Here is a 55,988-nt window from a genome sequence, read left to right as displayed (position 1 = left end):
TCCAGGAGATCGAGGAGGCCTTCACCCGCAAGGCCGTCCAGGTGGTGCTCTCCGACCACCACTACTGGGGCGGGCTGCGCAACACCCAGCAACTCGCCGCGATCTGCCGGACGTTCGGCGTCGGCCTGTCCATGCACTCCAACACCCACCTGGGCATCAGCCTGGCCGCCATGACCCATGTCGCGGCCACCGTGCCCAACCTCGACTACGCCTGCGACACCCACTACCCCTGGCAGACCGAGGACGTCATCACCGAGCGGCATGTCTTCACCGACGGCCGGCTCACCGTCTCCGACCGGCCGGGCCTCGGCGTCGAACTCGACCGTGACGCACTCGCCGCGCTGCACCGGCGCTGGCTGGACGACGACGGGTCGATGCGTGACCGCGACGACGCGGCGGCGATGCGCAGGGCCGACCCGCGGTGGCGGACGCCGACCGTACCCCGCTGGTAGGACCCGTTTCCCCCGCCTAGGGTGTGTTTTAGAAGTCCCTCCCCCAGCTACCGCTGGGAGGTGCCCCCAGTCTCACGGCGCCTGGCACGCACGCTCGCTGCGTTGTCGGGCTCGTCCGAGTAGGCCCACTACGAGGACGACCTCCCCCAGCTACCGCTGGGGGTGCCCCCACCGCCCTTGCGATCTGGGGGTACCCCCGGACGAAGTCTGGGGGAGCACCAGACGCCGTGAGCCCCGCCCTGCGGGCGGACGACGCTACTTCTAAAACACGCCCCAGTCGCCCGGAGGAGGACGGCGGTTCTCGCGGTCCGGCCTCAGCGCGGGTCGTCGGGCCGCCGCTCGCCGGGGAGCGCGTCCAGGATCCGCTGGACGATGTCCGCCGCGCCGCCCTCGACGGACACCACCACACCCGCCTCGCCGGGTCGCAGCGGCTCCAGGGCCTCGAACTGGGACCTGAGCAGCTCCGGCGGCATGAAATGCCCGGTCCTGGCGGCCAGCCGGGCGGCGATGAGCCGCGGTGAGCCGTCCAGATGGACGAAGAAGAGCCCGGGTGCCGGCAGGTCCAGCCGCAGCCGGTCCCGGTAGCGGTGGCGCAGCGCCGAGCAGCTCACCACACCGCCCCGGTCGCCGCGCCCGGCGATCCACTCGGCGATGGCGTCGAGCCAGGGCGCGCGGTCGGCGTCGTCGAGCGGCCGGCCCGCGGCCATCTTGGCGATGTTGGCCGGCGGGTGGAAGTCGTCGGCCTCCGCGTAGGGGACGCCGAGCCGCTCCGCGAGCAGCCCGCCCACCGTGGACTTGCCCGAGCCGGAGACCCCCATGACGACGATCACGGGAAGCGTCACGGGTGCGGCGGTCATCTCGCTCGTATCTCCTTCTGCGGGTCTGCGGGTCAGTCGGTGCGCGGGTTGGCGGGTGCTCGGGTCTGCGGGTGGCCGGGTCTGCGGGTCCGCGGTGGACAAGTAGCCAAGATAACGAGAGCCGGTCCGGCCGTTCCGTCCGCCCCGGCCGCGGACCCGAGCGGGCCACGACGCGCCGCCACGACTCGCCACCACGGCAGAGGGCCTCGTGACCACCCGTGGGCGGTCACGAGGCCCTCTGCCATACGGCCGGGCTACCGGGCTAGCGGGAGTTCAGCACCCCGCGGTCAGTGGTGGCCGCCGAGGTGACGACGGCCGTACGACTCGGTGTCCACCAGGTGCCCGCGGTTGTCGCGGAGCGTGGCCGTGTCCGACGAGCTGTCCCACACGTGGTTGCGGCGGTTCTGGTACACGTCGCGCGTGGTGTCCCAGCCGGTCCCGCTGTGCACCCGCACCGACTGGTGGCCGGCCAGCCGCAGGTGGAAGGAGTAGCGGTTGCCGTCGGAGTCGCTCAAGGTCCAGCCGTTCAGGTCGGCCGTACGACGGCTCTCGTTGGTGACGGTCACCCACTCGTCGTTCAGTGACCGGTTGCCGCGGGCGCCGAACCTGCTCTCCTGGTGGATCTGCCCCAGCACCACCGAGGCGCGGGTGGGCAGTTGACGCGATGGCAGCTCACGGGAGTGCTGGTGCGCGGAACGCTCGTGGTCGCGGTGGTGGTCGGCGGCGGCCGCGGGCAGGGCCGCGGCGGCCAGGAGGGCGACGGAAGCCAGAGCGGTGGAGGTCAGACGGGCGGTGATACGGGACACGAGAGTCTCCCTTTTTCGAGTGCGGGCTCCCGGCGGTGTGCCGAGGAGCACTACTCCACTCACTCTCGGGGCCCGTGGCGAAGAGACCCGGCCTACGTTACGAAATCAGGACATATCAGGAACAGTTGATTGCATGGATCACGGAACGCCCGCCCGGGCGCGTCGCCCCCCTGCGCCTCCGGTGGCCGCCACCCCGTCCACCGCAGGCTTCCCGCGGCGACGCAAGGGGGCCGGCCGCCGCCCCGATCGGTTCCGTCGCGCCGCGCGCCACCCCGAACGCCACGCCGACGCCCATCCCTTCGTCGAAACCGGTACGTAACAGCCGATAATGACGCGAAGACGTGAACCGGCGCCGGCGTTCTCGCCCACCCCGCCCACCTAGCTCGCTCTGCTCGCCTTGACCAGGTCCCCGGGCGGGACCTCGCTCAGCCCTCGCTGTGGACCAGCAGGACCGACACCGGGGAGTTCTTCGCGACACCGCGGCTCACGCTCGTGTGCAGCAGGGCGGCGATACCGCTGTAGTGACCGGGGCCGACGGCGATCAGGTCGCTGCCGAGCGCCTCCGCGCGCTCCACGAGAATCGCGGCCAGGTCCTCCCGCAGACCCTCGTCCACCTCACCGTCGGCGGTGATGCCGTCCGCCCGCAGCCGGGCGACGGCCGCGTCCACGACCTGCCGGCCCTCGGCACTCTCCTCCACCGGTACGACGCTGCCGCCGGTGAGGCCGCCGGAGATGATCTGCGAGGGGAGGACGTGGATGACATGGACCTCCGCGCCGGTCAGCTTGGCGAGGGAGGTCACCGCGTCCAGCACGGCCGTGCCGTGGGATGAGTTGTCGACGGCGGTGAGGATCTTCTTGTACATGGGATCAACTTCCTTGTCCGAAGGGCGTCTCACGACAGGCAGCGCTGCCGTTCGCACCCCGGCGGCCCCGCCGTTGGAATCAGCCCCCGGGACCGGGAATCGATTCCCCGATCCGCTGTGAAGGAGGCCACTTCGAAGGGTGCCCCGAAAGGCCCGCTCTCAGAAGATCAGCACCGCGCCGAACACCGCGAGCGCCATCGTGCAGCCCACGACCGACAAGGCCGCCCGCGCGGACAGGCCGGCCGGCCGCGCCGCCCCCAGCCGCAGCATCCGCCGCTGGGTGAGCCACAGAAAGGCGACGAAGGCGAAGGCCGCGAGACCGACCACCGTCGCCCGCAGCACCCCGCCGTCGCTCCGCAGCCCCTGACGGACGACGAGCAGCTCGACGACCGCCCAGGAGAGGGTCGTACGCCGCCAGGCCAGCCGGGTCCGCTCCGGCTGCAACCCGCGATCGCGCCGCGTCTCGACCGGCTCGGGCGCCGGCCCGCCCGTCGCCGCCGGCCTCCGCGAGGGTCCCGGGGCCGCGGCCGGATCCTGTCCCGCGCCGCTCATCCCGCCCAGCCGACCGCGACGACCACCACCATGACGACGGCTAGGATGACGATCAGCAGCGCGAGCGCGGTGGGGAAGCGGGAGACGGGCAGGTCGGCGCCCCGGCGGATCGCCCGCTCGCTGCGGATCCAGTGGTTGACGGCCCGCAGGGTGCAGGCGACGCCGCCGAGCAGCAGCACGAGCGCCAGCAGCGCCCGGACCCAGTGGGTGAGGTGGTCGGTGAGGAACTGGTCGACCGCGAAGCCGCCGCCGATCAGCGACAGGGCGGTGCGGATCCAGGCGAGGAAGGTGCGCTCGTTGGCCAGCGAGAAGCGGTAGTCGGGGGTCGCCCCCTCCTCGTGCACGGCGGCCGGCGTGAACCACAGCCGTACCGACTCCCGGACCCCGCGCAGCCCGCCCGCATCGCTCACCCGCCCACCCTAACCAGGCTCGTCCTTCCCCACCCGGCGGCCCGCCCGTCCTCCCTACCCGGCGGCCCGCCCGGCGCGCCACTCCAGCAGCCTGCGGTACGCCGCCAGGCCGTCGGGGACGAACTCCCATTCCCCGAGCCGCGCGGTCAGCTCGTCGTCGGTGAGGAACGTGTGCCACGCCACCTCCTCCGGCTGCGGCGACACCGGCAGAGTGCAGCGCACCTGGTAGACGGCCGACCACCACGCGTACGGACCGTCCTCGTAGAGGAAGCGGAAGAGCGGCTCGGGGCGGGGCAGCCCGGTGACCCCCAACTCCTCCTCGGCCTCCCGCAGAGCCGCCTCGTCGTAGCTCTCCCCGGCGCCGACCACACCACCGACGAACATGTCGTAGTACGAGGGAAAGACCAGCTTCCGGGCGGTTCTGCGATGCACGAAGATCCGGTCCTCGGCGTCGCGGGCCAGGATGAACGCGCAGCGGTGGCGCAGCCCCCTGGCGTACGCCTCGCCGCGCGCCGACTGCCCGATGACGTTGTCGTGCTCGTCGACGATGTCGATGATCTCGCCGCTGGACAGCGGCTCCCCGGTGTCCCCGGCCGCCGGACGCTCGCTGCCAGGGCCCGCGTCGCTGCCCGCGCTCGCGTCGTCGCTCGTACCCGCGTCGCCGCTCGTACCGCTCCTCTGTCCGCCGCTCATACGCCGATTCAACCACCGGACCGCTGCCGTGCACCCGCCGTGCCGCGTGCTGGGCTTGCGCGGCGCGGGCACCGGCAAGATGATCGTGCGGTCGGTAGCCCGGGGGAGAAGTGACGGGAGCGCACGGTGATCGCTACGACGGGTGGGCGCCGCGAGCCGCTGCGGATCGCCAACTGCTCCGGCTACTACGGCGACCGGCTCGCGGCCGCCCGGGAGATGGTCGAGGGCGGCCCCATCGACGTCCTCACCGGTGACTACCTGGCCGAACTGACCATGCTGCTGCTGTGGAAGGCCAGGCAGCGCGACCCCGACGGCGGCTACGCGGTCTCCTTTCTCGCCCAGCTGCGGGACGTGCTCGGCACCTGTCTCGACCGGGGTATCAAGATCGTGGTCAACGCGGGCGGCCTCAACCCCGCCGGGCTCGCCCGCAAGGTGCGCGAACTCGCCGCGCTCGGCGGCCTGCACCCCTCCGTCGCACATGTCGAGGGCGACGACCTGCTGGACCGGCTGCCCGAACTCCAGGCCTCGGGGCACGACTTCGCGCATCTGGCGACCGGTCTGCCGCTGGCCGGCTCCGGCGTGCGGCCGGTCACCGCCCATGCCTATCTGGGCGGTTGGGGGATCACCGAGGCGCTCCGGGCCGGCGCCGACGTGGTGATCTGCGGCCGTGTCACCGACGCGTCGCTGGTCGTCGGACCGGCCGCCTGGGCCTTCGACTGGGCGCCCGACGACTGGAACCGGCTGGCCGGCGCGGTCACCGCGGGCCACATCATCGAGTGCGGCACCCAGGCGACCGGCGGCAACTACTCCTTCTTCACCGAGATCCCCGACCCGGTGCACCCCGGCTTCCCGATCGCCGAGCTGCACGCCGACGGCTCCAGCGTCATCACCAAGCACCCCGGCACCGGCGGCGCGGTCACCGTCGGCACCGTGACCGCCCAACTCCTCTACGAGATCGCCGAGCCCGCCTACCTCAACGCGGACGTGGTGGCCCGCTTCGACACCGTGACGCTCACCCAGCAGGGCCCCGACCGGGTGGCCGTCTCGCCGGTCGGCGGCGAACCCGCGCCCACCACCCTCAAGGTGTGCCTCAACCACCTGGGCGGCTACCGCAACTCCGCCACCTTCGTGCTGACCGGCCTCGACCTCGACGCCAAGGCCGACTTCGCCGAGGCGACGCTGCTCGACGCCACCGGCGGCCCTTCTCGTTTCGCGGGCTACGAGCTGCGCCGCGAGCACGGCGGCGAGAGCGACCGGCTCACCGTGACCGTCAAGGATCCCGACCAGGAGAGGGTGGGCCGGGGCTTCTTCGCCGCCGTGGCCGGCACCGCGCTGGCCGGCTACCCCGGCCTCTATCTGGAGCACACCGCGCCGAAAGCAACCGAGTACGGCGTCTACTGGCCGGCGCTGATCGCCGCGGACCAGGTGACCGCCGCCACGGTTCTCGACGACGGCACCCGGCTGCCGATACCCCGCCCGCCCACCGGGTCCCGGGCCGAGCCCGCCCCGGTTCCCGGCACCCGCCCGGCGGCCGTACCGCCGGTGCCGGTCCCGCCGCCGACCGCCGAGCCGGAGAGCGCCGGCCGCCCCGAGCGCCCCGAGGCGCCGGAGAGCCGAACCGTCCGGCTGCCGCTCGGCACCCTCGTCGGCGCCCGCTCCGGCGACAAGGGCGGCGACGCCAACGTGGGACTGTGGGCCGCCGACGACGACACCTACGCCTGGCTGCGCGCCTACCTCGATGTGACCCGGCTCCGCGACCTCCTGCCGGAGACCGCGAAACTGCCGGTGAGCCGCTATGAACTGCCCAATCTGCGGGCGCTGAACTTCGTGGTGCACGGCCTGCTCGGCGCCGGCGTAGCCGCCTCGACCAGCGCGGACCCGCAGGCCAAGGCGCTGGGCGAGCGACTGCGGGGGCGACAGGTCGACATTCCGGAGAGCTTGCTCGGCTGATCCGCTGATGTGCTGGTCCCCCGATCCCCGGCGCCTTGCCCGGCCGCACCTCAGGGCGGTCGGGCCGCGGTTTCCCGGCGCGGTCGCTTGACTCGGCGGGACACCCTGGGAGGATCCATGTCCGCACCCGGAGAGATCTCGACCGCGGTCGCGGGCGCCGGATCTGCCGTTCGGCGAGGTGCGAGAGGGGTCGCAGACGATGTCCGAGCCAGCCGCCACGTCCGAGACGGCCGCCCCGCCGCCCGACGCATCCGTGATCATCGGCGGCACGCCGGGTACGTTCGCCCGCGGTGTGCTGACCGAGCGCCATCCGGCCCTGATCCGGCAGGTCCGTGACGCTTTCCCGTATCCGCCGGAGCGGCTGCACGCCTTGGACGCCCTGCTCGCCGAGATCGCGGGCGGATCGATCGCGCCGCTCCCCGCCGGTGCCCACGACGCCGAGCAGTGGGCGCGGTGGGGGAGGGCGTACGTCGGGCGGTCGTGGTTCGAGGTGCCGTTCCTGTGGGCGGAGAGCTACTTCTACCGGCGTCTGCTGGACGCCGTCGGCTACTTCGCGCCAGGCCCCTGGCAGGGCATCGACCCGTTCGGCCCCTTCAAGCGGGCCGAGTTGGCCGGTGACGCCGTGGCCGGCGAGCTGGCCGCGCTGGACGAGCTGACCCAACTGCCCGCTGAGGAAGGAGACATGGCGGTGCTGCACGGCGCGTTGTGGGGGAACCGGGCTGACTTGGGCTTCCGTATCTCCTCGGGCGAGGTCGCGGACGGCACCGGCCGGCTCCTGGTGGACGACGGCGCCCGGCTGTGGCGGCACCTGGACGCCGATCCTGACGGCACGGTCCACATCCTCGCGGACAACGCCGGCCGCGAGCTGGTCGCCGACCTGATCCTGATCGACCACCTCCTGCACACCCACCGGGCCGGGCGCGTACTGCTGCACCTCAAGCCGTATCCGTACTTCGTCTCCGACGCGACCACGGCCGACGTGGTGGACTGCGTGCGCCGGATCGCGCGGGCACCGGGGCGGGCCGGCCGGATCGGCGCCCGGCTGTGGCAGGCGATGAACCAGGACCGGCTGTCGCTGCGGTCGCCCTCCTTCGCCCGCGCGCCGCTCCCGTACGCGGACCTGCCCGACGACCTGCGGGCCGACCTCGCGACCGCCACCCTCACCATCGCCAAGGGCGACCTCAACTACCGCCGCCTGGTGGGCGATCGGCACTGGCCGGCCACCGCCTCCTTCGCCGCCCTCACCGCCGACTTCCCCGGCGGGCCGCTGGTGGCGCTGCGCACGCTCAAATCGGACGTGGTGACCGGCCTGGATCCGACGGCCCTGGCCGCCCTCGACGGCAGCGGTGAGAAGTGGCGGACGAGCGGGAGCTACGCGGTGATCCAGATGCGTCCGGGGCCGGGGCGGGCCTGACGTTTGCGGCGGTCCGGTCCGAGGCTTCCGGCCCGGACCTGAGGTTTCCGTCCCGGCCGCGGGGCTTCCGTCGCCCCGGCGTTCGCGCGTCCGCGCCCGCTGGAGTGGGAAGGCAAGGGGGATTACGCAATCCTTACGGCCCTACCCCGGCGGCCCGCGCGGGAACAGCGGCCGTCACCCTGGTGTTCGATCCGATGAGCAGGAGGCGACATCATGTCGAACACCCAGAAGGTTCAGGATCCCGACGCGGCCGCGCGGCACGCCCGGTTCGGCGCGCTCCCGAAGCGCGTCCGCCTGGAGGACACCGTCCAGGAGCTGCCCGCCACCGTGCCGGACCCGTCGAGGGACACCTACCGGGCCGATGAGTGGCTGGTCCGCAACGCGTTGTGAGTCCGGGTGTTGCCGGTCGGGTGATCGCGTAGGCCGGGCGTGGCGGCCGGGGTGCCCCGTAGACTCGACAGCCGGTCGCCACGGGGGCGGACGACGGTCCGGGAGGAAAGCGCCATGAGTGGACAACCCTCGACATTGATCTACGACCAGCTCGTCTCCGAGCGCGGCGACATACCCGCCCAGGTGCGGGCGGCGGCCGAGGAGATAGCCCGCCATCTGGAGCGGGATCTGGGCAGGATCGCGGAGCCGCCGGGATCGGACCGCGCGGCCGGGAAGTGGTTCCGCTGAACAGACCATGAGGCCGCCCGGAGTGGTTTCGGCCGAGTCTTTACCCGGCTTTACCGAGCGATGTCCTTCGGGGGGCCCTCCGCGCCCTCGCGAATTCCGCCCGGCCCCCGGCGAATTTGCCGTACAACCCGGGCACCCCCCTCTCCGCGCCCTCTCCGCGCCGCCGGGAGCCCGCTCGCGGCCGGCCCGCCGAAGCGTCGTGGCAGGTCACCGCGGTTCGATCCAGGTGCGTCCAGGCTTTTGCCGGAACCGGTCGGCGGGCGGAAAAAACGGGTCGATCTTTTTGCAGAGCCAGAACACATCGTTGCCCAAGCGGTGACATTCGCGGAGTCATCATTGGCTTCTGCCGAGGGCAAAGGGCTCGCGGGGGTAGAGGGGCGTGACCATGGAAGCCGATGTGCTCCGCAAGGCGATATTTCTGCTACGGGACTGCCGCGAGTCGGAGCAGCAGGTGGTGAACCGGCTCAAGGACTACTTCCCGGAGCTGCCGGCCGGCGACCGCGAGATGTACGTCAGCCAGGCGTGGGACCTGGTGCACGGAACGCATCCGGCGATCTGACTCCCCGGACGGCCGCGCGTCGGGGGATGATCGGTACATGAGCAACCTCGATGTGAGACCCGCGGCCACCGTGACCGGCGGACGCGAGGACGTGTCCGCCGCCCCGGTCCACGAGCTGCTCACCGCGCGCACCGTGCCGCTCGGCGAGGCCACCGTCGTGCGCCGGCTGCTCCCGAACCTCGGCCGCCGGATGGTCGGCGCCTGGTGCTTTGTCGATCATTACGGGCCTGATGACATCGCCGACGAGCCCGGCATGCGGGTGCCGCCCCACCCGCACATGGGCCTTCAGACGGTGAGCTGGCTGCACGACGGCGAGGTGCTGCACCGGGACAGTCTCGGCAGCGAGCAGACGGTACGCCCCCGCGAGCTCGGCCTGATGACCTCCGGACGGGCCATCGCGCACAGCGAGCAGTCGCCGCGCGACCACGCCCGCTTTCTGCACGGCGCCCAGCTGTGGGTGGCCCTCCCGGACGCGCACCGGCACCGGGACCCCGCCTTCGAGCACCACGCGGCACTCCCCGAGGTCACGGGCGGCAACGGTCTGCGCGCCACCGTCATCCTCGGCGAACTCGACGGCGCGCGCTCCCCGGGCACCGTCTACTCCCCGCTCGTCGGCGCCGACCTCACCCTGGCGGCCGGCACCTCGGCCCGCCTCCCGCTCCAGCGCGACTTCGAGTACGCGGTCCTCACCATGTCCGGCGCCGCCGAGGCCGACGGCGTCCGCCTCCCGCCCGACTCGATGCTCTACCTCGGCTGCGGACGCGACACCCTCCCCCTCACCGCCGACGTCGACAGCTCCCTCCTGCTGCTGGGCGGCGAGCCCTTCGAGGAGCGGATCGTCATGTGGTGGAACTTCATCGGCCGCTCCTCGGACGAGATCGTCCAGGCCCGCGAGGACTGGTCCACCGGCCCCCGCTTCGGCACCGTCCAAGGCTTCGACGGCCCCCGCCTCCCCGCCCCCACCCTCCCCCCAACCCCCCTGAAACCCCGCGGCCGCACGCGCTGACCAGCCCTTTCGCCTTCGCTGAGCAGACGACCGTCAACGGGCGGCGGGTGAGCCGCAGTTCGGAGCCTGGCCGACCCTGTCGGACCCCCACATCGCCCACACCGCGCGCAGCTGGCCGACACGCCTCGGCCTGGTCGCGGCCGGACTGGGCATCACGGTCATCCCCGACCTGGCCCTACCGGCCCTGCCGACGGGCGTACGAGCCGTGGCCGTCACCGACACCTACTGGCCCGGCCGCGCGACCGTCGCCGTGACCCGGCCGCACCCCTCCGCTCAGACACAGGCGATGGTGACAGCCCTGCAGAACCAGGCTGCCCGCCTGCGGGAACCGCCTGAGGACTCCTAGACGAGTTGATCCGAAGTTTCGGCCCGTCAAAGGGGCGAGGGTGTCCAAGATTCGTCTGTGACGACAGACCTGAGCACCCTCCTTCGTGAAGGTAGCGGTGGGCGGTGGCCTGCGAGACGCCGTCGTCGCGGGCCAGACAGTGCCTTTTGGACATCTGCTGTCCGAGCTGTCACGCCGAGTCGCTGCGGCTGGTGAAGGTCACTCCGCGGCGATGCGGAGATGATCGAGCCAGGCCTTAAGTGATCCGTCCAGCGCGGTCTGCATGCCCACGACGTCGGCGGTCACTGGGGCGCCGCTCCAGGACTCTTCGGTGTCGACCTGCACCCCGCCGTCGACCGGGGTGAATGTCCAGGCGTGGATTCCCGTGATGCCTTCGCTGGGTCCGCCCCACAACGTGTGTCGTTGTGGCTCCACCTGGTAGACGGTGGAGGAGATGGTGAGGTTGTAGGTCTCCCATGTGAAGGTCGCACCGGGCCGGAAGCCGTCTTCCAGGTGTGACCGGTCGATCGCCTTCTGCCAGCTAGGCCACGCGTTGACATCGGTGTGCAGCCGCCACAGAGTTCCGATGGGGGCGGCGATCACGATGCTGTGCCTGGAGATGACGGGTGCTTGCTGGTCGATGCCGTTTACGTTCACGGTCGCGCCTCCTTGGATGAGTTGAGCGCTGCGCGGCGACAGCGGCTCGGGTCGCCATGCCGGCCAGCCACTCGCAGGAACGTCCCCGGTGTCTGCTGGCGGAGTCAGTTGCTTGTGGATGCCGTGTTTGTGGATGCGCTGGTCGCGGCGACGCGGGGTGCGCGAGAGTTGGCCTGCCCGCGGAGGAGTACGGAGACGACGGCGAGTTGCCAGATGACGATGGTGTAGACGGAGCCGCGTTCGATCGCACCCGAGGGCAGACCCGCACCGAAGGTGATGAAGAGAGCGGTTACGGAGACCAGGCCGAATGCTCCGACGACGATGCTGACGAGGCCGATCAGTCGCGTCTCGAGAATCTTTCGCCAGTGTATGCCCAGGACGAGGGCAAGCACGTTCCCGCCGACGATTGCCAGCGTTGCTCCGGTGAAGTGCAGGGGAAGCGTGCCGTTCTGCTGCGCCTGGAGAGAGCCGTGAAAGGTTCCGACAAGGATGTAGCCGATCATGGTCACGATCCCCGTCACGGCGGTGAAGGTACGCCGCCCGCTGATCGTCCGCGATAGCAGCACTGTGGCGATCCCGAAGAGGAGGCCCTGAACGATGAATCCGGTGTTCATGACGACGTGCAGCGGTGAGTTGAGTTCACGGCCTTGGAACACGCCGCTCGTTGCGGATCCGAGGTCGCTGATCCAGTTGTCGGCGTAGCTGTAGCTAGGCGATTTCCACGCCGCGGCCGTGATCGCTTCGGCAGCGAGATAGATCGCCGGGCCCAGGATGAAGGTGGCGGCGGCGAGGGGGCGGAGCAATTTCATGATGTTTGCCATCTCTGTCGGGACAACTCATTGGTCGGTCACTGCACGGCTCCGGGCAGGCGCTGAACGTCTACTCGACGAGCTGACCCGCCGAAATGATCGGGTTGCGCCGGTACGGGTACTTCATGTGCGACGGCTGGCTCACTGGAAGGGTTCATGAGCCACCCGGCGCAGCCGGGAGCTTCATTGGTAGGGATCGGGGCGCCAGTCGTCGTTCGAACCAGAGGTGGGCCAGGACTATCAGGGCCAGGTAGATCACGAGCGTTCGACCGCTAACGGCGGTGGCGAGCAGGCCAAGCAGGAGCGGCGCCGCGATGCCGGTGGTGACCCGTGAGGTCGTCCTGGGCAGGTCGGAGCTGTGGCTGGCGACGCCGGTGACCACGCCGAGGGTGAAGTAGGCCGCAACCACGCCGCACAGCAGCCAGCGAACATGCTCGGGCAGTGGGTCGGAGCCGTGCCTGACCACCAGAGAGAGCGGTACGGCGATGGCGGCGACGACGCCGGTGACCAGGCAGTGCAGGCCGAGGGCGGCGCGGGTGGGGATCCGGCCGGCGCGCAGGTGCGGCAGGCCGGCGTAGCCAAAGACGACGGACAAGCCGAACATGCCGGCCAGCAGAATGAAGGACGCGATCGCGGTGGCCAGCAGGCCGAGGTCGTACCGCGCCTCGCTCGCGGCGGCGACGATCTGCACCACCGATTCGCCCAGCACGATGATGACGAAGAGTCCCAGCCGCTCGGAAAGGTGGGCCGGATCGACCGATACCCCGTGGATGACCGGTCCCATGCCGTCGGGGCTGACTCCTGATCGTGACCGACGCCGGGTACGTTCTGGCGCGGTGAGGTACGACTGGACCCGCTGGAGGATCCCGCTGCCGGACAGGACCAGGATCAGCAGCAGGTCAAGGCCGACTCCGGCGGCCCAGAGCGCGAGCTTCCAGTGTTCGTCGACCCAGAGCGACGCGAACCAGGGCAGCAGTCCTGCCGAATACTGCGCCACCGGGAAGTCCAGCAATACTGCGCCGCGTTGCCACGACTTGGACCCGTAGACGCGCGTGGCGACGTATGCGATCGCGAAGACGTTGAGCGGACGGATGTCGCTGCCGTGCCCGAGTACGGTGTGCGCCACGCCTGGCACGGACGCGGCCATGACCCCGAGGCCGAACATGCCGACCATCAGTCGCAGCACGCGGGTCTGGTCGGCGGCGACGTTGCCGTACAGCATGAACGTCGTCCAGGACAGCCACAGGGCCAGGAACAGCAGCGCGTAGAGACCGAGCGCCGCGGCGTCCAGTTCAGGCCTGAGCATGTGTGCCAGCGCGGACACGCCGGCCACCGCCACGAGGTCGAAGAACAGCTCCGTCCAGCTCGCGTGCCGCTCGATCGTGGTGTCTTGGGGCTCCTCGTCGATGTTCACCATCAGTGGCCGCCGGGTGGTGGGGTCGCGGAGATCGTGGGTGCCCGGGTGATGCTGATGTCGGCCCTCCGGGATGAAGTGGTCAGGTCGGGACGTCGACGATCCGTCAGCCGGCGGGGGCGTTGCCCGTGGTGAGGTCGCGTAGGCCGCGGTCGAGAAAGTTGATCATCCAGGTGAAGCTGTCGTCGACAGATGCGTCGATCTGGAACCCGCCGGCCGCTTCCAGGGTCGAGAACCCGTGCAGGGCGCTGCGGAGCATCCGCAGAGCGTGAATCTCCTGGCTGGAGTCCAGGTTGTAGCCGCGCAGCATGGCCGCCCAGGAGGCGACTACCCGTTTGACGGCGGGGAGGATCGGGTCGTCGGGCCCGGTCGGGCGGGAAGCAGCGTCGCCGGCCGCGTACTGGCCGGGGTGTTCCCGCACGTAGGTCCGCATCGCCTGCGCGCCGGCGGCGAGGGCGTCGCTGCCGGCCCGGCCCTGGATGGCGTCGCGAATGACGTCAGCGAACTCGGCCATGGCCCGGACAGCGATGCGGTGGGCCAGATCGGCCTGGCTGCTGACGTGTTTGTAGAGTGCGGGGGTCTTGACTCCGAGGCGTTCGGCGAGCAGGCCCATGCTGAGGTTCTCGAAGCCGATCTCGTCGATCATGACGGCGGCGGCCTCCGTGACCGACAGCGGGGTGAGCCGGGCCCTAGGCATTCGCCATCGTCTTGTCCAGGAAAGGCCGGGCCAGCGCGAGGACCTGATCCGGTGTCTGGGCGTGCGGGTAGTGACCGGCACCTTCGATGACGGCGAGCTCACCGAGGCTGCTGGGCAGGTCGGCGATGATCTTCTCGCCCTCGGCGCGGGGGTTGGCCCAGTCGGGGTCGAGGCTGCCCTCGACAACCAGGACCGGGCAGCTGACATTGGCCAGCTGCGCGCCGGCGTCGGTCGGGCTGGTCTTGCACATGGCCTGCAGGACCTTCATCCGGCCGGGCTCCGTCAGCTTCGCCTCGATACGCATCAGTTCGGCGTCCCAGTCGGCGGGCTTGACCGGATATGCCGCGTCGAGGTATTTCTTCCAGCTCGCCAGACTTCCTAGGACCATGACCTGCGCCATCCGGCTGTAACCGGTCCGGAAGCGCTTCACCCGCATCAGCCCGCCAAGATCGAGGGATTGTACGCGGGTGAACGGCGCTAGCTCGATGACGCCGTTGATCAGGTCGGGCGCGGTGGCCGCCGCGACGGTCGCCGCGCCGCCGCTGATCGACTGGCCGATGATCACGGCGGGGCCGCCGAGGTGACGCACGACGGCGACGAGGTCGCCCGCGATGTCGGTGCGGCTGTAGCCGTTCCAGCCGAGGCTGGAGTCGCCGCAGCCGCGGATGTCGACGTTGGCGACCCGGTACCCGGCGGCGGCCAGGGCCGGAGCGAGGAAACGGTAGGAGTGTCGACTGTCGCCGATACCGTGCGCCAGGACGACGAGAGGACCCCGCCCGGACACCTCGTAGGCGAGGTTGTTGCCGGCGATGCTCAAGTACTCGGTCATGACGATCTCCACGGGACTAGTTAACGGCACTTCCTCGGTGTTAACTTCGTGTGTCAAGCGATCTTCCTCGACGGTTCGGCCCTTGGGGACCAACGGCAGTGAATCCGGCGCTACTGACCTTGCCACGGCCTCGGTTGGCGGAGGCGCGTCGTGTCCGGGCAGTCGGGCTGTCCGAGAACGGCGTCCACTACGTACTGAGAGACCAGGTGTGCCGGTGGACAGACGCCCTTGGACGGCGCATCACGAGGTAGCACGGGATATTGAGGGGACCAGGTCGGGCCGTTCGCCGGGGAAACGGCGGGCCTGCGGAGCGGGACGGCCCTGGCTTCCGGCAGAGCGCGCCGCATTATCAGATCGGCGGGGCGAAAGACCCGGTAATACCCGGAAAGAACCGGCGGCGCACGCTTTCTGAAACACTGTCTTCCCGGCACCGACGTCCGCTCTGAGCTGTGACGATTCCGCTCGGCGGGTGCGGCGCGGTGCGGTGCTGTGCGATGCGGGTGGGGAACGACGCCCGGACACCATGGATAAGGGGCACTACATGGCGGATCTCCGATCGGTGAGTTCGTTCGATATTTCTGCGAACACTCCCGATGATTTCGATACGCTCTACGAAGAATTGCGCGGTGTCCACGGGCTCAAGGTCGGGGTCGGTCCTGAACGCATGGAGCCCGGAGACCAGGGATCGGTGGTCGACCTGCTGACCGTGGCCTGTGTCTCCGGCGGAGCGGTCACCGTGTTCCTGGAGATCATCAGGGACCTCGTCGAGTCCAGGCGCCGCGGTTTCGCACTGACGATCCGCCACGGCGGTACAACACTGGAGATCACGGCCGACACCCTCGAAGAAGCCCTGCCGCTCCTGGAGGAGCTGCTCGGTGGATCGTGATCTGTCCGGGTCCCGTGCCGTGCTGATCGGGAACGCCGCGTACACGCATCCGGATGTCCTCAACTTGCCGGGGGCCACGGCCAGCCTGGCGGCGATGAGAGATCTCCTGACGGGCGATCTGTGCGGGTGGCCGTCCGACCGGGTGACCTGCCTGGCGGAAATCCGTTCCCCCTCCAAGCTGGCGCTGGAGGTGGTCTCCGCCGTCCGTGACGTCGAGGACGTCCTGCTGGTCTACTTCGTCGGACACGGCAAGGGCACGAGCGAGGGCCAACTCGCCCTGATGCTCGGCGACACCGACCCGACCCCCGAGGCGCTGCCGCACACCGCGATGCTCTACGAAAACCTGGCCGGCATCATGCGCGGCTGCCGCGCCGCCACGAAACTGGTCATCCTCGACTGCTGCCACGCCGGGCTCAGCGACCGCTCCACCTTCCACTTCCAGTCGCCGTCGCTCGCCGAGGCCTATCCCGTCGACGGGCTGTACGTCATCAGCGCCAGCGCGGCACGCAAGAAGGCCAAGTCTCCGCTGGACAAGTCGATGACCTATTTCACCGACGCGTTCGTGAAGGTGGTCACCGCCGGCATCCCGGGGTGCGGACTCACCCTCCCCCTGGACCAGATCTTCCTCCATCTGCGCGCCCTGCTGCTGCGCGGTAATCTCCCCGAGCCGGTCGACAGCGGTATCCGCGGAGCCCGCCGCTTCCCTTTCGCCTACAACGCCGCTCCGCCCTTCGCTCCGCCTCCCGCCCCGCGTGCCGCCGAGATCCCCGGCTCCCGCCGGGTGTGGAACCGTCGCACCGTCCTGTCGGCCATGACGACGACCGCCCTCTTCGGTTCCGGAGGGGCCTTCCTCAGCAGGGACCGCCCCTTCGCCCACCGGCCGACTGCTACCCACACCGGCCGGGCGGCCCCAGGTACGGACGGCGGCGGCGCCCGTCCGCCGGACACCTCCGTTCCGCGGACCGTTCGCGGCGCATCCCGCCTCGGAGGGCCGCTCACCGGCCACCAAGGCTATGTGGCGTGCGTCGCCTTCAGCCCGGACGGCCGCACGCTCGCCAGCGGAGGCAACGACGCCACCATCCGCCTGTGGGACACCACCGACCCTACGTTCGGAGTACCGGCCGCCGCGGTCCTGGCCCGCCACGAAGGCTACGTGGAATGCGTCGCGTTCAGCCCGGACGGCCGGACGCTCGCCAGCGGAAGCGATGACGGCACCATCCGGCTGTGGAACGCCGCCGATCCGAACAACGCCGCCCCCGTCGGCCGCCCCCTCCCCGCCAACCACGGCACCGTCTGGTCGGTCGCCTTCAGCCCCGACGGCCGGACGCTTGCCGCCGCGAGCGACGACGGCACCATCCGCCTGTGGAACACCGCCCACCCCGACGACGGAGTGCCGGCCACCGCGGTCTTGACCCTTTCCGGGGGCCCGGTGAACTCCGTCGCGTTCAGCCCCCGCGATCACACCCTCGCCAGCGGAAGCGACGACGGCACCATCCGCCTGTGGAACACCGCCGACCCCGCCCGCGGAGTGCCGACCACCGCGGTCTGCACCGGCCACACGAAGTACGTACCGGCGCTGGCGTTCAGCCCCGACGGCAGAGTCCTGGCCAGCGGAAGCGATGACGGCACCATCCGCCTGTGGAACACCGCCGATCCGAACACCGCCACCCCCGCCGGCCGTCCCCTCACCGGCCACCATGACACCGTGTGGTCGGTCGCCTTCAGTCCCGACGGCCAGACCCTCGCCAGCGGTGGGAACGACAAGCGGATCCTGCTGTGGAACACCGCCGATCCCGCCCGCACCCAGCCGATCGGCCACCCACTCACCGGCTACCACGACGACGTCTCATCCGTGGCCATCAGCCACGACGGCCGCACCCTGGCCGGCGCCTGCGGCGACGCCACCATCCAGCTCTGGCGTCTTGAGGTATGACGGGCGGCTCGCTCGGGCGTGAAGGTGAAGCCGTAGGAGCCGCCTCGGACCGTTGCTTCGCGCTCGGCTCTTACTGCCGTGGGTGCGGCTCTTGACCCTCACGTGACGTCAGGCCGCATAGTCGGTGCCGTGGAGGATCACTGGACCGTGGGACGTGTGGCCGAGCTGGCCGACGTGAGCGTCCGCACGCTGCATCACTATGACGAGATCGGACTCGTTCGGCCGTTGGCGCGTACCTCGGCCGGGTACCGGGCCTATACGGCGGGCGATGTGGAGCGGCTGCGGGAGGTACTGGCCTATCGGCGGTTGGGCTTCGGGCTGCGGGAGGTCGCGCAACTGGTCGGCGACCCGACCACCGACGCGGTCGCGCACCTGCGCCGGCTGCGCGGCCTGCTGGTGGAGCGGCGTGATCGCGCTGACGCCATGGCGGCGGCCATCGACAGGGAACTCGAGACACGGGCGAAGGGACTGAAGGTGACACCGGAGGAGCAACTGGAGATGCTCGGTGCACGGCTGTACGACGCGATCGGCGGCGCCTACACCGCCACCCGGCGTACCGAGCCGCGGATCGCCGCACAGATCTGGGCCGCGCTCGGGGACGCGCAGACGGTGCTGAACGTCGGGGCCGGCACCGGTTCCTACGAGCCCGCCGATCGCGACGTGACCGCGGTGGAGCCATCGGCGGTCATGCGGGCCCAGCGGCCGGCCGGCTCGGCGCCGTGCACAGCTGCCGCCGCGGAGAGCCTGCCGTTCGAGGACCACTCCTTCGACGTCGCGATGGCCGTCTCCACCGTTCACCACTGGGGGGATCCGATAGCGGGGCTGCGCGAGATGCGGCGCGTGGCCCGCCGCGTGGTGGTGCTCACGTTCGACACCGACGAGCCCGGCTGGCCGGACCGGTTCTGGCTCACCCGCGACTACCTGCCCGAGTTCGCCGCCGTCCTGACGGAATTTCCCTCGCTTGCCGGGATGGCTGACGCCATCGGCGCCCGCGCTGAGCCGGTGCCCATCCCGTGGGACTGCGCTGACGGTCTCTTCGAGGCGTACTGGCGACGACCGGGGGCGTATCTGGAGGATCACGTGCGCCGTGCGATGTCGGTGTGGACGAGGGTCGGGCCGCAGGCCGAGCAGCGGGCCGTACGAAGCCTCGGCGACGACCTCGACTCCGGCCGGTGGGCCGACCGCAACAGCGTCCTCGCCGACCTCGACGCGGCGGATCTCGGCCTCCGCCTGCTTGTCGCTTGAACCGTGTCGCAGGGGTGGATGCCGGATGGTTGGGCGGCCCTCCACCGGGCGCCGCGCCGCAAACGTTGGGCGCGGCGCCCGGCGGCGCGGTACGGGAGAGGTCAGTGCTGCAGGGTGAGGAGGCCCGGTCGCCAGGGCAGTTGGTCGTAGCTGCCGCTCGCGGAGGGGGACTTGCCCTGGTAGAGGAGCTGTAGGTTGCAGGGGTCGATGGTCATGGTCTGGTCGGGGTTGTTGCGGACCAGGTCGCCGTGGCTGATGTCGTTGGTCCAGGTGGCGCCGCTGTTGGCTTTGCCGGCGAAGGGGTTGCTCTCGCTGGCGGCCTGCGCGGTCCACGAACCGCTCAGGCTGGAGGCCGTGTACGAGCGGAAGTAGCGCCCGTTCGCACCGATCGACTCGACGATCATGAGGTACTGGTTCTGGTCCTGGACCTTGTAGACCTGTACCGCCTCGAACAGGTTGTTCTGCGAGTCGCTCATGACCGTGGTGTACGACGAGCCGAAGTTGCCAGGGAAATTCCCGATCGGCATGCTCGCGCGGTAGATCTTGCCGTTGTCACCGGCGAAGAACAGGTACATGTTCTGGCCGTCACCGATCAGGGTCTGGTCGATCGGACCCGTGCTGGAGCCGGAGATGCTACCGGTGAACAGCGCTTGCGGCGCGGACCAGCCGTTGGGGTTGGTGGGATCGCTCGACGTCCGGTAGATGAAGGGCCACGAACCCCACTGGTACGCCAGCACCCAGATGTTCTTGGGCGCGAAATAGAACAGCGTGGGCGCCACCGCGGCCTGGCTCATCCCCGTCTGGCCGGTCGACGCCATGTCCGACCAGTTCGTGAAGGGAGTGAACGCCATCGAGCCATAGGTCGACCCCGACACGTTCGACCCGTAGACCAGGTGCTTGCCGTTGTACACCACGTTGGTGAAGTCCTTCAGCGCGACCCACCCGTTCTTCGGCTGCGCCAGCACACCCGTCGACGTCCACCGGTATGTCGACGGAAGAGCACACCCTCCGCCCGTCGGCGGTGGCGTCGTCGGCGGCGTGGTGCTGGGCGGTGCGGTACTGCTTCCGCTGAAGGTCCACTTCTGGTTGCTGCCGCCCGTGCAGGAGTACATCTGGAGCTTGGTGCCGTTGGCGGTGCCCACGCCGGCGGCGTCCAGGCAGAGACCGGACTGGACGCCGACGATGCTGCCGTCCGTGTTGATCAGCCATTTCTGGTTGCTCTGGCCCGAGCAGCCATATGTCTGCACCTTCGCGGTGTTGCCGGTGCCCGCGGCATCCAGACACTTGCTGCCCAGGACCTTCAACTCGGAGGCAGAGGTGTACGTCCAACTCTGGTTGCCGGCGCCGGAGCAGTCCCACAGTTGCAGCTGGGTGCCGTCGGTGGTGCTGGAGTTGGGCACGTCCAGACAGCGTCCGGAACCGACACCCTTGATCTCACCGCTGCCGTCGGCCGCGAGGCGTGACCCCGAATCCGCCGCCGCCGCGTGGGGCACTGTCACCGCTACGCCGAACAGCGCCATCGCGACCGCTGCCATCGCGGTGGCAGCCGCCGCGGCTCTCCTGCGAACGCTGAGATTTTTCCCTGACCATGACATGTGGGGGTTCCTTTCGGACGGGGGACGGGGCACCGGGTTGCCGTGTAGCTGGTGGTGGCGGCGCTCGTGCCGGTGTTGAGCACGACGAGCGCGATGGTTCCGTTCGTGTTGTGGTACGCGCTGACCTCCAGGTTGCCGTTTCCGCTGGACGCGGCGATACGTGTGGCCTGGGGGCGGACGAAGCGGCTGAAGTTGGCGAGCGCGTAGAACCGCTTGGACGGGGTCAGCATGGAGCCGTTGAGCCCGATCAGTGAGCTGTCGTGGCTGGTGTTACTGATGCCCCACCAGTAGAGGAAGGCGTTGAGGTTGGCGCCGGTCATCGCGGTCTGTGCCGACGCGGCGCTCGCCGGCGACTGGCTCAACGCGATCAGTGAGCTGCCGCACACCAAGCCGGTAACGGCCAGGCTTGTCAGCCGTTTGGGGTGTGCTGATCGGGGCATGAAAATGTTCCTCATTCTGTCTCGGACCTTTCGGCCACAGACGAGGTGGACGTCCCTACCCGCGCTGCCGGGCGCCGCGCCACACGTTTGCGGCACGGCGCCCGGCGGGTGACATGTTCATCCGGCCCGCATGATGGCCGGAGGGGGTGTCCTAGCTGGTGGTGCAGGTGAAGGTGGGCCAGGTGGTGGAGCCGTTCTTCTGGATGGTGAGGCCCCAGTTGTTGCCGCTGCCGTTGGGTTTGGCGACGAGTTGTTGGGCGTTGGGGTAGGTGGCGCTGATGTTCCAGGTGGAGAGGACTTTCTCGGGGTAGGGAATGTTGGCGGTGACGGTCCAGTTGGTGGAGCCGGAGACCGTGACGTTGAGGTTGTAGCGGTCGCTCCACTGGGAGCCGGCGGTCACCGCCGCGGTGCAACTGCCACCCGTGCCGCCGGTGGTGCCGGAACTCGTACCGGATGACGTACCGGCGGAGGTACCCGAGGAGGTGCCCGACGACGTACCCGAGGACGTGCCGGCCGACGTACCGCCCGAGGTGCCGCCGCCGCTGCCGAGAGCGGCGAGCACGGCGTTGTAGGAGGCCTTCTTCTGGTAGTTGCCGTCGAGGAGCAGCGGGGTGTCGCCGCTGCGCCAGCTGTACTTGTCGGTGACGCCCCACACCGTGATGCCGGTGCAACGGCTCACCGCCAGGCAGCCCTTGACGATGGTGGTGTAGTTGTTGGCCTGCGCGGTACCGGAGCCCGCGACGTCGACCTCCGTCATCTGGACGTCGACGCCGAGATCGGCGAAGCGCTGGAGGTTGGCCTGGAAGTCACCGGGGACCGGGGACTGGGGGTTGAAGTGGCCCTGGAAGCCGACGCAGTCGATCGGGACGCCGCGGGCCTTGAAGTCCTTGACCATGTTGTAGACGGCGGTGCTTTTCGCGTTGACGCCGTCCGTGTTGTAGTCGTTGTAGCAGAGCTTGGCGTTCGGGTCGGCGGCCCGTGCGGTGCGGAAGGCCGTCTCGATGTAGCCGCTGCCCAGCTTGTCCTGGAAGGGTGAGCTGCGGCGGGCCCCGGAACCGCCGTCCTGGAACGCCTCGTTGACGACGTCCCACGCGTAGATCTCGCCCTTGTAGTGGGTCATCACCTGGGTGATGTGGTTGTTCATCGCTGACTGGAGCGCGCTGGCGCTGAGCCCCGACACCCAGCCGGGCAGCTGGGAGTACCAGACGAGCGTGTGCCCGCGGATCTTCATGTTCTGGGACTGGGCGTGGGCGACGATCTGGTCACCGGGGCCGAAGTTGAACGAGTTCTGGTTCGCCTCGATCGTGTCCCACTTCATCTCGTTCTCGGGCGTGACAGCGCCGAATTCGGCGTCCAGGGCGTTCGTGTAGGCCGTCTCCCCGAGGTGGCCCGCCGCGACCGCGGTACCGAAGTAGCGGCCCTGTGCCGCCGCCGCGTTGCCCAGGGTGCCGACCGCGTGGGCGCTGCCGGCCGTGGCCATCAGGCCGATGGCCGCCACCGCGCCCGCCGTGCCCGCGGCGATGGCGATCCGCAGGCCTGAGCGGCGGCGTCTGCTGGGCCCGGGGCGATTCCGGAGGGAGTAACTGATCATGTCCAACCTCTTCTTCCTCTTCTGCTGGCGGTCCGGGTCAGCGCGTTTGCCGCTGACCCGGACAGGTGGGGGGGCGTGCAGGTGTTGCTTGCCGGGCGGGCTGCCCTGAAGGGGGCTTCTTCTGGGTTCAGGGCGGCCCACGGGTGGGTCAGTTGGTGGAGCCGGAGACGGTGACGTTGAGGCTGTAGCGGTCGCTCCACCGGGAGCCGGCGGTCACCGCCGCGGCCGGCGGCGCCCGCCTGCGGGAGCAGGACATTGGTGATCAGGGCCGTGACGGCCACAAGGGCTGCCACTGCCCAGATCCGGGGCCGATATCGACGGAAGCGCATGGCTGAGCCTCCTGGAGGGTGCGGTCCGGCGAGTACCGGTTGGCGAGCGGGAGCCGCTCGTGTGCCGGAAGCGACTGGTGGGGGGAACCTGTGGGGTTCGGCCGGGCGGCGGGTGCACCGCCGGCGCGATGGGCGGGGCGCCGCGCGCCGGATACCGGGCCGGGAGGAGGTGGGAGCGCTCCCATCGTAGGTACGGGTCTCAGGGGTCGCAATATTCCGAACGTCGACACCTCAACTTGGCCGCTTCTGCATGCGAACCGTGGTGTGCGCGGCCGTACCAGGCGGGCACAGCGGAGGAAACCGGCCATGCTCGGTGCTCCTACCTGGTAGTTTGTCAGACGGTGGTTTTCAGCCATGTTTCGGAAAGAATTCCGAAACTCAGAGGTATCCGGACCGGACAAAAGTCCGATACATCCGGTTCCGGACGGACCGTCGCGCCGGTCGCGGTCTGCGTCAGACGTCGGCCTCGGCCCTGCGGTAGGGCGCCAGTTGGCCGCACATGCCCAGGACGTCCTGCGGTGGCGCCGGCAGTGATGCCACCGCGGCCTCCTGGAGATGGCGGACGTCACCCCGTCGCAGGGCGTCGATCTGCCGGCCGGTCCGTTCGGCGGCAGCCGCCGCGCGCAGGCGCCGTGTCCGCTCCCATTCGTCGAGCCGCGGGGCGACCAGGGCCGCGGCGGCGGCGTAGAAATCGTCGAGCGCCTCCCGGTTTCCCTCCTCGACCCGCGTGACGAGGTCGTGGAAGCCGCTGATCGCCAAGTCCCGTCTGGCGCGGGCCTGTAGCGTCCGGTCGGCCGGCGGCCCGTCACCCAGTGAGGCGGCGGCGCGATAGCTGTCGGGGTCGGCCAGCCGCGCCGGGGGGAAGGTCATGACGGCGTCGCCGGCTTCCGGCAGGCCGTCGTTCTGCATGACGACGAGGACGTCCAGACGGTCGAGGTTCACCGCTCGGTGGATCGTGCCCGGGGTGAACCAGACGGCGTCGCCCGCGGCGAGCGGAGTGCGGCGCAGCCCCTGTGCGGTCAGGGTGTGCAGCTCTCCGGTGCCCGCCAGGACGTAGTAGCACTCGGTGCAGGTGAGGTGCATGTGTGGTGTGCCGCCGTGCAGGGAGTCCTCGGCGGGCCATGGGTACACCCGCAGCCGGGACAGCCCGATTCCGCCTGGCAGCAGCGGTACTTCGGTCATGCGATCCCTTTCGTGGCGGGCGTCCGGGTCGGCGCCGAAGACGGTGACCGCGGTACTGGTGGGTGCCGCGGCGAGCGGTCCGGTGGTGCCCGTACCCGCCGGCTGGATGGATTGCGGTTGCTGGTGGGCGCGCTGCGGGGCGGCGGGGGAGGGCGGCACGGCGTGAGCCGTGCCGCGGGCGGCCGGGAGGGCGGCCGGACGGGAACTCCGCGGCTTCCCGGGAGATGGCGAGGCCGGAACGGGATTCCGAATGTTTCGCTGTCAGCTCGGGAAGATTAGGGCGGGGTTTCGCGCAGAGTCAAGACATCGGTCGGTTCTGATGCCGACATCAGTCGGAACCAGGAAAAGGCTTAGACCTGTTCCTTGGTACGGGAGTTACCGGAATTGCGCACAAGGTGTTGACGGGTGAGCGGCCCGGACGTAGCTTCCTGGCCATCAAAGTTTCCGATTAGCGACTGAAAGTTTCGTCGTGCCAAACCGCACACCGGATGAGCAGGAGGCATGTGTGCCCGGCAGAACCTTCCGCGTCGCCCTCGTCGGAGCAGGCAACATCGCCACGGTGCACGCCCAGAACCTCGCGGGTCTGGCTGATCGCGTGGAGTTGGTGGCGGCGGCCGACATCGACCAGGACCGCCTCGACACGTTCTGCGACCGCTGGAACGTGCCCGGACGCTTCCCCGACCTGGAAACGCTGCTGGCCGCCGCCCGTCCGGACCTGGTCCACCTCTGCACACCGCCCGGCCTGCACAAACAGCAGGCGCTGGTCTGTCTGGACGCGGGCGTCGACGTGCTGTGCGAGAAGCCGCCGACCCTCAGCCTCGCCGAACTCGACGAGATCGCACGGGCCCAGACGGCCCACGGAGCGTCGTTCGCCACGGTGTTCCAGCATCGCTTCGGGTCCGGCGCCGCGCGGCTTCGTGCCGTGCTGGCGTCCGGGGCGCTCGGCAGACCGCTCGTCGCCGTGTGCCACACCCTGTGGTACCGGCCGGACGACTACTTCGCCGTGCCCTGGCGAGGCAAGTGGGAGATCGAGGGCGGCGGACCCACGATGGGGCACGGCATCCACCAGTTCGACCTCCTCCTGTCCGTGCTCGGCGACTGGCAGGAGATCACCGCCGTCGCGGCGCGCCTGGCCAGGCCGACGGCCACCGAGGACCTGTCCTGCGCCCTGGCCACCTTCGCCGACGGCACCGTGGCCACCGTCGTCAACTCCCTGCTGTCGCCGAGGGAAACCAGCTATCTCCGCTTCGACTTCGAGCACGCCACCGTCGAGGTCGAGCACCTGTACGGATACGGCGACGACGACTGGCGGATCCACCCCGCACCCGGACACGAGGACGAGGTGGCCGCCGCCTGGCGCGCCGGGCCCAGCGGCCGACCGTCCGGCCACGCCGCGCAGTTCGCCGCGGTCCTCGACGCGCTGGAGGTCGGATCGCCGCCGCCGGTGACGCTGCCCCAGTCCCGCGGCACCCTCGAATTCGTCGCGGCCACCTACGCCTCCGCCTTCGAACGGCGCCCGGTCAGGCGCGGGGAGATCACCGCCGACAGCCCCTTCTACCGGCGCATGCAAGGCGGTGGTCCACCGTGGCCCGCCGCCCCGACCGCCGCCTTACCCCAGGAGACGACCCTGTGAATGCCCGACCGAGGCCGTACCCCGCCAGCACGGAGCCCGGACCTTCGGGGCTGGCGGTCGACCACGAACTCGACGCCTCGCTGCGGGTCACCTTCGAGGGGCGTCCGCTGACCCGCTACGTGTACCGGCCCTGGGACGCCCAACTGGAGTCCCCCCGCCCCTACTTCCACCCGCTGCGCACCCTCGGCGGCGACCTGGTCAGCATCTATCGCCCGCACGACCACATCTGGCACAAGGGAATCTCCCTGTCCCTGCCCAACGTCGAGACGGAGAACTTCTGGGGCGGTGCCACCTACCGGCGCGGCACCGGATACGGCCAGTACGACAACAACGGATCCATGGACCACGAGGAGTTCGAGGAACTGTCGGTCCACGACGGACGTCTGCTGGCCACCGAGCGGTTGCGCTGGCACACCGAGCACGGACAGCCCTGGTTCGCCGAACACCGCCGGTTCGCCGTCGAGGTCCTGCCGGACCAGGACGCCTGGGTGCTCGTCTTCGAAACCGCCGTCACCAACGTGCGCGGTACCCGTACGGTGATCGGCAGCCCGACCACCGAGGGCCGGGAGAACGCCGGATACGGCGGCTTGTTCTGGCGCGGACCGCGCTCCTTCACCGGCGGCACCGTCTACACCCCGGACCACGCCGGCGGCGACGAGCTGATGGGGGTGCGGGCACCGTGGATCGGCTTCACCGGCCGCCACGACGCCCACGGACGGTCCTCCACCCTCACCTTCGTGGACGGCCCCGGCAACGAACCCGGCGGCGAACACGTCACCTGGTTCGTCCGTTCCACCCCCTTCGCCTGTGTCTGCCCCGCACCTTTCTTCGACACGGAGGTGGCGGTCGAGGACGGCGAAACCCTCACCCGGCGCTACGCCGTGGTGATCGCCGACGGCGATCGCGGCCGGGACGGCACCGAGGAACTGGCCGAGGCCGGAAGGGCGTCGCTGGCGGCCGTCGGCACGACGACGCCTTCCGGCTGAAGGAGCGTGCATCGTGCCTATCCGTCACTCGACGAGCGCGCGCAGCGTCAACAGCTCCCCCGGTCAGGGCGGTTCAGGCGGCCCGGACGGCGCAGACCGTCCAGGCGTTGCCGACGGCGGACACGACACGACACACGCGGAACCGCCGCTCCGGCGCCGGATGAGCCTGCGGCAGCGGGTCCGACGGGACCGGGTGCTCCTGCTCGCGACCCTGCCCGGCATCATCCTGCTACTGGTCTTCCAGTACCTGCCCCTGCTCGGCAACGTCATCGCCTTCAAGGACTACCAGCCGTATCTGGGCATCAACGGCAGCGCCTGGACGGGTCTGCGCAACTTCGGGGTGGTCTTCAACGGTGATCCGGCCTTCGTCAACGCCCTGGAGAACACGGTCGAGATCACCCTGCTCCAGGTGTTCGTGGCCTTCCCGGTCCCCATCGCGCTCGCGCTGACGCTGGACAGCCTGGTCTCGGAGCGGGTCAAGCGCACCGTACAGAGCGTTCTCTATCTGCCGCATTTCCTGTCCTGGGTGATCGTCGTCGCGATCTTCCAGCAGATGCTCGGTGACGCGGGACTGCTCAACACCTTCCTGCGCGAACACGATCTCGCCACCGTCCATGTGGTCGGGAACGCCGCCGTCTTCAAGGAGATGATCACCGCCCAGGCGCTGTGGAAGGACGCCGGCTGGTCCATGATCCTCTTCATCGCCGCCCTGTCGCGCATCGACCCGGGCCTGTACGAGGCGGCGGCGGTCGACGGCGCGAGCCCCTGGCGGCGGTTGTGGCACGTCTCGCTGCCGGGACTGCGCGGCATCATCGTCCTGCTGCTGATCCTGCGGCTCGGTGAGTCCCTGACGGTCGGCTTCGAGCAGATCGTGCTCCAGCAGGGTGGTGTCGGCATCGGGGCCAGCGAGGTGCTGGACACCTATGTCTTCAACAACGGCATCCAGCAGGGCGACTGGGGCGCCGCCGCGGCCGTGGGACTCGTCAAGGGAGTCGTCGGTCTGCTGCTGGTGCTGGGCGCCAACAAGGTCGCCCACCGAGTCGGCGAACAGGGGATCTACCAGCGATGACCGGCAACACACTCGGCCCGGCGCACTTCGGCCGGCCGACCCGGCTCGGCAGGGCCGTCAAGGCCGTGATCCTCACCGTGTGCTGCGCCGCGGTGCTGATCCCCTTCGTCGGCATCTTCTCCACCAGCCTCGCCGACCGCGCGGAGATCACCAGCAGCGGCGGGTTCGTGCTGCTGCCGCACGGCGTGCACTTCGCGGCCTACCAGGCCGTTCTGTCCGGGGGTGTGGTCACGCGGGCCCTGGTGATCAGCCTGTTGGTCACCGCCACGGGCACCGCGCTGTCCCTCGTGTCGACCACGCTGCTGGCGTACGGGCTGAGCCGCACCGACTCCGTGGCCCACCGTCCGCTGCTCATGACCGTGCTCTTCGCACTCCTGTTCGCGCCGGGCATCATCCCGAGCTATCTGGTGGTCAAGCAGTTCGGACTGCTGGACAGCTACTGGTCACTCATCCTGCCCGCCATGGTCAACGCCTTCAACGTGGTGATCGTGCGTGCCTTCTTCATGGAACTGCCCCGCGAACTCCTCGACAGCGCCCGCATCGACGGCGCGGGCGACTGGACCGTCCTGTGGCGCGTCGTCCTGCCGCTCAGCCGCGCGGTGCTCGCGGTGGTCGGCCTCTTCTACGCCGTCGGCTACTGGAACTCGTTCTTCAGCGCGCTGCTGTACCTCAACGACACCTCCAAGTGGCCGCTGCAACTCGTCCTGCGCACCTACGTCGTCAACAACACCTCACTGGGCGTGGACCAGGTGGGGGCCGGCGGCTCGTCGCTCCCGCCGCAGACAGCGATCCAGATGGCGATCCTGGTGATCTCGATCGTGCCCGTCCTGATCGTCTACCCCTTCGTCCAGCGCCACTTCAGCAAGGGCGTCCTCACCGGCGCCGTCAAGGGCTGACCGTACGACCGCGTCGGCGACCCCGTCCGCGGTCCCGACCGCGAGCTCCGCGGGCCGCCCGTCCGCCCCGTCCACCCGATCGCCAGGGAGATCCCATGACCGGCACCGCACCCATGAACAGAAGATCGTTTCTGCACAGCGCCGCCTTCGCCGCGGTGGGCGCCACCACCGGCGGCGCCGTGCTGAGCGCGTGCAGCACGTCGAGCGCGGGACCGGCGGACACCGCGGCCAACAACAGTGCCGTCAAACTGCCCGACTACATGCCCTACGCCGCCGTGCGTCCCGACTATCCGGGCAACTCCCAGGGCCTGCTCAACGGATTCTCCGGCTACCCCGCGCACCCGGTCAGAACCATCAGCGCGCCGCCCGCGCACGGCGGCACCATCTCGGCCTTCGTCGAGACCGGGTCACCCATCCCGCCGGGCCTGGGCAGCAACCCCTACTGGCAGGAGCTGAACAAGAGGGTCGGGGCGAAGCTGGACCTCACCATCGTCCCCGCCGCCGACCTGACCACCAAGTTCGCCACCCTGACCGCCGGCGGCGACCTGCCGGACTTCATGGTGCCCCCGCTGCCGCCGCTGGCCGGCGTGCGCGGCCTGCCGCAATTCCTCGCCGCCAAGTGCCAGGACCTCACCGAGTTCCTCTCCGGTGACGCCGTCAAGGAATACCCCTACCTGGCCAACATCACCAGCGACGCCTGGCGTTCGTGCGTGTTCAACGGCGGCATCTACGGCCTGCCCGTCTCCCGCGGCGTGGCCGGCAGCCTGATGTTCTACCGGGCGGACCTCTTCGACACGTTCGGGGTGGACCCCGACCCGGGCAGCTTCGCCGAGTTCTTCCAGTCGTGCAAGGACGTCACCGACGCCAAGAAGAGCCGGTGGGCGCTCGTCACCGCGGGCTCCGCCGTCGCCTTCGTCGCCCAGATGCTCGGCGTGCCCAACGGCTGGAGCGAGAAGGACGGCAAACTCACCAGCTACTACGAGGACGAGAGGTACAAGCAGACGCTCTCCCAGGTCCGTACGATGGTCCGGGCGGGAGTGATCCATCCCGACAGCTTCGACCCGGCGGCTCCGTGGAAGCAGTGGTTCAACGCCGGCAGCGGCCTGATGGGCGAGGACCGTTACACCGCGTGGCCCCAGTACTACGCGGACAACGTGGCCGGCCCCTCGTTCAGGGTCGCCGGCATGAGGCCGCCGAAGTTCGACGGCGGCGGGTTCGCCGGAACCTGGCAGTCACCCCCGGTCAACAACTTCACGCCGCTCAAGAAGGCGCCCGCGTCCCGGATCAGGGAACTGCTGTCCGTGGCGAACTGGCTCGCCGCGCCGTTCGGGACCGAGGAGTACCTCTTCCGTAAATTCGGCCTTCCCGGCACCGACTACTCCCTGCGGAACAACAGCCCCGCCCCCACCCAGGCCGGCCTCGCCCAGACCGTCCTCGGCATCCGCTACATCACCGACGCACCCGACACCATCTTCGTGCCCGGAAATCCCGAGGCGACCAAGGCATGCTACGAATACCAGCGGGCGATCATTCCGACGTCCGTAAAAGACCCCACCGTCTCGCTCTTCTCCGAGGCGTACTCCCGGACCGGCGGGGTGCTCGCCCAGCACCTGTCGGATGCCGCGAACGACATCCTCACCGGCCGGAAATCGATTTCCTCGTGGGACTCGGCGGTCGCTGAGTGGCGCTCGTCGGGGGGCGACAAGATGCGTGCCGAATTCGAGAAGCAGTTGGGGTGACCGTGGCGCGCGGTCGGCAGTCGGTGCCGGGGCCTGGTGCGGCGGGTCGTCGCATGTGGCGCCGGGGTGGCTGCCGTTGCCGTGTGGTCGGGCGGTAGCATGGGGGGTGTGACCATCCCGCAATCGCCCAGGCGGCAATCTACGAGCGAACGGGGCAGGATGGCAGCGGCCGGTACCGCGACGCTCGCGGAAATCGCCAGGCAGGCCGGGGTATCCGCGCCTACGGTTTCTAAAGTGCTCAATGGGCGTGCCCATGTCGCGCCGGCGACGAGGAATAAGGTGGAGGAGCTGCTCCGGCACTATGGTTACCGCCGTAAGCGTGGTGTCGCGCGGCCCCGTCCTTCCGGTTTGCTGGAACTGGTCTTTCATGAATTGATCAGCCTCTGGGCGACGGAGATTATCCGAGGTGCGGAAAACGTGGCGCGTCAGGAGGGTCTCACCCTGGTCCTGTCGGAGTCGGCGGGCCGGGAGGAGATGGGTCTGTCCTGGGTGGACGGGGTGCTCACCCGGGATCCGGCCGGTGTCATCCTCATCATGTCGAATCTGACCGCCGATCAGAGTTCCCTCCTGGTCAGCCGGGACGTCCCGTTCGTGGTGATGGATCCGGCCGGTTCCCCGGCCGATGACGTTCCCTCGATCGGCACCACGAACTGGCAGGGCGGGTATACCGCCACCCGGCACTTGCTGGACCTCGGCCACCGCCGTATCGGTGTCATCGGCGGCCCGGTGGGGGTTTTGTGCAGCCGCGCGCGGATCGACGGCTACCGGGCCGCGCTGGAGACGGCGGGTGTGACGCCCGACAGCCAGTTGATCCGGCACGGCACCTTTCAGCACGACGCGGGCTACCGGATCGGCAGGAGACTGCTGACCATGGCCGACCGCCCGACCGCCCTGTTCACCGGGAACGACATCCAGGCCATGGGGGTCTACCAGGCCGCGCGGGAGCTGCGGCTGCGGATCCCCGAGGACATCAGTGTCATCGGCTTCGACGACCTGCCCATCTCCGCGTGGATGGGCCCGCCGCTCAGCACGGTGCGGCAGCCGCTGGTCGACATGGCGGAGGCCGCGGTCCGGCTCGTCCTGGAACTGGGACGCGGCGGCCAGCCGGGCATGCGCCGACTGGAACTCGCAACGAGCCTGGTCGTCCGCGACAGCACAGCCCCGCCATCCGCATAGCGCACCCGCCAGCAGGCCGGGCAATCCCGGCGGCCCATCGGACCACCGCCGCACGGCCTCGAAGCCGAGCAGGCCCCGAGGCCCGCTGCGGCATCGCGGCCATCCCTGCCGGGCCGGCTCGGCGGCGGGGTCGAACGGGCTGCGCTGCGAGACGGTCACGCGGGATGAGCCTCCATCGCCACCAGCGTCCACCGGAGCTAGGACAACGCCGATCGGTAGTCTGTGGCGCCGGGGGTGGACCGCAGCCCCCGGCGCCGTCGTGTTGGAGGACCCGTGCCGCGTACCGAATGGACCGAACTGCCCAGCAGTGTCCGTACCGCTGTCACGGCACGGATCGGGCCGGTGACCGCCGCCACCCCGGTGGCCGATGGGCTGACCTGCGCAATCGCCGCTGTCCTGACGGCCGAGGACGGCCGGGTGTTCGTCAAAGGTGTGCCCGTATCGGACACGCAGGGGGTCGCGGCGCAGGACTGGGAGGGCGCCGTCAACGCGCGGGTCGCCGGGATCGCCCCGCTGTTGCTGGCCCGCATCACCGTGGACGGCTGGGACTTGTTGGTGTTCGAACACATCGAGGGGCGGCACGCGGATCTGTCGCCCGGGTCGCCGGATGTGGCGCTGGTCGCAGACGCGCTGCACGCCACGCAGGAGCTCACCGCGGATGGTCTCGCGCCACGGCTCGCGGACCGGTTCGCCGGGCACCTGGACGACGCGCAGACGCTCCTGCTCGCCGGGGACGCCCTCCTCCACACCGACACCAACCCTCACAACCTGCTGATCACACCGGGCCGCGCGCACCTGGTGGACTGGGCGATGGTGGCCGCCGGCCCGGCCTGGGTGGACGTGGCCTATGTGACGGTGCGGCTGATGGAGGCCGGCTGGCCCGGGGCCGAGGCGCTCGGGTGGGCGGGGCGGTTCCCGTCGTGGCGGGATGCCGATCCGGTGGCGGTGGCCGCGTTCGTGGACGGCACGTGCCGTATGGGGGAGGCGACGGTCGGAGCTGCCGGGGCCGGCCCGTCCAACTCGCGGTTCCGGCAGCTACTGGCAAACGCGCCGGTCGCCTGACCGGCTCACGCCTCCGCCCCGCTGCCGTGTGATCTGGCAGCGGGGCGGGGTGGTTGCGCCGATCGAGACCGGTTAGGACACGCCCTCACAGGGATTGCCCTGGGCTGCGCCGCCGTTGGCGATGCCCTGGGCGCAGACGGTTCCGGCCGGGGACGTGAAGCTCGTCGAGTAGTAGTTGCCCTTGCTGCCTATCCACGTCTGCGTGGCGCTGTTCCGGGAGCCACTGGGCCAGGTGACGTGGAAGTATCCGGTGAACGTGGTGTTGCGGGCCCACGCCTGCACGAGGATCGTGCCACCGGCGTTGCCGGAGACGTAGATGCAGACGTTGTTGTTGCAGCCGGTCGCGGACATGGGGTGCACTGTGCTGGCCTGAGCGGTCCCGCCAGTGGCAAGCGCCAGGGTCGCGGCGGCTGCCACGGCGGTTGCGGCTGCGGCGGTACGTAAGGGCTTAATACGCATTCGGTTTCCCTCCCTCGGGCCGGCGGGTGCCGGTGGTACGACGGTAGGAGGGGGCTGGGGCGCGCGGCGGCGGGTGTGCACGGCGCCGCGGAGGCTGCAACAAACCGGGGTGGGCACGGCGGGGTGTGGTACGGCAACCGTCCCGGTGCCGGCCCGGACGCCGCGCGTCCACGCCGACCGCATCGAGCACCCGGTCCACGCCGATGCCTCCGGTCAGATCCCGGATCGGATCGCCTCTACCGGGTCCTCGGAGTAGAAGTCGACGGTTTCCGAGCGTTGTTGCCGAGCCGGCTCCAGCCGGTCGGCCACGCCGTCGACCAGCAGGATCGCCTGCCCGTCGGCCACGCTGTCGGGCAGCCGGACCGGGCCGACATGGGCGTACGGCGCTCGCGCGTACTCGGCTTGCAGGCCGTCATCGGGACGGATGTCCCCCATCGCGTGCCAGGGGGAGTCACCGTACGCACTGCTCCGGTCATACCGCAGAGTTACCGGGCGGCTTAGCTGGGGGTGTTGTCACCCGGGTGCGCGGCCACGGCCTCATCACGGGTGTCATAAACAGCGAAGACGGTCTCGGCCCCGGTGAGCGTCAGCAGTCGGCCTATCTGCAACGGAGGAGCCGCCAGCGCAAACCAGCCGCCCGTTTCCTCGACCCTGCGGCGAAGGCGCAGCACCGCGTTGAACCCCGACGAGTCGCAGAAGGTGACGCCCGACAGGTCGAGGATCTGATCCGGATGGTCGTCCAGGAGGGCGGTTGCCCGCACGTAGAACGCCGTAGCCGTCGACATGTCCAGTTCGCCGACCACCTCGGCCACCACAAGACGGTCGCCGGTCTCCAGCACGTTCAACCGCAGATCGTCGTCACTCACAAGCTCACGCCCCTCGTCTCGGTCTTCGTACGGCCCGGCGGCGGCGCCGGCGACCAGGGCCCGTGACCGCCGGGTCGCCTCCCCCCACCGGCTCCTGCCGCTGTATACGATCATCTACCCCCGTCCCTCCCGGATCGACACCGAACTGTCCGCAGTCAGCCGGATCCCCATGAGGGGGGATGGCCCGCACGCTGAGTCACCATCCCCACCTGGTCTTCGACCGCGCAGGGGCGACCTTCGCCGAAGCCGCATTCCTCAGCGCGCTTCCGCAGACCTGTATGACGGTCCTGGCACAGGGCGGAAGTGCGGGTCTGAGGCCGAGTACCCGCGTCCACCACCTCCTGAGCCTCGCCGGGGCGATCGCCCTGTTCCCGCTGATCGCTCCGGAACAGCTCAAACATCCCTGAGAAACAGCCGGCGCCCCGGCCCGCCGGTGACCGGGCGGCATCGGGGCAGGCACCGCGCCCGCGGCGGCCAGGTCGGCCCACACCTGCTTGCCGCCGCCATGGGGCACCACACCCCATGCTTCGCTCAGGCGGTCCACGATCGCCAGTCCTCGCCCGCTCGTAGGCTGCGGGCGCGGTACGGGCTGGGCACGTGAGTCGTCGCTGACCGTGATCCGTAGCCGGCGCGCGTCGAATACGAGCGACAGGCCTACCTGGCCTCCGGCATGGCGGAGGGCGTTCGTCACCAGTTCCGAGACGACCAGGGCAACCGCCGCGGTCTCAGGGCGCCAGCGTGTCGGCCAGGCGTACTCCGCCACGTGATCGAGAGCCCAGCGGCGCGCCCTGCCCACCTCGCCGGGCGCGGCCGAGACGGTGAGGAAGTGTTCAGCCGGCACGGATCACCGCCCCCACACCATGTGCGGGTGACCGCCGTCCGCCGCGAGAAACGGGGCCGGGTGTCTTGCGGCGGTCACCGGATTCAACGGATGTGTGTTCACGCGTCGGCGCTGGGCACCTTGAGCGGGTCACGGGGAGCGGCGGGCTTGGCGGCCTCGAGTTGGTCGCCGATTTCCGCCAGGCGGTTGCGGCCCAGGGCGGCTCGCACCTGGGGGAACCATTCCTGCTCCTCTTCTTCGACGTGGTGGCGTACGTTTTCGATCAGCACGGTCATCTTGGCGTCGAAGCGTTCGTCCTTGGGGTCGAGGCCGGCCAGTTCGGAGAGCATCCAGAGCACGACGTGGTGCTCTTCCACGCTTTCCAGTACGTGGTCGCCGGTCTCCGGTACGGCTTCGCGCGCGGCCGGGTAGAAGATCTTCTCCTCGATCCAGGCGTGGATCGTGAGTTCCTCGATCACCTTGTCGGCGATCTGCCGCTTCGTCTTGTACGCGCGGTCGCCGGCCTGCTCGAACTCCTTGAACAGCTTCTCGACCGTCGCGTGGTCATCCTTCAGCAGCACGATCGCGTCCATTGCGGCTCCATGTCCGTTGTACCGTGTGCGCGCTCGACGAGTGGAGCACGGCGGGTGGTGTACCGGCGACCGCTCCCGGATGCCGGCTTGGGTCGGCTACCCCCGCGGACGGCGATGAGTCATGGTGGCCCCGCCGGGTACCGCACGTCCTGGACCGCGCCGCCCGGGGCGTACCGTCCGATGCCCGGACTCGCGGTCATACGTGCTCGGCGCTTGAACACAGGTGCCTGGGCGCGACGCGCCCAGGCACCCTTCCGCCGATCTGACTCCAGGCACGGTGAACCGGCCGTTCGCCCGTCGACGGAGCGCACATCATTTCGATCGCCGCGGATCAGGCGATCAGGCGGATCCGGCGGATCAGTGTTGCAGGGTGAGGAGGCCCGGCCGCCAGGGAAGCTGGTCGTAGGGACCGCTCGCGGAGGGGGACTTGCCCTGGTAGAGGAATTGCAGGTTGCAGGGGTCGATGGTCATGGTCTGGTCGGGGTTGTTGCGGACCAGGTCGCCGTGGCTGATGTCGTTGGTCCAGGTGGCGCCGCTGTTGGCTTTGCCGGCGAAGGGGTTGCTCTCGCTGGCGGCCTGCGGGGTCCATGAGCCGCTGAGGCTGCTGGCGGTGAAGGACCGGAAGTAGCGGCCGCCCGCGCCCATCGCTTCGACGATCATGAGGTACTGGTTCTGGTTCTGCACCTTGTAGACCTGGACGGCCTCGAAGAGGTTGGCCTGCGAGTCGCTCATGACGGTCGTGTAGTTCGAGCCGAAGCTGGACGGGAAGTTCCCGATCGGCATGCTCGCGCGGTAGATCTTGCCGTTGTCGCCGGCGAAGAACAGATACATGTTCTGGCTGTCCGCGATCAGCGTCTGGTCGATCGGCGCGGAGGGGGAGATGCTGCCGGTGAACAGCGGCTGCGACGAGGACCAGCCGTTGGGGTTGGTCGGATCAGTCGACGTCTTGTAGAAGAAGGGCCACGCACTCCACTGGGACGCCAGCACCCAGATGTTCTTGGGCGCGAAGTAGAACAGGGTGGGCGCCACCGTGGCCTGGCTCATCCCGGTCTGGCCGGCCGACGCCATGTCGGACCAGTTGGTGAAGGGCTTGAACGCCATCGAGCCGTACCCCGACCCCGACACGTTCGACGCGTAGACCAGGTGCTTGCCGTTGTACACCACGCTGGAGAAGTCCTTCAGCGAGACCCACCCGTTCGCCGGCTGCGCCAGCGCACCCGTCGAGCTCCACCGGTACGTCGAGGGAAGGGCGCACGTCCCGCCCGAGGGCGGCGGAGTCGTCGTCCCGGACAGGCCGGTCCACTGCTGGTTGGTGCGGCCGTTGCACGTCCACAGCTCCACCGCGGTGCTGTTGGCCGTAGCGCCGCCCGTGACGTCCAGGCACAGCCCGGACTCCGTGCTGACCACCGTGCCGTCGGAGTTCACCTGCCACTGCTGGTTCGTGCCGCCGTTGCAGGTCCAGATCTCCACCCGGGTGCCGGCCGCGGTGGCGTGGCCCGGAACGTCCAGGCACTTGCCGCCGTACACGGTGAGCTGGTTGCCGGACGTCAGGGTCCACTGCTGGTTGGTCCCGCCCGAGCAGTCGTAGATCTGCAGAAACGTGCCGTCGGTCTGGCTGGAGTTCGGCACATCCAGGCACCGGCCGGAGCCGACACCGCGTAAGGCGCCGCTGGCGGCCGCCTGCGCCGTGTTGGCGACGAGCATCGCCGCCAACGCGACCAGAACCGCGACCACCGCGGTGAGCACCGCGGACAGATGCCTGCGGCTCAAACTTCCTCTTCGCATGAGAGTCTCCCGATGTACGGCCAGTGGATGTCGAACGGACGAGAAGTTCGATGGAGCATGGCAAGCTCTCGACCCGTGGTTCAGGAGCAGCCGTCGGCCGCTCCCTCCCGGTGGCCGGCGGCTGGTGGCCGGTGAGCGAGGGTGCCGGCGCGCTGGGCCGCGGGCAGCGCTGGGGCGCGGATCATCTCCGCTGAGATTCCAGAGATTCCCGTGCTGATCGGCACCGTTGTCGGAGTCCCAGACCTGGACGGGCCTGCCGGTGGGCGCTTGCCCACCGGGCACCTCCAGGGCCCGGCCGGACGCGCCATTGGTCAGCGCGTACGGGCCATCGCTGGTCCGGCCGGCCCGCCAGTGCTGGTGCGCACCACCGTCGGCATCCCGGATCGCCACCCGCGTGCGGTGGCCGGCGGGACGCCCGGCACGTCCAACACCCGGCCGGCGGCGGCGTTACCCGGCGAGTGCACCGGGCCCGTGACGATGTCGCCCGTGTTGGTGTCCCCGAGCGCCGACGGCACCGCGGCGTAGGCAGCCTTCTTGGTGTCCTTGCCGGTGAAGATCAGCGGACTGTCCCCGGTGCGCCGCGCGTCACTGTCGCGGATGCCCCGCATCGTGCTGCCCGTGCAGCGGGTCGCCTTCAGACGCGCGCTGACGGTGCTGGCGGAGGTTGTTGGCGAGGCCTGCGCGATGTCCGGCCCGGTGACCTGGACGATCTCGCCCGGGGCGGCGACGTTCGACAGCGTCGCGCGAAAGCCGGCCGGCGGGCCGCCGGTGCCGAAGTGGCTCCGGAGGCCGGCACGGTCGGGGGGCACGCCGCGGGACGTGAAGTCCCTGACCACGCGGTGGACGCCCTGGGTCTTGGCGTCCGTGGGGCGTGAGCACCGTGCCGGATATCAACCCGGTGGGCGGGGCGAGGGCCCTGCGCAGGGGCAGGCCTTCAGTGAACCTGGACATGAAGATCATTCTCCTTGTGGGGGAAGGAGTCCGATAGCACGCGAGATCTCGCGCTCTTGCTCTTCGTCTGCCACCCCTGGCGCGGAACTCAATCTCCGTGTGGACCGAAGGTGAGCGCTAACACCCGGAGCACCTGTCGGTGCCGTCCACGGATTGTTGCCCAGGGGTTTCAGGTTCAGACGTTGCTCCACCTTCCGGGGTCTGTCAAGGGGTTCGGAGACCGGCCCGCGCCGAAGCGGCTTTTGTCGGCATCTCGGGGGAGCGCGGGCTCGCTGGGGTCCTGCGGTCGCAAGTGGTCAGCGAGCGCGGGTCGGACCGACCGCGTGGGGCTCAGGCGTTCGACCACGCGCGCTTGCAGAGCACGAGCCGGTATCCGTCCGGATCCTCGACGGTGATGCCCCACGTGTTCCAGTACGGGTTGGGGGACGGGACGCGCCTGCCACCGTGTGCCTCAAGGCGGGTGACCAGTTCCTCGGGTACCCGCTCGTCGAGATAGATCACGAGCAGGTCCTCCGCGGTGGGGCGCGGCTCGACGAGCCCGGCCCCCTCGTGGACGAGTTCGAGATGCCAGGAGGCGTCGGGCCAGCCGACCATCAGCAGGTCGTGCTCGCCGGGCGCGTCGCCACCCTCGGCCCGGTACAGCTCGCTCAGCCCGAGACCCCGGACCCAGAATTCCGCCGCCGCAACGAGGTCGCGCGACGGGCGGGCTACGCGGATATGGCTCTGACCGTTGGCGGGCACGGGCTGCTCCTTGGCAATGGGACATGTGGTGGCCCGCCGATGGTCACCGCATCTTCCGTGGTGGGCCGTTTCGGCCAGCGTAGGTACGAGGCGTTCTCTCGGCATCGGTCGCGGGCCCATGCCTTTCGGCCTGGCGCCCCTACGGCCGAGGACGTAGGTCATTCATTCGGTTGCTGCCTGTGTGAGCGCGGTAGCGGCGAGTAGGCTGACCGCCCAGTGGGGGCCGCTCGTCTCTTCGGCGCCGAGCGATATCACGTGAGCCTTGGGGAGGGCGGCTGTGTCGACGGATTCGTCGCACCGGTGGGGCACGGAGGAACCGGGCCGGACGCTGAGCAGGCTGCTCCTCCTGGTGGAGTCGGTGGTCGAGGTGGGCGTCGCCCCGCTGGGGCTGGACATCCCGGTGCTGAACCTGGACGTGTTCGACAGGTCGGAGCCGGGCGCGAACCGTGGCGACCTGCTGGTCGTCGTCGGCGTCGACCCGCGGTCCGAGCTCGCCGTCGCCCTGGTCCGGGCGGCGGGGCGCGACGGTGCCGCAGGCGTGGTCTTCCGGGAAGAGGGCCCCGGTCCGCCGAACGAGGCACTGCGCACCGCGGCGGCCGAAGCGGGTACGGCCGTGCTCTTCCGGCAGACCTGGGCCGACTGGGCCCGGGTGATCGGGACGCTGCGAGCGGGACTCGCGGTGGTCAGGGAGTCGGAGATCGCCAACGTACCGCTCGGTGACCTGTACGCGCTCGCCGAGTCGCTGGCCGCACTGGTGGGGGGCGCGGTGACGATCGAGACCCCGCAGTCCGACGTGCTCGCCTACTCGTCCAACAACAAGGACGGCGACGAGATCCGCCGGCGCACCATCCTGAACCGGCAGGTGCCGCGGGAGCGGGTCGAGGCGATGCGGAAGGGCGGCTTCTTCCACCTGCTCTGGCGCACGCAGGGCGCGCTCCACCGCCGAGCCGACGGAGCCGTCCCCGAGCGTGCCGCCATCGCGATCCGAGCCGGTGAGGAGATCCTCGGTTCACTGTGGGTCGCGCCGGCCGGACACCCCCTGCCGCCGGACGTCGCCGAGACCTTGCAGGCGGTGGTCCGCGCCGCGGCGGCCCACCTGCTGCACGACCAGGCGCGACGCGCCGGGCAGCACCAACTGGTCCTTGAGGCGGCCCGGGCCCTGCTGGAGGGCCGGGGGTCGGCCGAGGCGCTGGCGGCGCGAACCGGGCTGCCCCTGGCGGACCACTGCGCCGTCCTGTCGATCTCCGCCGTACCGACGACCGGTGCACCCGGCGACGGGCGGTTGGCCGGTTTGGCGGCCAAGCACTGCGCCAGGCGAGCCCACCAATCGGTTGCCGTGGCGTCGGACCGGGGTGTCCGCATCCTGCTCGCGGGCCTGGAGAGCGATCCGGTACGAGCCGCCGCACAGCTCTCCCGCCTGAGCGACTCGCTCGCCCGGGAGCTGTCGAGCGACCTCGGTCTGGTGGTACAGATCGGCATCGGCGATGTCCGGGCCGGCCTCGACCAGGCGCGGGAGTCCCGTCGCACGGCCGACCTGGCGATGCGCGCCCTGCGCTTCAGCGGTTCGACCCGGGCGTTCGCCCGGACCGAGGAACTGCCAGACGCGGTCGCCCTGTTGCACATCCTGGACTCGCTGCGCGACCTGGAGCTGCCGGCGAGCAGTTCGGTGACGCGACTGGTGGCGGCCGCGACGCAGTCGGGTGAGGGGGTGCTGCTGGACACGCTGCGCGCCTATCTGGAGAACTCCGGGGACCGGGCGAAGGGCGCACGCGCCATGAACGTCCCCGTCGGTACTTTCCGGTACCGGATGGAGAAGGTGGAGAAGATCTGCCGCATCGACCTGAAGGACCCCGACGCCCTGCTGCTCGCCCACTTGCAGCTGCGGCTGCTGAGCCAGGAGTCTGCCGACCGGGCTTGAGTTGGTCACGCTGAACCGGGAAACCCGCCCGGTGTCGTCACCGCGCACCAAGCGGGGCGGCTGCACGCGCGCCCCAGGTCGATGGCGCGGCCCGCCCCCGGAAAATTCGCTTCCCGTGGCGAAGACGCGGCCGACGGGCGCCGGGCAGCCTGGTGCTGTGTCCTTGGATCTCCCCCTGGAGCACACCACCGGCGATCAGCGGAGCGTGACAGGATGACCATCTCTCAGCCGACCACCACTGAGCGGAGCGGCCGTCAGGCGGCCGCGCGGCGCGAGCTGGTCCTGCGAGCGGCCGTGCACAGGCGGCTGGTCGACCCCGAGGACGCGCTGCTCGCCGCCTTCGTCGACCTCGACGGGATGGCGGCCAGTGTCGCGGCGCTGCACCGCGCCTTCCCGGACTCGGTCGACGTGCTGCACACCTTCGCGGCGAAGGCGAACTGCCTGATCCCGGTGCTCGAGCGACTGCGCGGCCTCGGCATGGGCTGCGAGGTGGCCAGCCCGGGTGAGTTCGCCCAGGCACTGGCGGCCGGCTTCGACGCCGCGCGGATCGTTCTCGACTCGCCGGCGAAGACGAGGAGGGAGCTGGTCCAGGCACTGGATCTCGGCGTCGCGGTGAACATCGACAACTGGCAGGAACTCGAACGGATCGACGAGATCCTTCGGACCCGCGAGACCCGCGAGACCCGTGAGACCCGCGCGACCCGGTCGCGGCTCGGCATCCGGGTGAACCCGCAGGTCGGCGGCGGGACGATCGGAGCCATGAGCACGGCCACCGCCACCTCCAAGTTCGGCATCACGCTGGCGGACGAGGGCAGCGCCGAGCAGTTGCTGGCGGCGTTTCGGGAGCGCCCGTGGCTCACCTGGATCCACGCACATGTCGGATCGCAGGGCTGCCCGCTGGACCTCATGGGCGAAGGGGTGGCGGCGGCCGTGGCCTTCGCCGAGAAGGTGAACAGCGAACTCGGGCGGCGCCAGGTGGTCGGCATCGACATCGGTGGCGGGCTGCCCGTCAACTTCGCCGGGGACGACACCGACCCCACCTTCGAGACGTACGTCGACCGGCTGCGGGCCCACGCGCCGGCCCTGTTCAGCGGGGACTTCCAGGTGGTCACCGAGTTCGGCCGCTCACTGCTGGCCAAGAACGGCTTCACCGCGGCGTATGTCGAATACACCAAGACGTCCGGGGGGAGGCACATCGCCGTCACCCACGCAGGTGCGCAGGTCGCCACCCGGACCGTCTTCATGCCCGACGCGTGGCCGATCCGGATCACCGCGCACCATCCGTCGGGCGCGGCAAAGGACGGGGACCTCGTACCGCAGGACGTCGCCGGACCGTGCTGCTTCGCCGGTGACCTGGTCGCCAAGGCCCGGCCGCTTCCCCTGCTGGCGCCCGGTGATCTGGTCGCCCTGCTCGACACGGGCGCCTACTACGCCACGAACCACTTCCAGTACAACAGCCTGCCCGAGCCGGCGGTGCACGGCTACACGGTGGACGCCGACGGCGGCGTGCACTTCGAACTCCTGCGCCGTGCCCAGACCATTGCCGAGCTGGTCAGCGCCGGCCGCTGATTCCGCTGTCACACCGACCACCGGAGAGCAGCCATGAGTCGTTCACGTCGTCGTCCGATCCCGTCGACCGTGCCCGAACCGTCCGACCGCCACATCCGCCCCGCGGACCAGATCGTCGTGATCGTGATCCTCCTGATCGCCGCCGTGCTGGCCGTGGCCGGTGTCCCCACCGCCACGGTGCTCGAACTGCTCACCGGCGCCGGCGCGGTCGCCGTGCGGTTCGTACGCCCGAGACCGGCCCTGCCGTAACCCTGCCGAGGGGCGGCGGGAGCACGTGCCGACGCCCAGGTCGTACCCGCCCCGCACGGCGCCGCGGCCTCGCACCCGGTGCGGGTCGGGGCGGCTTTCCGGGTGGGTGGGCTGGAGTTGGGTTGCGTGCCGGTCCGCCTCTTGACTTTCCGGGTGGGAAAGTGGGACCTTGGCTTTCCTGATAGGAAAGTGAGGTGTTGTTGTGGACGACATCGCTCCGGAGCAGGCCCGCGGCGCTCTCGACCTGGTCGAGCGGGCCCGGCAGGAGATGGCGGAGGAGATCGGGCTGCCGCGCTGGTACTGGTGGGGGATGGCGGCCGGCTGGATCGTGCTGGGCACCCTCGGCGACGTACTGCCGCCGTGGGCGGCCGGGATGGCCACCGTGACGTTCAGTGCGGCGCACACCGCGGCCGCCTCGCGGCTGCTGAACGGCCGGCGGCGCACCGACCGGCTCCAGGTGAGCGCGGAGGTGGCCGGCCACCGGCTCCCGCTGGTGGTGGTCGGCATGCTGGCCGGGCTGGTCCTGGTGACGGTCGCCGCGGCCCTCGCGCTGGACGCCGACGGCGCCGGTCACGCCGGAGTCTGGGCGTGTGTGCTGGTCGCGGCCGTCGTCGGGTTCGGCGGACCGGAGATCCTGCGGGTCCTGCGGCGGTGGGCGCGGGCATGACGCGGGCACGGTTCGACGAACTGATCCACCCCAGTACGCGCCTGTCGCTGGTGGCGACGCTGGCGGCGGTCGACTGGGCGGAGTTCACCTTCCTCAGGGACCGCCTGGCGCTGTCGGACTCGGCACTGTCCAAGCAGCTCACGACCCTTGAGGAGGCGGGGTACGTGCTCACCGAGCGCCGTCTGGCCGGTACCCGCCGCAAGGTACGGGCCCGGCTCACCAGCACCGGCCGGCAGGCTTTCGACGGGCATGTCGCGGCGCTCCAGGCGATCGTCGCCGGCGTCGCGCCCCCGACGAGCGGTCAGGCACCCTGACGCCGACCGCCGATCACCGAGCCCGCCGGCGGGTCAGAAGCCGGCCGGCGCCTCGCCCGCCCACCACCACCCGGACCCTGGTGCGACCCCAGATGGCCGGGATCGCGTCCACCGTCGGGGCCTCAGTGCGGCAGGGCGAAGCTCTGCTCGACCATCCATTGGTGGACGCCCAGTCATATTCCGGGACGCGTGTGCGGCCCGGGGTCCGTCAGGGCCACTGGCCGCCGAAGGCGTTCAGGATGCGCTCGGCGGCGCGGGTCGCGGTCAGCTCGCCGTTCCGCACCCGCTCCTCCAGCTCCGGGGCGAGTGACCGGACCGCCGGGTCGGCGTGCAGGCGGCCGAGGAGTTCGTCGCGGACCATGCTCCAGGTCCAGGCGACCTGCTGGTCGCGCCGGCGATCGGCGAGGCGGCGGCTGGACTCCAGCAGGGTGCGGTGCTGCTCGAGCCGGTCCCAGACGGTATCGAGCCCGCTGGATTCGCGGGCGCTGCAACTGAGGACGGGCGGCGTCCAGACGGCGTCCCCGCCGTGCATGAGCCGCAGCGCGGCGCTGAGTTCGCGCGCGGCGGCGAGGGCTTCGCGTTCGTGCGGGCCGTCCGCCTTGTTGACGGCGATCACGTCGGCCAGTTCCAGCACACCTTTCTTCATGCCCTGGAGGTGGTCGCCGGTCCTGGCCAGGGTCAGCAGCAGAAAGGTGTCGACCATGTTCGCCACGGCCGTCTCGGACTGCCCGACACCGACCGTCTCCACCAGCACGATGTCGTATCCGGCGGCTTCCATCACCACGATGGACTCGCGCGTGGCCTTGGCGACGCCGCCGAGCGTGCCGGCGGTGGGCGAGGGACGGATGAAGGCGGCCGGGTCCACGGCCAGCCGCTCCATCCGGGTCTTGTCGCCCAGGATCGACCCTCCGGTCCTGCTGGACGACGGGTCGACGGCGAGGACGGCCACCCGGTGTCCGAGGCCGGTCAGCAGGGTGCCGAAGGCGTCGATGAAGGTCGACTTGCCCACGCCGGGTACGCCGCTGATCCCGATCCGCCGGGCCTTCCCGCTGTGGGGCAGCAGCGCGGTCAGCATCTCCTGGGCCAGATGCCGGTGCTGGGCGCGGGTGGACTCGACGAGGGTGATGGCCCGCGCCACCACGGCCCGGTTGCCCGCGAGGACACCTTTGACGTATGTGTCGAGGTCGATGGCCATGGGAGACTCACCGGCTCACAGGTCGCCGTGTCCGAGGCCGGCCGCCAGCCGCTTCACCAGGTCGTGGGCGGCGTCGGGGATCACCGTGCCGGGCGGGAAGACCGCCGCCGCGCCCATGGTCAGCAGGATCGGCACGTCCTGCGGCGGGATCACCCCGCCGACCACGATCATGATGTCGTCCCGGCCCTCCTCGGCGAGCGCGTCACGCAGCGCCGGCACCAGGGTGAGGTGTCCGGCGGCCAGCGAGGAGACTCCGGCGATGTGCACGTCCGCCTCCACCGCCTGGCGGGCCACTTCGGCCGGGGTCTGGAAGAGCGGGCCGACATCCACGTCGAAGCCGAGGTCGGCGAAGGCGGTGGCGATCACCTTCTGGCCGCGGTCGTGCCCGTCCTGACCCATCTTGGCCACGAGGATGCGCGGCCGCCGGCCCTCGGCTTCGGCGAAGGCGTCGACCAAGGCGCGGGTACGGTCCACGGACGGGGACTTGCCCGCTTCCTGTCGGTACACACCGGAGATCGTACGGATCTGGCCGGCATGCCGCCCGTACACCTTCTCGACGGCGTCCGAGATCTCCCCGACGGTGGCCTTGGCGCGGGCCGCGCGCACCGCCAGGTCCAGCAGGTTGCCCTCGCCGCCGGCCGCCCGGGTCAGCTGGTCCAGCGCGTCCTGGCAGGCGGTCTCGTCGCGCTCCTCGCGCAGCCTGCGGAGCTTGTCGATCTGCCGGGCGCGTACGGAGGAGTTGTCGACCTTGAGCACCTCGATCTTCTCGTCGGTCGCCACCCGGTACTTGTTCACACCGATCACCGGCTGCCGTCCGGAGTCGATACGGGCCTGGGTGCGGGCGGCGGCCTCCTCCACCCGGAGTTTGGGGATGCCCTCGTGGATCGCCTGCGCCATGCCCCCCGCCGCTTCGACCTCCTGGATGTGCCGCCAGGCCCGCCGGGCGAGATCGTAGGTCAGCCGTTCCACGTACGCGCTGCCGCCCCAGGGGTCGATCACGCGTGTCGTGCCGGACTCCTGCTGGATCAGCAACTGGGTGTTGCGGGCGATGCGGGCGGAGAAGTCGGTGGGCAGCGCGAGGGCTTCGTCGAGGGCGTTGGTGTGCAGCGACTGGGTGTGGCCCTGGGTCGCGGCCATCGCCTCCACGCAAGTGCGGGTGACGTTGTTGAACACGTCCTGCGCGGTCAGCGACCAGCCGGAGGTCTGCGAATGCGTGCGCAGGGAAAGGGACTTGGCGTTCTTGGGGTCGAACTGCTTGATCAGCTTCGCCCACAACAGCCGAGCCGCGCGCAGCTTGGCGATCTCCATGAAGAAGTTCATGCCGATGCCCCAGAAGAAGGAGAGCCGTGGCGCGAACGCGTCCACGTCGAGCCCGGCCTCACGTCCGGCTCTGACGTACTCCACACCGTCGGCGAGCGTGTAGGCCAGCTCCAGATCGGCTGTCGCGCCGGCCTCCTGGATGTGGTAGCCGGAGATGGAGATGGAGTTGTAGCGCGGCATCCGCTGCGAGGTGAACGCGAAGATGTCGGAGATGATCCGCATCGAGGGCTTTGGCGGATAGATGTAGGTGTTGCGGACCATGAACTCCTTGAGGATGTCGTTCTGGATGGTCCCGGCCAGCTTCTCCGGCGGCACACCCTGCTCCTCGGCCGCGACGATGTACAACGCCAGGACCGGCAGCACCGCCCCGTTCATCGTCATCGACACCGTCATCCGGTCCAGCGGGATGCCGTCGAACAACTGCCGCATGTCGTAGATCGAGTCGATCGCCACGCCCGCCATGCCGACGTCGCCGGTCACCCGCGGATGGTCGCTGTCGTAGCCGCGGTGGGTGGGCAGGTCGAAGGCGACCGACAGGCCCTTCTGACCGGCCGCCAGATTGCGGCGGTAGAAGGCGTTGGACTCCTCCGCGGTGGAGAAACCCGCGTACTGGCGGATGGTCCAGGGCTGGTTGACGTACATCGTCGGGTAGGGGCCGCGCAGGAAGGGGGCGATACCCGGGTAGCCGCCCAGGAAGTCCAGGCCCTCCAGATCGTCCCCGGTGTAGAGGGCCTTGACCCCGATACCCTCCGGGGTCTCCCACAGCAGAGCGTCGCCGCCCACGGCCTTCTCCGCGGCCGTATGCCACTCCTCCGCGGTGGCCTCCGCCGCCGGAGACCGGAGTTCGACCGCCGAGAAATCGGGGATGGACATCACGACACTCCCATGCGGTCGAGCGTGGCGGACAGTACGGACACGGCGTCACACCCGGCGAAGACGTAGGTGTCGGCGCCGCCGTACGCTTTCGGTCGGCCGGCGAGGAACACGTGTCCCGCGCCCGCGGCACGCAGCGCCCGCACCGTGTCGTCGGCCTGCTCCTCGTACAGCGCGTCGCTGGAGCACAGACACACCTCGCTCGCCCCGCTCTCCTCGAAGGTGCCCGCGGTGATGGGCTCGATGCCGCCCGCCTGGAAGAGGTTGGTGGCGAAGGAGAGCCGGGCGGTGTGGGCGCCGGCCGGCCCGAGAGCGGTCAGATGGACCCGCGGCCTGGCACCGGTGCTCGCCAGGTGTGCGTCGGAACGGGCGCGCAACGCCTCGAAGCCCTCGTCCCGCCGTACCCGGGGCAGCCCCCCGGAAGGCGGCGCCGGCGCGGGCCGGCGGACCACCGGCGTCTCGGCCGGATCGGGGAATTCGCTGACGCCCGTGATCGGCTCGCTCCGCTTGGCGAGCCTGGCGGAGCGTACGGACCAGGTGGCCGACAGCCGCTCGGCCACCATCCCGCCGCGCAGCGCCGCGGCCTGACCGCCCGCCCGCTCGATCTCCTGGAAGAACCCCCAGGCCGCGTGGGCGAGTTCGTCGGTCAGCCGCTCCACGTACCAGGACCCACCCGCCGGGTCGATCACCCGGGACAGGTTCGACTCCTCGATGAGGATGGTGGAGGTGTTGCGGGCGATACGGCGCGCGAACGCGTCCGGGAGGCCCAGCGCATGGTCGAAGGGCAGCACGGTCACCGCGTCGGCGCCCCCGACCCCCGCGGCCAGCGCGGCAACGGTGGTGCGCAGCATGTTCACCCACGGGTCGCGGCGCGACATCATCACGGGCGAGGTCACCACGTGCTGGAGCTGCGCGCCCGCCTGCGGAGCCCCGCACGCCTCGGCCACCCGGGCCCACAGCCGGCGTGCCGCGCGCAGCTTGGCGATGGTCAGGAACTGGTCGGCGGTCGCGGCATAGCGGAACTCCACCTGCGCGCAGGCCTCCCCGACGCCCAGACCGGCCGCGGTCAGCTCGCGGAGATAGGCGACCCCGGTCGCCAGCGAGCAGCCCAGTTCCTGCGCCGCCGACCCGCCCGCCTCGTGGTAGGGCAGCGCGTCCACGCACAGTGCCCGCAGCCCGGGATACCGCGCGGCGCACAGCCGCGCCAACTCGATCGCGGGGCCGGTCTCCGCGAACTCCCCGGTACGTGCCTCGTGGCCGAGCGGGTCGGCGCCGAGGTTGGCATGCACGGAGTCAGCGGCCACGCCCTGCTCCTCGTACAGCCCCAGCAGGAGCCGGGCGGCCTGCTCGGTCTCCGCGCCGGCGTCCAGGACCACAGGTGCCAGGTCCAGGTAGACACCTTCGAGCGCGGCGCCGAGTTCGGAGACGGGAATGCCCGTCGTCCCGCCCACCACGAGCCACAGGGAGGAGACACCGTTCTCCAGGTCGGCCAGGACCGCGGAGCCGTCGGCCACGGCGTGCCGTTGGCGTACGTCCCAGCCGCCCGGCGTACTGCCGGTGGCGCGGCCGCCCCGCACGAACGGCGCGAAACCCGGGAGTCCGGGATCCGGCGAGGTGTCGGCCGCGGTGTAGAGCGGCAGGGTGCGCAGCCCGTCCTCCAGCGCGGTGGACAGGGCCCGCTCCGCGTCGCCGTCCGCGACCTCCCGGCCGGATTTCGCCAGCACGCCCGCGACGAGGCGTTGCCACTGTTCCCGCGTCACGTCGGGGAACTCGGCCGCCATAGGCGTTAAGTCGTCGGGCAGGACCGTCATGATCGGACGCTAGGGCAGGGCCACAGACGAGCAGAAGAGGGTGCGCCTGTGAGATTCCTCTCCTCGGATCCCGGGCCGGCCAGACGAGGTGGTGCGGAGCGCCGAGGTCCCGCACCGGACTGCCCCGCACCGGACTGCCCCACGCAGGACCGCCCCCGCGCGGTCGGGACCGGGCGGGGGCAGTCGGCGGTGTTACGGGGCGGGCCGGTGGGTCAGTGCGACGGTCGGCGACACCCACACCATCCAGGCCCTGGTCGCGGCCGGGTTGGGCATCAGCCTGATGGGCGAGCTCGCGCTGCGCGTGCACCTCAGCCACGACCTGGTGTACCGCCCGCTGAGCGACTGGCCACTGCGGAACACCTACGCCCTGCTGTGGCCGGACATGGTGAGCGTCCCGGCGGTGGCGACCGTACTCGCCGAGATCCGCCGGGCCGCCCGGACCACCTTGCCCTGGACCGACTGACCGACCCGCCCCCGGTTCAGTAGCGGATGTCGCTCTGGAGCAGCGGGGGATAGACCGCGGACGGTTCGCCGTCGACGGTGGCGCCGGCGAACTGGAGCATGGCGCGCAGGTCGCCGTGGAGGGGCGCGGGATAGTTGAGGGTGGGGGCGGAGACCTGGTCCAGCAGGTGGAGGTGGTCGGGGGTGAGGGTCAGCTCCAGCGCGGCGAGGTTGGTGGAGAGGTGCTCCACGCGCCGGGCGCCGAGGATGGGGACGACGGTGCCCTCGCGGGCGCGGAGCCAGGCCAGTGACACGGCGGCCGCCGTGCTGCCGAGTTCGCCTGCGACGGCGGTGACGGCGTCGATGACGGTGTAGTCGTCCTCGCCGGGGCCGCCGACGAAGGCCGCACGGGCGGAGTCGGTGACCGCTGTGCCGCGCCGGTACTTGCCGGACAGAAAGCCGTTCTTCAGCGGGCTCCACGGGACCAGTGCCAGCCCCTGGTCGAGCGCGAGCGGCGCGAGTTCCCCTTCGACGGTGCGGGCCAGCAGCGAGTACTCCACCTGGAGCGCGATCAGTGGGGTCCAGTTCCTCAGGAGCGCCATCGTGTGGGCCTGGGCGGTGACCCAGGCGGGGGTGTTGGAGAAGCCGAGATAGCGGATCTTGCCGGCCCGGACCAGGTCGTCGAGGGTCCGGAGCGTCTCCTCGATCGGGGTGTGCCGGTCCCAATTGTGCAACCAGTAGAGGTCAAGGTAATCGGTCCGCAGCCGGCGCAGCGTCTCGTCGAGCTGGGCGATGATCGAGGTGCGGCCCGCATCGCCGCCGTTGGGGTCGCCGGGGAAGACGTTGGTGAAGAACTTCGAGGCGAGCACCACATGTTCGCGGCGCCCGGGCCGGGCGGCGAAGAAGTCGCCGAGGATCTTCTCGGAGTGGCCGTTGGTGTAGAAGTTCGCGGTGTCGATGAAGTTGCCACCCAGGTCGAGGTAGGTGGCGAGGATCTTCTCCGACTCCTCGACACCGCATCCGGCGGCGCCGGGGTCCTCTCCGAAGGTCATCGCGCCGAGGGCGAAGGGGCTGACCCGCAGCCCGGATCGGCCGAGGGTGACGTAGTGGTCGAGCGGCATGAGGATGCTCCTGTACGGGACGGGACGGGACGGACGGACGGGTGGGATGGACGGTGGACCACCCCTTGGTCGGGGTACTTCCATGGAAGCGCCGGCCCCCGGAGCCGGGGTAGGCCAAACCGTTTCGTCTCTTGCACAATCCTGCCGACGCCGCCTCGATCGGATGTGCCAAAACACTTGCCGAGGGCCCTCCGGGGTGCTTCCGTTGATGGGGTGCGCGCCATCGACGACCTGCTGACCGAGATCCGCGGCCTGGTGACGGTCCACGCCCGCCACGACCTGCGGACGCCGATCGACGGGCTGCTGCTGTCCAGGGTGGAGACCTCGGCGCCCGATTACTCGCTGACCGAACCCTTGCTGGTCGTCATGGCGCAGGGCGGCAAGCGCCTCTTCCTCGGCGACCGATTGTTCGAGTACCGGGCGGGGCAGTGCCTCGTCGTCACCGCCGATCTGCCCGTCACCGGCCATTTCCTCGACGCCGGGCCGCGGACCCCGTCCCTCGGCGTGGGGCTGAGGCTCCGCCCGAGCGTGATCGCCCCGCTTCTGCTGGAGGCCCCGGTCGATCCGCGGTCGCGCGCCACGGCCGGCCCGCCCGCGCTCGCGACCGTCGACGCCTCGCCCGAACTGCTCGACGCCACGGTCCGGATGCTGCGGCTGCTCGACCACCCCGCGGACGCACAGGTGCTCGCCCCGCTGATCGAGCGGGAGATCCTCTGGCGGCTGCTCACCGGCCCGCACGGCGGGATGATCCGCCAGATCGGGCTGGCCGACAGCGGCCTCTCCCATGTCAGCCGGGCGATCCGGTGGATCCGCGACAACTACGCGGAGCCGATGCGGATCGCGGATCTCGCCCGGCTGGCCGGGATGAGCCCGTCCGCCTTTCACCGGCACTTCCGCGCGGTCACGGCGATGAGCCCCTTGCAGTTCCAGAAACGTATCCGCCTCCAGGAGGCCCGCTCACTGCTGGTCGCCAGGGCGGGCGATGTCGCCGGCGTCGGGCATCTCGTCGGCTACGACAGCCCGCCGCAGTTCACCCGCGAGTACCGCCGCCTCTTCGGCGCCCCGCCCGGCCAGGACGCCGCCCGCCTCCGCGCCGCCGCCGCTCCCGGCGACCTCCGCCACCTCCCCTGATCGGTGCGCGAAGCCTTCCCGGCCGCCGGGGCGGCCAGGCGTTCCGGTGCTCCGGCGGCGCGTCGCACCGGCGGAAGAGGAAAACAGCCGGATAGTTGGCCCGTATATGTGTATGCGCGTATATGCGTATTCGGGAGGACATCGATCCGTGGCCACTGATCTCATCCACTCCGACGCGACCGAGCTCGCCGAGCTGATCCGTACGAGGAAGGTTTCCTCCGTCGAGGTGGTCCAGGCGCACCTCGACCGCATCGAGGCCACCGATCCACGGGTGAACGCGATCGTGACGCTCGCCGACGGTGTGCTGGACGCCGCCAGGGCAGCGGACGAGGAACTCGCGACGGGCGCGCGGGTGGGACCGCTCCACGGGGTGCCCTTCACCGTCAAGGACGGCTTCGACACCGCCGGGGTGCTCACCCAGCGCGGTTCGCCGATCTTCGCCGGGCGGGTCCCGGACACGGACGCGACCGGCGTGGCCCGCATGAAGCGCGCCGGCGCGATCCTCCTGGCCAAGACCAATCTCCCGGAGTTCTCGTACTGGATCGAGTCCGACAATCTCCTGACCGGCAGGACGAACAACCCCTGGAACCTCGACCGGACGGCCGGCGGTTCGAGCGGCGGGGAGTCGGCGGCCATCGCGGCCGGGATGTCGCCGCTCGGACTCGGCAGCGACCTGTCCATCTCACTGCGCGGACCGGCGGCCAGCACCGGGATCGCGGCTCTCAAGCCGACGCACGGGCGGATTCCGATGACGGGGTTCTGGCCGCGGCAGCCGCGCCGTGACTGGCACGCGGGCCCCATGGCCCGCACGGTGCGTGACCTCGCCCTGGCGTATCCACTGCTGGCCGGGCCTGACGGTGCCGACGGCTTCTCCGTCGTCCCGCGCGAGTTCGACGCCGGCCTGGGACCCGCACCGGACCGGCCCGTCCGCGTCGGCTGGCTGGTCGACTCCGGACTCGGTCCGGTCGACGCGGAGGTCGCCGCGACCGTGTGGGCGGCCGCCGACGCGCTGCGGGGAGCGGGGGTTCGGGTGGAGTCGGCGCACATCGCGGCTCTCGAACGGGACAACCCCCTCGACCTCTTCAACCGCCAGCACGTCATGGAGATGAAGCCGGCCGTCCTGGCGGCCACCGCGGGCCATGGGGACCAGCGGTTCACCTACTCCGAGGCCTTGCTCGCCACACCCGACACGTCCGTGGCGGACTACGTCCGGGCCGAGCAGGGCATCGAGCGGCTCCGGGACGGTTTCGCGGAGTACTTCCGGCAGTACGACGCGCTGCTTCTCCCGGTGACGACGATCCCCGCGCACGCACACGCGCTCGGGGACTTCACCCTCGACGGCCGGACGGTGAGCGCCTTCCATGTGAGCTCGACGACGGTCCTGTTCAACCTGACCGGACTCCCGGCCCTGTCCATGCGGTTCGGTACGACCGGCGACGGCCTTCCGATCGGCGTACAACTGGCCGCCCCGTGGTACGCGGAGTCGACGATCCTGCACGTCGCCTCCCTCCTGGAGACGCTGAGCCCGGTCCGCGACCAGCACCCCGTCCTCTGACCGCCGGGACGCTCCGCGCTCGCCGGCGTACCGCGCTGCCGGCGATGCATCAGCCGGCCGGGGGTGGGTCGATCCCGAGGACCGGGAGGCAGTCGCGGACGGCGACGAGGTCGATGTCGTCGCGTCGCCGCTCGGCCCACTGCTCGCGGGTCAGCCTCCATCGGCTGATCTCCGCCGGCTCGCCGCGCCGGGTGTCCCAGGTGACGCCGTTCGGCTGGTAACCCAGAGCTTGGGAAACGCCGTTCGAGGCGTGGTTGTCGAAGAAGGCGTCGCTGCCGGCCTCACGGGCCCCGAACCCGTCGAAGGCCAGATGCAGCACCGCCTGCCGCATCTCCTTGCCCAAGCCGCCGCCCCGCACGGCCGGACTCAGCCAGGAGAACGTGGTGACCGTGCCGAGCGTGGCGAAGTCGGTGGCGATCAGATCCTGCATGCCCACCGGCTCGCCGTCGACGACCACGACGAAGTACAGACGCCACCGGCTCGCGCCGACCGCGCCCCGGCCCCGCCAGACCGCCCGCAGCCAGCGCCACTCGCGCTCCGGGCTGTCCTCGTAGAGCGACATCGGATCGTCGAAGGGCCACGGCGGCTGCGTGACCACGCCCTCGCGGACGATCGGGACCAGGCCTTCCAGCAGCTCATCCGTCGCACCCAGCAAGGACAACCGGGGTGTGTGCACCCGCACGTTCAGCGGGGGATACGTGGACAGAGGCGAGGCACTCGTCGGCATGCGCGCAACCCTAGGCGCCGGCCGATCGAGCGCGCAGCACATATTCGGGCCGGGGCCGGGCATGGCGGCGCACACCAGGACCGGACCACCGCCCCGCGCGAGGAGCGTGCGGCGGTGGTCCGGTCTTCGCGGCAATGACTTCGCCCGAGGGCGGGGCTACCTGCCGACGCGGGGAAGGTCGTTGAGCCGGCCGGGCAGCGCGGTACCGGTCTGCTGGGCCCGCAGGAGCGCGACGACCGCGCCGACGCCGGCGAGGATCAGGCTGAGCCAGAAACTGAAGCCGTGGCCGCCGGCCGGGCCGAAGTCGGAGTGGGCGAAGATCGCGATGAGGTAGAGCACGAAACCGACCGCGAAGGCGAGGAAGGTCAGCACCCGGGCCGGCGCCGGCAGCGCGATCGCGGGCGCGAACAGGCTGATGGCGAGCACGACCGCGCCGGCCACGGTGGCGACCATCGCCAGCCAGGCGATGAACAGCCCGTGGTCGAAGTGCCAGGCACTCCAGCTCACACTGCCGAGGTTGAGGCCGTAGCTGCGGCCGAAATCCCACGAGTAGTAGTTGAAAAACGAGAAGACGAAGACGATGAAGCCGACTCCGAGCAGCGCCCAGTCGAGACGGTCGACCGACGCCGGATCGAAAGCGGTCCCGGTCGGGCGGGCGTTCGGCGGCTGGTTCGGCGGACCGAGCGGCGGTATGTCTTGGGTCATGGCGACTTTTCTCCCGGTTGACGGTGCACAAGCAGTGGGCGCGAGGCGGAGAATAACGGAAAACATCCCGTGCGGTGTGGCGAAGTCCAATGTTTCAGGCGGGTCGGATGGGTCCTGGTGGGACGTCCGGCCATGGCTGAGGAATGAGATGAGTTCCCGGACGGGATCGACTCCGGTTGAAACGCGCCGACGGCACCCGTACAGGCGCGTGACCTTTACGTCCGACGGTGCGCGGAACTCGGCGAAGCGACGGCTGCCCTTCGGGATGAATCATGGGCGGCGGCTGTTCGCGGGTCACCGGTGAATCCCCCGATCATCACGGCGCTCGGTATGTCGCCCGATACCACGCCGGACGGGCATTGCGCGGTTGCGGCGACGTTCGGAAAATCTCCGGCATCCTAGGGGCCGCAAGAAGCCGGCGCGGGATCTCGCCCGGACGATTACGCCCTGGGAGAGCATGCCGTAAATCGGCTTCTTCGCGGAGAGAACACGGCCGCCTTCGTGAACGGGATCGACCAGGACGCGTTTTCCACCACCGCCGGCCGCGGCGACCGCGTACGGGACATGGTGACCACCAACGCCGACGCACCCGATCGCGAGCGGCAACCGGGGTGGTCAAGGGCATCTCGGAACTCATCGCGGACGCGGCCGGCGATCCGGCCGTAACGGCGGGGACGGTCGGCGGCGGGTCAATCCGCCGTAAAGGCGGTTCATCCCACGTCTTGACAGCCCGACCTCGCACCTCGATGGTGGGAGCGCTCCCACAGGTTCAGTTCTGTTATCCCCCCACCAGAACCGCGAGGAGGACCCTCTCGCATGGGAAGATTCCTAGGAAAGCGGATACGGAGGCTGGCCACGGCGTTCGCCGCCGCGCTGGCCCTGCCGCTGGCCATGACGGCCGCCGGAGGCGGCCCGGTGGCGCACGCCGCCACCATCCAGTGCAGCGTCGACTACACGACCTCCGACTGGGGCTCCGGCTTCACCGCCAACGCCAAGATCACCAACGTCGGCACCGCCGCCATCAGCGGCTGGACGCTGACCTACGCGTACACCGGCAACCAGACGCTGCAGAGCGGCTGGAACGGCACGTGGTCACAGTCGGGCCACAACGTCACCGTCGTCGCGCCCGACTGGGGCAAGACGATCGCGGCCGGCGCGAACGTCACCACCAGCGCCAACTTCGGCTACAGCGGCACCAACACCGCCCCCACCTCCTTCGCGGTGAACGGCACCGTGTGCGGGGGCGCGCACCAGCCGCCGCTGCCGGTGCTGACCAGCCCGGTGGCCGGGGCGACCTACAGCGCGGGCGCCACCGTCCCGCTGGCCGCGACCGCGGTCGCGGCGGACAACGCCACGATCAGCAAGGTGGAGTTCTACAGCGACACCACCCTGCTGGCCACGGACACCACCGCGCCGTACACCTTCAACTGGCAGTCCGTCCCGG

General features: G+C 70.4%; 56 protein-coding genes and 2 pseudogenes (2 of these 58 running past the window's edge). 28 read left to right on the top strand and 30 right to left on the bottom strand.

Annotated features, from left to right (window positions below; genetic code table 11):
- Positions 1-452: the final stretch of a glucarate dehydratase family protein gene (locus OG519_RS06340; RefSeq protein ID WP_405579750.1), read on the top strand. 865 nt of this gene lie to the left of the window's left edge; the window shows 452 of its 1,317 coding nt (coding positions 866-1,317); its start codon lies off the left edge, out of view; its stop codon occupies positions 450-452.
- Positions 453-766: 314 nt separating this feature from the next.
- On the opposite strand, the gene OG519_RS06335 is transcribed toward OG519_RS06340, so the two are convergent.
- The 6 genes from OG519_RS06335 to OG519_RS06310 form a co-directional block, all read right to left on the bottom strand.
- A complete protein-coding gene (locus tag OG519_RS06335) occupies positions 767-1,309 on the bottom strand; it encodes a gluconokinase (protein ID WP_405579748.1) in 543 nt (180 codons plus the stop codon).
- A gap of 287 nt (positions 1,310-1,596) precedes the next feature.
- Entirely contained in the window at positions 1,597-2,115 is a 519-nt protein-coding gene (locus tag OG519_RS06330) for a lamin tail domain-containing protein (protein WP_405579745.1), read from the bottom strand.
- 425 nt (positions 2,116-2,540) lie between these two features.
- Positions 2,541-2,978 carry a universal stress protein gene (locus OG519_RS06325; protein ID WP_405579742.1) on the bottom strand — a complete coding sequence of 146 codons (438 nt, stop codon included), beginning with the start codon at positions 2,976-2,978 and terminating at the stop codon, positions 2,541-2,543.
- Between the two features lie 159 nt (positions 2,979-3,137).
- Entirely contained in the window at positions 3,138-3,530 is a 393-nt protein-coding gene (locus tag OG519_RS06320; RefSeq protein ID WP_405579739.1) for a DUF202 domain-containing protein, read from the bottom strand.
- Positions 3,527-3,940, bottom strand: coding sequence for a YidH family protein (locus OG519_RS06315; RefSeq protein WP_405579737.1), 414 nt, complete (start codon positions 3,938-3,940; stop codon positions 3,527-3,529). Before OG519_RS06315 ends, OG519_RS06320 begins: the two co-directional genes overlap by 4 nt.
- Before the next feature lie 54 nt (positions 3,941-3,994).
- Positions 3,995-4,633: an NUDIX hydrolase gene (locus tag OG519_RS06310; RefSeq protein WP_405579734.1), complete on the bottom strand. Its 639-nt coding sequence runs from the start codon at positions 4,631-4,633 to the stop codon at positions 3,995-3,997.
- A gap of 126 nt (positions 4,634-4,759) precedes the next feature.
- Here OG519_RS06310 and OG519_RS06305 point away from each other — a divergent pair, with 126 nt between their 5' ends.
- From OG519_RS06305 to OG519_RS06275, 7 genes are all read left to right on the top strand, one after another.
- Positions 4,760-6,583 carry an acyclic terpene utilization AtuA family protein gene (locus tag OG519_RS06305; RefSeq protein WP_405579732.1) on the top strand — a complete coding sequence of 608 codons (1,824 nt, stop codon included), beginning with the start codon at positions 4,760-4,762 and terminating at the stop codon, positions 6,581-6,583.
- Between the two features lie 199 nt (positions 6,584-6,782).
- Positions 6,783-7,997 (top strand): damage-control phosphatase ARMT1 family protein, encoded by a 1,215-nt coding sequence (locus OG519_RS06300; protein WP_405579729.1) that lies wholly within the window; start codon positions 6,783-6,785, stop codon positions 7,995-7,997.
- Between the two features lie 213 nt (positions 7,998-8,210).
- On the top strand, positions 8,211-8,387 hold the full coding sequence (locus OG519_RS06295; RefSeq protein WP_405579727.1) for a hypothetical protein: 177 nt from the start codon (positions 8,211-8,213) through the stop codon (positions 8,385-8,387).
- A 114-nt stretch (positions 8,388-8,501) separates the two neighbouring features.
- Positions 8,502-8,675, top strand: coding sequence for a hypothetical protein (locus OG519_RS06290; RefSeq protein ID WP_405579724.1), 174 nt, complete (start codon positions 8,502-8,504; stop codon positions 8,673-8,675).
- A 379-nt stretch (positions 8,676-9,054) separates the two neighbouring features.
- Positions 9,055-9,234, top strand: coding sequence for a hypothetical protein (locus OG519_RS06285; protein WP_405593199.1), 180 nt, complete (start codon positions 9,055-9,057; stop codon positions 9,232-9,234).
- A 37-nt stretch (positions 9,235-9,271) separates the two neighbouring features.
- Entirely contained in the window at positions 9,272-10,240 is a 969-nt protein-coding gene (locus OG519_RS06280) for a pirin family protein (RefSeq protein ID WP_405579721.1), read from the top strand.
- 76 nt (positions 10,241-10,316) lie between these two features.
- Complete coding sequence (locus OG519_RS06275) at positions 10,317-10,586, top strand: LysR substrate-binding domain-containing protein (RefSeq protein ID WP_405592506.1); 270 nt, start codon at positions 10,317-10,319, stop codon at positions 10,584-10,586.
- A gap of 198 nt (positions 10,587-10,784) precedes the next feature.
- Here the strand turns inward: OG519_RS06275 and OG519_RS06270 are convergent, their stop codons facing one another.
- The 5 genes from OG519_RS06270 to OG519_RS06250 all read right to left on the bottom strand — a co-directional run bounded on the left by OG519_RS06270 (position 10,785) and on the right by OG519_RS06250 (position 14,971).
- A complete protein-coding gene (locus OG519_RS06270) occupies positions 10,785-11,222 on the bottom strand; it encodes an SRPBCC family protein (protein ID WP_405579719.1) in 438 nt (145 codons plus the stop codon).
- 104 nt (positions 11,223-11,326) lie between these two features.
- Complete coding sequence (locus OG519_RS06265) at positions 11,327-12,043, bottom strand: DUF998 domain-containing protein (protein ID WP_405579717.1); 717 nt, start codon at positions 12,041-12,043, stop codon at positions 11,327-11,329.
- Between the two features lie 142 nt (positions 12,044-12,185).
- Entirely contained in the window at positions 12,186-13,448 is a 1,263-nt protein-coding gene (locus tag OG519_RS06260; protein ID WP_405579716.1) for a low temperature requirement protein A, read from the bottom strand.
- A gap of 103 nt (positions 13,449-13,551) precedes the next feature.
- Positions 13,552-14,142, bottom strand: a complete 591-nt coding sequence (locus OG519_RS06255; protein ID WP_405579713.1) for a TetR/AcrR family transcriptional regulator — start codon at positions 14,140-14,142, stop codon at positions 13,552-13,554.
- Positions 14,135-14,971 carry an alpha/beta fold hydrolase gene (locus tag OG519_RS06250; RefSeq protein ID WP_405592504.1) on the bottom strand — a complete coding sequence of 279 codons (837 nt, stop codon included), beginning with the start codon at positions 14,969-14,971 and terminating at the stop codon, positions 14,135-14,137. The genes OG519_RS06255 and OG519_RS06250 overlap by 8 nt, the downstream gene beginning before the upstream one ends.
- A gap of 541 nt (positions 14,972-15,512) precedes the next feature.
- Between OG519_RS06250 and OG519_RS06245 the strand changes: the two genes are divergently transcribed.
- The 3 genes from OG519_RS06245 (at position 15,513) to OG519_RS06235 (ending at position 19,035) form a co-directional block, all read left to right on the top strand.
- Positions 15,513-15,857 carry a hypothetical protein gene (locus OG519_RS06245; protein ID WP_405579711.1) on the top strand — a complete coding sequence of 115 codons (345 nt, stop codon included), beginning with the start codon at positions 15,513-15,515 and terminating at the stop codon, positions 15,855-15,857.
- Complete coding sequence (locus tag OG519_RS06240) at positions 15,847-17,790, top strand: caspase family protein (protein ID WP_405579708.1); 1,944 nt, start codon at positions 15,847-15,849, stop codon at positions 17,788-17,790. The genes OG519_RS06245 and OG519_RS06240 overlap by 11 nt, the downstream gene beginning before the upstream one ends.
- A gap of 147 nt (positions 17,791-17,937) precedes the next feature.
- Positions 17,938-19,035 (top strand): MerR family DNA-binding transcriptional regulator, encoded by a 1,098-nt coding sequence (locus OG519_RS06235; RefSeq protein WP_405579706.1) that lies wholly within the window; start codon positions 17,938-17,940, stop codon positions 19,033-19,035.
- A 101-nt stretch (positions 19,036-19,136) separates the two neighbouring features.
- Here the strand turns inward: OG519_RS06235 and OG519_RS06230 are convergent, their stop codons facing one another.
- The 4 genes from OG519_RS06230 to OG519_RS06215 all read right to left on the bottom strand — a co-directional run bounded on the left by OG519_RS06230 (position 19,137) and on the right by OG519_RS06215 (position 24,172).
- Positions 19,137-20,630 carry a non-reducing end alpha-L-arabinofuranosidase family hydrolase gene (locus tag OG519_RS06230; protein ID WP_405579705.1) on the bottom strand — a complete coding sequence of 498 codons (1,494 nt, stop codon included), beginning with the start codon at positions 20,628-20,630 and terminating at the stop codon, positions 19,137-19,139.
- Positions 20,537-21,070 carry a glycoside hydrolase family 30 beta sandwich domain-containing protein gene (locus OG519_RS06225; RefSeq protein ID WP_405579702.1) on the bottom strand — a complete coding sequence of 178 codons (534 nt, stop codon included), beginning with the start codon at positions 21,068-21,070 and terminating at the stop codon, positions 20,537-20,539. The genes OG519_RS06230 and OG519_RS06225 overlap by 94 nt, the downstream gene beginning before the upstream one ends.
- A 151-nt stretch (positions 21,071-21,221) precedes the next feature.
- Entirely contained in the window at positions 21,222-22,661 is a 1,440-nt protein-coding gene (locus tag OG519_RS06220) for an endo-1,4-beta-xylanase (protein ID WP_405579700.1), read from the bottom strand.
- A 782-nt stretch (positions 22,662-23,443) separates the two neighbouring features.
- Positions 23,444-24,172, bottom strand: a complete 729-nt coding sequence (locus OG519_RS06215; RefSeq protein WP_405592502.1) for a cupin domain-containing protein — start codon at positions 24,170-24,172, stop codon at positions 23,444-23,446.
- A gap of 505 nt (positions 24,173-24,677) precedes the next feature.
- Between OG519_RS06215 and OG519_RS06210 the strand changes: the two genes are divergently transcribed.
- The 7 genes from OG519_RS06210 to OG519_RS06180 all read left to right on the top strand — a co-directional run bounded on the left by OG519_RS06210 (position 24,678) and on the right by OG519_RS06180 (position 32,733).
- On the top strand, positions 24,678-25,805 hold the full coding sequence (locus OG519_RS06210; protein ID WP_405579697.1) for a Gfo/Idh/MocA family protein: 1,128 nt from the start codon (positions 24,678-24,680) through the stop codon (positions 25,803-25,805).
- Positions 25,802-26,791 carry a PmoA family protein gene (locus OG519_RS06205; protein WP_405579694.1) on the top strand — a complete coding sequence of 330 codons (990 nt, stop codon included), beginning with the start codon at positions 25,802-25,804 and terminating at the stop codon, positions 26,789-26,791. Before OG519_RS06210 ends, OG519_RS06205 begins: the two co-directional genes overlap by 4 nt.
- Before the next feature lie 160 nt (positions 26,792-26,951).
- Complete coding sequence (locus OG519_RS06200; RefSeq protein ID WP_405592500.1) at positions 26,952-27,860, top strand: ABC transporter permease; 909 nt, start codon at positions 26,952-26,954, stop codon at positions 27,858-27,860.
- Positions 27,857-28,756 carry a carbohydrate ABC transporter permease gene (locus tag OG519_RS06195; protein WP_405579691.1) on the top strand — a complete coding sequence of 300 codons (900 nt, stop codon included), beginning with the start codon at positions 27,857-27,859 and terminating at the stop codon, positions 28,754-28,756. The genes OG519_RS06200 and OG519_RS06195 overlap by 4 nt, the downstream gene beginning before the upstream one ends.
- 95 nt (positions 28,757-28,851) lie before the next feature.
- On the top strand, positions 28,852-30,495 hold the full coding sequence (locus OG519_RS06190) for an ABC transporter substrate-binding protein (RefSeq protein WP_405579689.1): 1,644 nt from the start codon (positions 28,852-28,854) through the stop codon (positions 30,493-30,495).
- Between the two features lie 159 nt (positions 30,496-30,654).
- Positions 30,655-31,671 carry a LacI family DNA-binding transcriptional regulator gene (locus tag OG519_RS06185; RefSeq protein ID WP_405592498.1) on the top strand — a complete coding sequence of 339 codons (1,017 nt, stop codon included), beginning with the start codon at positions 30,655-30,657 and terminating at the stop codon, positions 31,669-31,671.
- Positions 31,672-31,944: 273 nt separating this feature from the next.
- A complete protein-coding gene (locus tag OG519_RS06180) occupies positions 31,945-32,733 on the top strand; it encodes a phosphotransferase (RefSeq protein ID WP_405579686.1) in 789 nt (262 codons plus the stop codon).
- Positions 32,734-32,805: 72 nt separating this feature from the next.
- Here the strand turns inward: OG519_RS06180 and OG519_RS06175 are convergent, their stop codons facing one another.
- The 3 genes from OG519_RS06175 to OG519_RS06165 all read right to left on the bottom strand — a co-directional run bounded on the left by OG519_RS06175 (position 32,806) and on the right by OG519_RS06165 (position 34,058).
- Positions 32,806-33,084, bottom strand: coding sequence for a hypothetical protein (locus tag OG519_RS06175; protein WP_405579684.1), 279 nt, complete (start codon positions 33,082-33,084; stop codon positions 32,806-32,808).
- A gap of 321 nt (positions 33,085-33,405) precedes the next feature.
- Entirely contained in the window at positions 33,406-33,627 is a 222-nt protein-coding gene (locus tag OG519_RS06170) for a hypothetical protein (protein ID WP_405579681.1), read from the bottom strand.
- Positions 33,628-33,689: 62 nt separating this feature from the next.
- Entirely contained in the window at positions 33,690-34,058 is a 369-nt protein-coding gene (locus tag OG519_RS06165) for an STAS domain-containing protein (RefSeq protein WP_405579678.1), read from the bottom strand.
- A 179-nt stretch (positions 34,059-34,237) separates the two neighbouring features.
- Between OG519_RS06165 and OG519_RS06160 the strand changes: the two genes are divergently transcribed.
- Positions 34,238-34,465 carry a hypothetical protein gene (locus OG519_RS06160; RefSeq protein ID WP_405593197.1) on the top strand — a complete coding sequence of 76 codons (228 nt, stop codon included), beginning with the start codon at positions 34,238-34,240 and terminating at the stop codon, positions 34,463-34,465.
- 86 nt (positions 34,466-34,551) lie between these two features.
- Here OG519_RS06160 and OG519_RS06155 read toward each other — a convergent pair.
- The 6 genes and pseudogenes from OG519_RS06155 to OG519_RS06130 form a co-directional block, all read right to left on the bottom strand.
- A pseudogene (locus tag OG519_RS06155) lies at positions 34,552-34,899 on the bottom strand (ATP-binding protein); the annotation flags it as partial.
- A 98-nt stretch (positions 34,900-34,997) separates the two neighbouring features.
- A complete protein-coding gene (locus tag OG519_RS06150) occupies positions 34,998-35,471 on the bottom strand; it encodes a hemerythrin domain-containing protein (RefSeq protein ID WP_405579675.1) in 474 nt (157 codons plus the stop codon).
- A gap of 357 nt (positions 35,472-35,828) precedes the next feature.
- On the bottom strand, positions 35,829-37,256 hold the full coding sequence (locus tag OG519_RS06145) for a non-reducing end alpha-L-arabinofuranosidase family hydrolase (RefSeq protein WP_405592496.1): 1,428 nt from the start codon (positions 37,254-37,256) through the stop codon (positions 35,829-35,831).
- A 270-nt stretch (positions 37,257-37,526) separates the two neighbouring features.
- A pseudogene (locus tag OG519_RS06140) lies at positions 37,527-37,571 on the bottom strand (hypothetical protein); the annotation flags it as partial.
- On the bottom strand, positions 37,568-38,065 hold the full coding sequence (locus OG519_RS06135; protein ID WP_405579672.1) for an endo-1,4-beta-xylanase: 498 nt from the start codon (positions 38,063-38,065) through the stop codon (positions 37,568-37,570). The pseudogene OG519_RS06140 and the gene OG519_RS06135, both read right to left, overlap by 4 nt.
- A gap of 472 nt (positions 38,066-38,537) precedes the next feature.
- The gene (locus tag OG519_RS06130) at positions 38,538-38,948 is read right to left on the bottom strand and encodes a VOC family protein (protein WP_405579670.1); all 411 of its coding nucleotides are present in this window, start codon (positions 38,946-38,948) and stop codon (positions 38,538-38,540) included.
- 277 nt (positions 38,949-39,225) lie between these two features.
- On the opposite strand from OG519_RS06130, the gene OG519_RS06125 reads away from it, so the two are divergent.
- The 5 genes from OG519_RS06125 (at position 39,226) to OG519_RS06105 (ending at position 43,665) form a co-directional block, all read left to right on the top strand.
- Complete coding sequence (locus OG519_RS06125; protein WP_405579667.1) at positions 39,226-40,866, top strand: PucR family transcriptional regulator; 1,641 nt, start codon at positions 39,226-39,228, stop codon at positions 40,864-40,866.
- A gap of 213 nt (positions 40,867-41,079) precedes the next feature.
- The gene (locus OG519_RS06120; RefSeq protein WP_405579665.1) at positions 41,080-42,435 is read left to right on the top strand and encodes a diaminopimelate decarboxylase; all 1,356 of its coding nucleotides are present in this window, start codon (positions 41,080-41,082) and stop codon (positions 42,433-42,435) included.
- Between the two features lie 33 nt (positions 42,436-42,468).
- The gene (locus tag OG519_RS06115; protein ID WP_405579662.1) at positions 42,469-42,684 is read left to right on the top strand and encodes a hypothetical protein; all 216 of its coding nucleotides are present in this window, start codon (positions 42,469-42,471) and stop codon (positions 42,682-42,684) included.
- Between the two features lie 202 nt (positions 42,685-42,886).
- Positions 42,887-43,351 (top strand): hypothetical protein, encoded by a 465-nt coding sequence (locus OG519_RS06110; protein ID WP_405579660.1) that lies wholly within the window; start codon positions 42,887-42,889, stop codon positions 43,349-43,351.
- A complete protein-coding gene (locus tag OG519_RS06105; protein ID WP_405579657.1) occupies positions 43,348-43,665 on the top strand; it encodes a transcriptional regulator in 318 nt (105 codons plus the stop codon). Before OG519_RS06110 ends, OG519_RS06105 begins: the two co-directional genes overlap by 4 nt.
- Positions 43,666-43,873: 208 nt before the next feature.
- Here OG519_RS06105 and meaB read toward each other — a convergent pair whose 3' ends face one another.
- Genes meaB through OG519_RS06090 form a run of 3 tightly spaced genes read right to left on the bottom strand, consistent with a single transcriptional unit; the run spans position 43,874 to position 48,864 of the window.
- Positions 43,874-44,860 carry a methylmalonyl Co-A mutase-associated GTPase MeaB gene (meaB, locus tag OG519_RS06100; RefSeq protein WP_405579654.1) on the bottom strand — a complete coding sequence of 329 codons (987 nt, stop codon included), beginning with the start codon at positions 44,858-44,860 and terminating at the stop codon, positions 43,874-43,876.
- Positions 44,861-44,875: 15 nt separating this feature from the next.
- Entirely contained in the window at positions 44,876-47,053 is a 2,178-nt protein-coding gene (scpA, locus tag OG519_RS06095; protein WP_405579652.1) for a methylmalonyl-CoA mutase, read from the bottom strand.
- Positions 47,053-48,864, bottom strand: a complete 1,812-nt coding sequence (locus OG519_RS06090) for a methylmalonyl-CoA mutase family protein (protein WP_405579650.1) — start codon at positions 48,862-48,864, stop codon at positions 47,053-47,055. The genes scpA and OG519_RS06090 overlap by 1 nt, the downstream gene beginning before the upstream one ends.
- Positions 48,865-48,952: 88 nt before the next feature.
- Between OG519_RS06090 and OG519_RS06085 the strand changes: the two genes are divergently transcribed.
- Positions 48,953-49,327 (top strand): LysR substrate-binding domain-containing protein, encoded by a 375-nt coding sequence (locus OG519_RS06085; RefSeq protein ID WP_405579648.1) that lies wholly within the window; start codon positions 48,953-48,955, stop codon positions 49,325-49,327.
- A 16-nt stretch (positions 49,328-49,343) separates the two neighbouring features.
- Here OG519_RS06085 and OG519_RS06080 read toward each other — a convergent pair whose 3' ends face one another.
- Entirely contained in the window at positions 49,344-50,426 is a 1,083-nt protein-coding gene (locus OG519_RS06080) for an aldo/keto reductase (RefSeq protein WP_405579646.1), read from the bottom strand.
- A 213-nt stretch (positions 50,427-50,639) separates the two neighbouring features.
- Between OG519_RS06080 and OG519_RS06075 the strand changes: the two genes are divergently transcribed.
- On the top strand, positions 50,640-51,557 hold the full coding sequence (locus OG519_RS06075; RefSeq protein WP_405579644.1) for an AraC family transcriptional regulator N-terminal domain-containing protein: 918 nt from the start codon (positions 50,640-50,642) through the stop codon (positions 51,555-51,557).
- A 148-nt stretch (positions 51,558-51,705) separates the two neighbouring features.
- Positions 51,706-53,112, top strand: coding sequence for an amidase (locus tag OG519_RS06070; protein ID WP_405579642.1), 1,407 nt, complete (start codon positions 51,706-51,708; stop codon positions 53,110-53,112).
- Positions 53,113-53,161: 49 nt separating this feature from the next.
- On the opposite strand, the gene OG519_RS06065 is transcribed toward OG519_RS06070, so the two are convergent.
- Together OG519_RS06065 and OG519_RS06060 are read right to left on the bottom strand one after the other, a co-directional pair.
- Positions 53,162-53,839: a GNAT family N-acetyltransferase gene (locus OG519_RS06065; RefSeq protein WP_405579640.1), complete on the bottom strand. Its 678-nt coding sequence runs from the start codon at positions 53,837-53,839 to the stop codon at positions 53,162-53,164.
- 156 nt (positions 53,840-53,995) lie between these two features.
- Positions 53,996-54,544: a hypothetical protein gene (locus tag OG519_RS06060; RefSeq protein WP_405579637.1), complete on the bottom strand. Its 549-nt coding sequence runs from the start codon at positions 54,542-54,544 to the stop codon at positions 53,996-53,998.
- Positions 54,545-55,360: 816 nt separating this feature from the next.
- On the opposite strand from OG519_RS06060, the gene OG519_RS06055 reads away from it, so the two are divergent.
- Positions 55,361-55,988: the beginning of a glycoside hydrolase family 48 protein gene (locus OG519_RS06055; RefSeq protein ID WP_405579634.1), read on the top strand. It continues 2,291 nt past the right edge of the window; only the first 628 of its 2,919 coding nucleotides appear in the window; its start codon is at positions 55,361-55,363; the stop codon falls past the right edge of the window.

The organism is Streptomyces sp. NBC_01190 (assembly GCF_045039895.1).
Classification (GTDB): Bacteria; Actinomycetota; Actinomycetes; order Streptomycetales; family Streptomycetaceae; genus Actinacidiphila.
The sequence above is the reverse complement of the archived record's forward strand: the minus strand, read 5'-3'. Positions and strand labels throughout refer to the sequence as shown.

What these genes read in the sequence shown, in the direction of transcription:
- OG519_RS06145 (WP_405592496.1), bottom strand. Translation starts at nt 37,256, where the DNA reads ATGCGAAGAGGAAGTTTGAGCCGCAGGCATCTGTCCGCGGTGCTCACC.
- OG519_RS06320 (WP_405579739.1), bottom strand. Translation starts at nt 3,530, where the DNA reads ATGAGCGGCGCGGGACAGGATCCGGCCGCGGCCCCGGGACCCTCGCGG.
- OG519_RS06080 (WP_405579646.1), bottom strand. Translation starts at nt 50,426, where the DNA reads ATGCCGCTCGACCACTACGTCACCCTCGGCCGATCCGGGCTGCGGGTC.
- OG519_RS06325 (WP_405579742.1), bottom strand. Translation starts at nt 2,978, where the DNA reads ATGTACAAGAAGATCCTCACCGCCGTCGACAACTCATCCCACGGCACG.
- OG519_RS06105 (WP_405579657.1), top strand. Translation starts at nt 43,348, where the DNA reads ATGACGCGGGCACGGTTCGACGAACTGATCCACCCCAGTACGCGCCTG.
- OG519_RS06090 (WP_405579650.1), bottom strand. Translation starts at nt 48,864, where the DNA reads ATGACGGTCCTGCCCGACGACTTAACGCCTATGGCGGCCGAGTTCCCC.
- OG519_RS06250 (WP_405592504.1), bottom strand. Translation starts at nt 14,971, where the DNA reads ATGACCGAGTACTTGAGCATCGCCGGCAACAACCTCGCCTACGAGGTG.
- OG519_RS06300 (WP_405579729.1), top strand. Translation starts at nt 6,783, where the DNA reads ATGTCCGAGCCAGCCGCCACGTCCGAGACGGCCGCCCCGCCGCCCGAC.
- OG519_RS06160 (WP_405593197.1), top strand. Translation starts at nt 34,238, where the DNA reads ATGGCCCGCACGCTGAGTCACCATCCCCACCTGGTCTTCGACCGCGCA.
- OG519_RS06185 (WP_405592498.1), top strand. Translation starts at nt 30,655, where the DNA reads ATGGCAGCGGCCGGTACCGCGACGCTCGCGGAAATCGCCAGGCAGGCC.
- OG519_RS06255 (WP_405579713.1), bottom strand. Translation starts at nt 14,142, where the DNA reads ATGCCTAGGGCCCGGCTCACCCCGCTGTCGGTCACGGAGGCCGCCGCC.
- OG519_RS06175 (WP_405579684.1), bottom strand. Translation starts at nt 33,084, where the DNA reads ATGTCCGCGACCGGCTGCAACAACAACGTCTGCATCTACGTCTCCGGC.
- OG519_RS06170 (WP_405579681.1), bottom strand. Translation starts at nt 33,627, where the DNA reads ATGGGGGACATCCGTCCCGATGACGGCCTGCAAGCCGAGTACGCGCGA.
- OG519_RS06290 (WP_405579724.1), top strand. Translation starts at nt 8,502, where the DNA reads ATGAGTGGACAACCCTCGACATTGATCTACGACCAGCTCGTCTCCGAG.
- OG519_RS06190 (WP_405579689.1), top strand. Translation starts at nt 28,852, where the DNA reads ATGACCGGCACCGCACCCATGAACAGAAGATCGTTTCTGCACAGCGCC.
- OG519_RS06230 (WP_405579705.1), bottom strand. Translation starts at nt 20,630, where the DNA reads ATGTCATGGTCAGGGAAAAATCTCAGCGTTCGCAGGAGAGCCGCGGCG.
- OG519_RS06200 (WP_405592500.1), top strand. Translation starts at nt 26,952, where the DNA reads ATGAGCCTGCGGCAGCGGGTCCGACGGGACCGGGTGCTCCTGCTCGCG.
- OG519_RS06225 (WP_405579702.1), bottom strand. Translation starts at nt 21,070, where the DNA reads ATGCCCCGATCAGCACACCCCAAACGGCTGACAAGCCTGGCCGTTACC.
- OG519_RS06195 (WP_405579691.1), top strand. Translation starts at nt 27,857, where the DNA reads ATGACCGGCAACACACTCGGCCCGGCGCACTTCGGCCGGCCGACCCGG.
- OG519_RS06150 (WP_405579675.1), bottom strand. Translation starts at nt 35,471, where the DNA reads ATGGACGCGATCGTGCTGCTGAAGGATGACCACGCGACGGTCGAGAAG.
- OG519_RS06310 (WP_405579734.1), bottom strand. Translation starts at nt 4,633, where the DNA reads ATGAGCGGCGGACAGAGGAGCGGTACGAGCGGCGACGCGGGTACGAGC.
- scpA (WP_405579652.1), bottom strand. Translation starts at nt 47,053, where the DNA reads ATGTCCATCCCCGATTTCTCGGCGGTCGAACTCCGGTCTCCGGCGGCG.
- OG519_RS06060 (WP_405579637.1), bottom strand. Translation starts at nt 54,544, where the DNA reads ATGACCCAAGACATACCGCCGCTCGGTCCGCCGAACCAGCCGCCGAAC.
- OG519_RS06120 (WP_405579665.1), top strand. Translation starts at nt 41,080, where the DNA reads ATGACCATCTCTCAGCCGACCACCACTGAGCGGAGCGGCCGTCAGGCG.
- meaB (WP_405579654.1), bottom strand. Translation starts at nt 44,860, where the DNA reads ATGGCCATCGACCTCGACACATACGTCAAAGGTGTCCTCGCGGGCAAC.
- OG519_RS06065 (WP_405579640.1), bottom strand. Translation starts at nt 53,839, where the DNA reads ATGCCGACGAGTGCCTCGCCTCTGTCCACGTATCCCCCGCTGAACGTG.
- OG519_RS06295 (WP_405579727.1), top strand. Translation starts at nt 8,211, where the DNA reads ATGTCGAACACCCAGAAGGTTCAGGATCCCGACGCGGCCGCGCGGCAC.
- OG519_RS06335 (WP_405579748.1), bottom strand. Translation starts at nt 1,309, where the DNA reads ATGACCGCCGCACCCGTGACGCTTCCCGTGATCGTCGTCATGGGGGTC.
- OG519_RS06115 (WP_405579662.1), top strand. Translation starts at nt 42,469, where the DNA reads ATGAGTCGTTCACGTCGTCGTCCGATCCCGTCGACCGTGCCCGAACCG.
- OG519_RS06245 (WP_405579711.1), top strand. Translation starts at nt 15,513, where the DNA reads ATGGCGGATCTCCGATCGGTGAGTTCGTTCGATATTTCTGCGAACACT.
- OG519_RS06280 (WP_405579721.1), top strand. Translation starts at nt 9,272, where the DNA reads ATGAGCAACCTCGATGTGAGACCCGCGGCCACCGTGACCGGCGGACGC.
- OG519_RS06265 (WP_405579717.1), bottom strand. Translation starts at nt 12,043, where the DNA reads ATGGCAAACATCATGAAATTGCTCCGCCCCCTCGCCGCCGCCACCTTC.
- OG519_RS06220 (WP_405579700.1), bottom strand. Translation starts at nt 22,661, where the DNA reads ATGATCAGTTACTCCCTCCGGAATCGCCCCGGGCCCAGCAGACGCCGC.
- OG519_RS06260 (WP_405579716.1), bottom strand. Translation starts at nt 13,448, where the DNA reads ATGGTGAACATCGACGAGGAGCCCCAAGACACCACGATCGAGCGGCAC.
- OG519_RS06215 (WP_405592502.1), bottom strand. Translation starts at nt 24,172, where the DNA reads ATGACCGAAGTACCGCTGCTGCCAGGCGGAATCGGGCTGTCCCGGCTG.